Genomic DNA, 57,671 nt, shown 5'->3' on the forward strand with positions numbered 1-57,671 from the left:
CTCGCGAAAAAAACGTGTTTCTCTACTCGCTTTCCTCAGGCGAAACGCAAGCCCATAGATGTCAACTTAGCTAAAATCGAGTAGATAATGATCTGATTTTTTTATCACTGATGGGTTTCATCAGTATGATTAGCGGAAAAAGATAATTGTAAGCACACCAAAAAAACCTCATTTTTTGGGGGACTTATTTGTCCAAGTGCTACTCGAATTGAAGACGCTTTATGGCGGTCCCACTAGCGGAATTCGGCTTTCGCGCGGTCCTTGTCAATAGACGAGTGATCAATGGGATGAACGCCTGGGGCGTCTTTTTTTGTCGAAATGCTTCATACATCTTCGGTATGAACTCACAAGCGAAGCAACGTATGGCGATTGCTTCACTAATCTCCTTCTTTTCCTCTTCCCAAATGACGTTACGGAGCTGACAAGCCATGAGTTGACTTAAGAGAAAAACGAGTAACGTACCATACACGTGACAGAGCCAGCGTTCTTGTTTAACCAATCGAAAGTGATCCAGTCCTAAAAATGATTTCATTGTTCGGAATTCCCATTCGATTTGCCAACGTAATCGATACAGCTCGACGAGCTGTTCGGGCGAGATAGACTCCGGCAGGTTGGTCATATAGCCTGTCGTTCCTGCCATTTCACGAACCAAAGGTTTCATCGGTGTCCGGCTCCGACTAGCTCGTCGTTCGATTTTGATGAGACGTCTTTCCTTCTGATCCTGGTCCTGATGGAACAAGATACATCGTGCTTGAAAGTGTGCATCTCTTCCAAAGTAAACGTCTTCCAGTTCCATGATCTCGTTTGGACCCATCGCGCGGCTAAGTGAGACGAGGTCGATGCGTAGGTATCGACTACTCTCAATCTTTCCACCATTCGGATGATAACTGGGAGATGGGTTGAGGTAGGCCAAATGGGCATCACTTCGAAATCGTGTCAGGAAATAACTGCCCTTTTCTCGGATACCTTCGAACGATCTAAAGTGAAAATACCCAAGATCCTGAAGGCATAACTCGTTTGTATCTAAGAATGGTATTCGCCCAGCACCACTAATTGTGTCATTAACATTTTTAAGATCAATGCGTAAAAACGTGACGCGCCCTGTCAAAAGATCGTATTCGTGTTGGATTTTCACGGAAGTCTGTCGTGTCTTCTGAGCTCTTTTGAGCATAAGATCAGGTACGGCATCGTGTGTTCCATCCAATACCCGAAGGGTCGTGAACGGCCAATCTTCGCTGAGCGGATGACGCGAGAGCGGAAGCATCCGTTCAGTTTCGAGTAGCTCGCTCACGAGTCGTTGAAGAAATAATACGGCAGCTTTGGTAAATTTTTTGTCGATTGCGGCACGACTAATCTCGATGTCTTGATTCACGGCGCACTTCGTGCTCAATTCTTGAAGACTAGAGTCTATCAGATTTCCATGAATCCCGAAGAGTAAAGATAAAAAGTCATTGGCATCGAATTTTCGTTTCCGCTGTACAAAACCTGTCTCCTTCGCCATCTGATCGATTTTAGCCGGCTCTAGAAACGTAAATAATTGGTCGAGGAAATCGAATTTCGCTCGGGCTAACATATAAAAAAACTCCTCTCGTAGGCGGTAATATTCCTTACCATTTTTCGAGAGAAGTTAGTCATTTTCTTAAGTTGACATCTATGGAAACACGAGCCGCGGCTTCTTTGTCCTGAAACGGACAAGTAACCGGGTCTCGTTTGTTTCTGGCGCGCGATAAACCTGCGCTTTTCCTGTAGGAGTCGCGTACAGTTTACAAGATTTCATCCTACAACAAAGATGAATCCGGTTTGAGCCGGATTTATTGTACTATCTTCGATCTCGTGCTCTTCAATATTCCTCTTCTTCGGGAATGAAGGGCTTTTTCCATGAAGAATTCAATCCTCGTCGATTTCTATATCTAGTTTTTCTTTTTATCTAGTCCCTGCCATAGGAAATAGCGTTTTTCCGCGCGAAATCGCTTCCTAGGGAAAAACAAGCAGGAGCGACCCTGCAGTGAAGCGAAGCGGCGCGATGCTTGTCCCAGGAAAACGATTCGAAGCGAACAAAAAAGCGATCCTTCTCATTTAAGAGAAAAACCGCATTTGTCTTCCATCTGAGACGGGTCCGATTTGAGTCGGATTCGTCTTTATTTGCATATAAAAATTGAATTACTTAATAACGAGCTTTGGTTTTTTCTTGAATGAGTGAATTCCTTCAACAAAACGAACCGTTCCCGACTTCGCACGCATGACGACAGAATGTGTTTGACCGCCTTGGGCTGTAAACTGAACACCCTTCATCAACTCACTGTCCGTGACGCCTGTTGCTGCAAAGATACAATCATCTCCCGTGACGAGGTCATCCATCATCAGAATTTTCGACGGGTCTTCAATCCCCATCTTCTTGCAACGTGCAACTTCTGCTTCGTCTGCCGGCAAGAGTCGTCCTTGGAGTTCTCCACCTAAACATTTCAACGCAACTGCTGCAAGTACACCTTCTGGCGCACCACCTGAACCAAGCAAGATATCGATTCCCGTATGCGGGAAAGCCGTATTGATGGCTGCTGCGACGTCACCGTCACCAATCAGACGAATTCGTGCCCCTGTTGCACGGATTCGTTGAATCATTTCTTCATGACGTTCCCGATCGAGAATCGAGACGACGACATCTTCGATTTCTTTATTTTTTGCCTTCGCGACAGCAGCGATATTTTCTTCGATCGTCGCGTCCAAACTGATATGTCCAGCAGCTTCCGGCCCAACGGCGATTTTATCCATGTACATGTCCGGGGCATGTAACAAATCTCCGGCATCGGCTACGGCGAGGACGGCAAGCGCTCCCCACGTTCCTTTGGCGACGATGTTCGTCCCTTCGAGTGGATCGACGGCGACGTCAAGACGTGGTCCATATCCATTTCCGAGTTTTTCCCCGATATAAAGCATCGGTGCCTCATCCATTTCTCCTTCGCCGATGACGACCGTCCCTTTCATCGGGATCGTATCAAACACATCACGCATGGCGCTTGTTGCTGCGTCATCCGCCTCGTTTTTCATGCCCTTCCCCATCCAACGCGCAGAAGCAAGTGCTGCTGCTTCCGTCACCCGTACGAGTTCCATTGATAAACTTCTTTCCATGTGTATAATCCCCTCTCCCTAGATGAAGATCTTAAACCGTTTCACGCCATACAAGAGCCCCTAGTTCTTTTAACTTCTCGACGAATCGTTCATAACTTTGATCGAGTATTTCCGCATGATGCAACAAAGTTTCGCCTGAAGCAAGCATTCCACTTAAAACGAGTGCTGCTCCACCACGCGGATCATGTGCTTCGATCTCGGTTCCGCGCAAGGCTTCACCACCACGAATGATGATCGACGCATCTTCATGTGTGATGCGTGCGTTGAGTCGCCGCATTTCCTGAACATGCCGGAACCGTTGTGGATACAGTTTATCGACGACCACACTCGCCCCTTTCGGTTTGAGCAAGACAGCCGAGATGATCGGTTGAAGATCACTCGGGAAACCACCGTAATGAAACACACGAATGTCGATCGGCTTCGCCAGATCGACCGATGCCGTGACTGAATCATCGGCGATGTCGATTTTCGCACCAAAACGTTCCAGCTTTTGAATGATGCTTTCCAGATGAAGTGGAATGACGTTGTCGACCGTCACACGTCCGAGAACGGCGCCCATCGCGAGGAACGTCCCTGCTTCCATCCGGTCCGGAATCAACGTATGCCGACATCCTTGAAGCGTCTTGATCCCTTTGATTCGAATCTCATCGGTCCCTGCACCTTTGACACTCGCACCCATGTTCGTCAGCATCGTACTGACATCGACGACTTCTGGATCACATGCCGCATTTTCAATGACGGTCGTCCCTTCCGCCATGACAGCGACAAGTAACGCACTGATGGTTGCACCGAAGGAAGGAAGATCCAAATAAACCCGGTTCCCCTTCAACTCTTCGACATGCATGTAGTAAACCCCTTGTTCGTTTCGCATCGAGACACCGAGTCGCTCCAGTGCCTTGATGTGTAAATCAATCGGTCGAGGACCGATGGCATAACCACCGGGCAGACCAACGACCCCCTGTTTGAACCGTGCCGCAAGAACGCTCATCAGGTAAATCGATCCACGTAATTTTCGTGTATCCGTCCCTGTAAGTGGCATCGGCTCGACATGACTCGGGTCAATCGTCACCATATCGCCTTGACGTGTCACGACAGCTCCAAGCATCTCAATGATCTGGATCATCGTCGCGACGTCGCCAATGTCCGGCACCCCCTCAAGAATAACCTGTTGGTCGGTCAGTAATGCTGCCGCGAGACACGGAATCGCACTCTGTTTCGATCCACTGATCATGACGGTCCCTTCAAGACGTTGTTGTCCTACGATATGCAAAATGTCCACATTCCATCAACCTTTCTGTACAATCTGTTATTGCTGCGCTTTTTCCCAGTCAGCAAGGAATCGCTCGATGCCTTGGGTCGTCAGCGGATGTTGCGTCAGTGATTCGATGACATTCAGCGGAATCGTCGCGATGTCAGCACCAGCGAGGGCTGCATTCGTGACGTGAACTGGATTACGGACAGACGCCGCAATGATTTGTGTCGGAATGTCATGGATGACGAAGATTTGGGCAATCGTCTCGACGAGTCCCATACCATCTTGACCGATATCATCCAAACGTCCGAGGAACGGTGATACGTATGTCGCACCAGCACGCGCTGCGAGCAATGCCTGGTTCGGGTTAAAGATCAACGTGACGTTCGTCGTGATGTTTTCTTTGGATAAGGCTGCAACAGCTTCTAGGCCAGCTGGTGTCATCGGAACCTTTACAGTAATGTTCGGTGCAATCTGGGCGAGTTCCTTCCCTTCCCGGATCATTCCTTCTGCATCCAGTGCGATGACTTCCGCACTGACGGAGACGTCGCCGACGATCTCACAAATTTCACGCAGGCGTGTATGGAAATCGACGCCTTCTTTTGCGACGAGTGACGGATTGGTCGTGACCCCGTCTAAAATCCCCATTTTATGTGCTTTTTTAATATCCTCTACGTTTGCTGTGTCGATAAAAAATCTCATTTTTCTCTTTCCCCTTTCATTCCTTAAGATATCCCTTGAAATCGCTTACTCTTTCATTATAAATTTTTTCAACGAGAAGTCCTAACGTTTTCCGAAACATTCTGGTGATTTGGATGAAAAAAAGCACGATAGACGAGTGTCTACCGTGCTTTGGACATACAAAATTAAGCTTTGTTGCTTGAACCAAACTCACGCATCTTACCGATGACTGTTTGTTTGATTGCTTCGCGACCTGGTGCGATGAATACGCGTGGGTCATATGCTTCTGGTTTTTCAGCCAAGACTTCACGAACCACTTTCGCAAATGTGATTTGGTTCTCTGTGTTGACGTTGATTTTTGAAGTACCAAGCGAAATCGCTTTTTCGATATCGTGTGTCGGGATTCCTGTACCACCGTGAAGAACGAGTGGAAGGTCTGTTGCGTTACGGATTTCTTCCATTTCAGCGAAACCAAGGTTTGGTTCACCTTTGTATGGTCCGTGGACAGAACCGAGTGCAGGAGCAAGCGTGTCGATTCCAGTTTCTTTGACGATACGAACACATTCGTCAAGTTTCGCGTACATGACATCACCAACGACGTCATCTTCTTGTCCGCCAACTGTACCAACTTCCGCTTCAACTGAAACACCTTTAGAATGAGCATACTCAACAACAGCTTTTGTTGTTTCGATGTTCGTGTCGATCGGGCTATGTGAATCGTCGATCATTACAGATGTAAATCCAGCATCGATTGCTTCTTTGCATTTTTCAATGCTCGAACCGTGGTCGAGGTGGATTGCAACAGGAACTGTTACTTTCATGTCATGAACGAGACCTTCTACCATTTTAACAACTGTGTAGAATCCGCCCATATGACGTGCTGCACCTTCAGATACTCCAAGAATGACTGGTGACTGCTCTTCTTGAGCCGCACCGAGTACTGCTTGAGTCCACTCGAGGTTGTTGATGTTGAATTGACCTACTGCGTACTTACCTTCGAGAGCTTTGTTTAACATGTCTGTCATAGATACTAATGGCATAATGACATCCTCCTCTGTTTTGATCGCTGCTTACACGTAGACGTGCATTTTCAGACTGATTATAACACACTGATTCGCTTGAACGTACAGCATTTCACTCCGAATTTAGGATTGTGACGACGACGTGAAGGATTAACCGCTTACATCGCTCGAAATTTGCACAGTCACTTCTTTTTTTAATTCAAAGATGTCAAACGGCTTTCCGAAGAAGGCGACGACACCCAGTCGTTTCGCTTCTTCCATCGCCTCTTTTTCGCCGAGGGCTGTCATCAAAATCGTCCGAACCCGTCGTCCGACCTCATCTTGATGACGCAAGACTTCTAGACCGGTCCGTCCCGGCATATTGACATCCATCAATAATAAATCGTAATCTGCCTCTTTCAATCGTTCAATCGTTTCCAAGCCATCAACGGCAACGTCAGTCGTGTAGCCTTGTGCGCGAAACAATTGCGCCAATAAATTGCGAATCCCCGGTTCATCTTCCGCGATCAGTAATCTCCCTTTCATCTCCCACACTCCTCCTCTAGTTATTTCCATTCTACATGAAAGCAAAACTTGCTTTATACTATCTTTGACAGAAATTTAGAGAGGATGTCTTTTTATGATGAAAATATTAGCGACTCAGTTCAACGGGAAATTACAAACGCTTACAAAACAGGAAGACGAATTATTTGATGTCGTCCGTCTGCTCGCTCAAGCACTTGTCGGTCAAGGGAAAGTCTATCTTGATGCCTACGGTGAATTCGAAGGGCTCTATCCTATGCTGTCCGATGGTCCGGATCAAATGAAACGGGTCACGAAGATCAAAGATCATAAAACGTTACATGCCGTCGACCGCGTCTTGATCTTCACACCGGATACGGAACGCTCCGACTTGTTTGCGTCTCTCGCCCGTTATGATGCGTGGCATACACCCTACTCCATCATTACGCTCGGTGACGTGACGGAGACACTCGAACGTTCCATCGCGCCGCTCGCCCTGAAATTCAACAAAGGACTGCTTCCGGCTGAGGACGGTTCCCGTCACGGTTTGCCGAGTCTCGCGCTGGGTGCATTCCTGTTGACGCACATTTTGACGCAATTACAAGAGATGACGGAAGAGTGGGAATGACGCTTTTCTTCTATAATAATAAACAGAACACCCCTGTCTCCAATTTGGAAACAGGGGTGCTTAGCCGTTCGCTAAATTTCTTACTCACCAAGTGATGCTTGGATGAAGTCATGGAACAAGGCTTGCGGACGTTCTGGACGTGAAATCAATTCCGGGTGGAACTGACACGCGACGAACCATTTGTGTTCTGGAATCTCGATGATCTCAACGAGACGGCCATCCGGGCTTGTACCGGAGAAGATCATGCCGTTCGCTTCGAACTGTTCACGGAATTCATTGCCGAACTCATAACGGTGACGGTGACGTTCGTAAACGAGTTCACTTGAGTACGCTGTCCGTGCTTTTGAACCTTCTTCGAGCTTACATGGGTAAAGTCCAAGACGAAGTGTTCCGCCTAGATCTTCGATGTCTTTTTGTTCCGGAAGTAAATCGATGATTGGGTACGGTGTCGCCGGATCGATTTCTGCCGAGTGTGCCCCTTCTAAGTTCAGGACGTTACGGGCGAACTCAACTGTCGCGAGTTGCATCCCAAGACAAATGCCGAAGAACGGTACATTGTTTTCGCGCGCAAAACGTGTTGCTTCGATTTTCCCTTCGATCCCACGTTCACCGAATCCACCTGGAACGAGGATTCCGTTTGCTGAACCAAGTAATTCCTGGACGTTGTCACGTGTGACATCTTCCGCATTGATCCAGTCGATCTCGATGTCACTGTTGAAGGCAAACCCTGCATGTTTGAGAGCTTCTGCGACCGAGATGTAGGCATCACGGAGTTCGACGTATTTCCCGACGAGTGCGATTTTCGTTTTCTTCTCGAGGTGTGTCACGGTGTGGACCAGTTGTTTCCACGCTGTCATATCGGCTGCCGGCGTATCGAACTTGAAGTAGTCACAGACGAGTTGATCCATGCCTTGACGTTGCAAGTTGAGCGGCACCTCATACAGTGTCGACGCATCCTTCGCTTCGATGACCGCTTCCGGACGTGTGTCACAGAAGAGGGCAATTTTGTCTTTCATTTCTTGCGGTACATCATGCTCGGCACGCAAAACGATGATGTCCGGCTGAATGCCGTAGCTACGGAGTTCCTTGACACTGTGTTGCGTCGGCTTCGTCTTCAGCTCACCTGCAGCTGCAAGATACGGAACGAGCGTACAGTGGACATACATGACGTTCTCTTTCCCGATATCGTTCTTCACTTGACGAATGGCTTCGATGAACGGAAGCGATTCGATATCCCCTACTGTTCCACCAATCTCTGTGATGACGACGTCAGCGCCTGTCTCTTTCCCGGCACGGAAGACACGATCCTTGATCTCATTCGTGATGTGCGGAATGACTTGAACCGTTCCCCCGTTGTAATCACCACGACGCTCTTTTTTGAGGACCGTCGAGTAAATCCGTCCAGACGTGACGTTCGCATTCTGACTGAGGTTGATATCGATGAAACGTTCGTAGTGACCAAGGTCAAGGTCGGTTTCAGCACCATCATCCGTCACGAATACCTCACCGTGTTGATACGGGCTCATCGTTCCCGGATCGATGTTGATGTACGGGTCGAATTTTTGGATTGTGACGTTGAGGCCACGATTTTTTAGAAGACGGGCAAGTGATGCGGCCGTGATCCCTTTACCAAGTGAAGATACTACCCCACCGGTTACGAAAATATACTTTGTCATGATTAAATTGCTCCCTTCTCGAGTCCAGAATTCTGTCAGAGGTCGGTTAAAAATAAAAAAGCAAAAGTGCCCCCATTCACAGGAGACACTTTTGCTGAAATTAAGCACGTTGCTTAAAGAAGCCCATGACTAACTTACGTCATTCCGAAAACTTCGTCAAGCAGATTTTTTAGAGACGAAAATCAAGTGTGCTGTCGTCAGCCGTCAACGAAAAAACTACCATTTTCATGTTCAAAAATGGCAGGTTGCGGTTGTTAAACTTCTTCTTCATCTTCCTCGAAATCTTCGAGGTCTTCTTCATCCAAATCGTCTTCGAGGTCATCAATGACCGCAACTTTTTTGAATGTATCATCTTCGGTATCATCAGCTGAATCGTAATCGGCTGTTTTTGCGAATGTATCAAGATCATCTTCGATCGTCTCGAATTCATCTTCTTCCGCATCGTAGTTGAACTCTTCTTCGAATTCGTCGAGTTCTCCGCGCTGACGTGCTTCGATGACCAAATCTTCATCCGATTTGTCAAACGGATACCACGCACGAAGGGACCAACGGTTAGCTCCGACGTTGACGAAGTTACCATCGATGTTCATGTCTGTATAGAGTTGGGCAAGTTTCTCGAACTTGTCCTCCTCATTTGTAAACGTATGAAATTTTTCGATTTCTTTTATGATGTCATCGAAAGTGATAGGCTGTTCGCCCGCTTCTTGTAGCATTTCATTGACGAAGTTAATCAGTGAAAGATCAGTAATTTCTTCTTTACTTAAACGGCTGAGGCTCATTGTGACGGCCACTTCCTTTCATTTGCGTTCAATCCATTACTTCTCATTATACGCAAAATGGCTTTTAAAAATCCAGTCTCTTGCTAAAAAAAATTATTTACAAAGAAAAGCGGGTTTTTCGTGATGCTGAAAAAGGAATACTTCAAAAGAGAAGAAGGAGGAATCACGGATGGAAATGACAATCGAACGGGTGAACGATTTTGACGGCTACAACTGGCTTCCTTTACTCGCCAAAAGTTCACAGGAAGAGTTTATGTTCGTTGAACACATGTTACGAAATCGCCGGCAAGAAACATTTCAAGCAACCGGTGAAGCGATGTTCGTCGTCTTGTCGACGACCAATCAAGTCCTCGCCTGCGGGGGATATATGAAACAAGCGGGGCAACCGGCAACCGGCCGGATTCGCCATGTCTATGTCTTACCGGAAGTCCGGTCGCAGGGCATCGGGACGGCCTTGCTCGAAAAAATCATCGCAGAAGCCTTCTTGTCGTACGAAAAGTTGGTGCTCTACAGCGAACAGGCCGATCCGTTTTATCAAGGTCTCGGTTTCGTGCCTGCTTCTGGCGAAAAAGTAACCCATATGCTGGACAAAACATCCTTTGCAAATGCAACTCAATGAATTGACATATCGAGAATTATCGATTAGATTGATGGCATGACACATCAAGTAGATCTTTTTAAAGCCCTATCGAATGAAGTACGGCTCGATATCTTACGTTGGCTCAAAGATCCGCAAACTCATTTCAACAAACCGGCCGCTCATTTGTCAACCAATTCTGCTGAAAAAGGAGGCGTCTGCGTCGGTGATATCCAGGAGAAGGCGAATTTGTCCCAATCCACGGTATCCCAGTACTTGGCAATGTTACAAAAAGTCGGATTACTTGAATCCGAACGTCATGGCAAATGGACGTATTACCGTCGAAATGAACAGAAGATCAAAGAGTTAGCAGAGTACCTACAAGGAGAACTCTAACGGGTTTTCCTTTGTTCATATATCGACATTTCTCGATATATAGATTCATTGAAGAAAGAAGTGACGGATTGTGAAATTCATTTATTACCTGCTTGCTTTACTTGCCGGGATTTCCCTTAGTATCGAAGGTGCAATTTATGGGGAGCTTGGCAACAGTATCGGTAAACTCGAAAGTAGTTTTTATAACTTCTTTGCCGGGACGATCATCATCGGGATCATCACCCTGTTTTTCGGAAAGGGTTCACTTGGCTACACGTTCAAAGCACCGAAGTGGACGCTACTCGGTGGACTGCTCGGGAGTATCTACTTAACGATCCTGATCATCAGCATTCCGCTTGTTGGTGTCGGACTCGCCATGATCAGCGTCATCATCGGTCAGATGGTCGCTAGTATGATCATCGAACACAAAGGATGGCTCGGAAGTCCCCGGGTCGCCATCAACAAAGACAAACTGATCGCATCCGGTCTGATGGTCATTGGCCTATTTTTGATTTTTTAAGGAGGAATATCGATGAATATCGCATTACTCGGGATGACACTGCTTGGAGGCGTTCTCCTCAGTGCCCAGTCTTCGATCAATGGCGCTTTTGGTCAAAAAGCGGGCGCCCTCGAAAGTACATTTTTAACCTTTTTCACCGGCATGCTCCTACTCGCACTCGCCGTCCTCTTTTTTGGACAAGGAGATGTCCTCCTGATTCTTGACGCACCACGTTGGCAGCTCAGTGCCGTCTGGTTCGGTGTCAGTTATCTGTTCCTGACCATTCTTGCCGTTCCAAAAATTGGCGTCACTGCTGCCAGTATCGCAACCGTCATCGGACAGTTGTCAGCCGGAATGGTGCTTGATCACTTCGGGACATTTGGTGGCGTCGAAGTGGCATTTGATCTGAAACGGTTTGCCGGACTCTTGTTCATGCTCGCTGCTTTGTTCTTCATTTATCGCGGCAACAAACGGCGCGCTGCTGCTCCTGCTTCCGACTCGATCGCTTCTTGATTATGATATCCAAAACATGACTGACCTAAAAGGAATCACTCGTTTCACGCGACTCCTACAGGAAAAAGCGCAAATTGACTTGCGCTGTCAGAGACGAACAAGACCCACTTTCCCGCCTCATTGAGGCAGGGGAGTTGGCTTGTGTCTCGCCTGAGGAAAGCGCGTGAGAGAAAGAGTGATTCCTTTTGAACACGACTATGGGAGTGACAGACTTGAAATCTGTCACCCCCTGATCTGTATAAAAAGCAACTTTTCAGTCCATCCTGTTTTAGTTGCCTTGCCCATTCAAATACATCAAAGCATCAACTGCCAGCTGATGATCCGCTTCTTGTGATAAACCGGACACGGTGATTGTCCCGATGACACCAACTCCTGCGACACGGATTGGAAAGGAACCGCCGGCATCCGCATAGTCCGCCGGATCGACGGCATACATCGTATGATACGCGCGTTGTTTCTCTTCATTGTACAACCGCATGTACAGTGAGCTGTGTCCGTGACGGAGGACGACGTTCGATTTCCGGCGGATCCATTCTTCCTGATCCGGTGCCGTCCCGTCAAGTGCCGCGTAAAACAGCCGCTGTCCGTTCCGTTTCAGCTCGACGGCAACGCTTAGTTGCTCCTGTAAGCCCCGGTCGATGACGTACTGTCCGGCACGGAGTGCATCTTGATTTGTAAAGCTGCGCAACGTCATCGTCTGTTCTTGTGCCAATAATTCTGTCAGTTTCATCCATTCCACTCCTTCCGGAAAACTTTCCGTCCTGTCTCGCTGCTTAAGCGAACCGCCTCAATGAGTTGCATCGTCTTTAAGGCATCCGTCAAATCGACCGGCAAGTCACCCGTCTTCAGCCCTTCAGCAAGCGCTTCATAAAAACCACGGTAATGACCCGGAAGTGTCGCCAACCGTTCAGCCGGATGATCGGCAATTTGCAGATATCCATAATCAGCGGTTTCCTCTTGACCAATCGATGCATCGACGGGATGCCCGGAGGCCAGACGCGCTTCCTGCGGATCCATCCCGTATTTGATATAACTTCCGCGTGTCGCATGCAACTCAAATCGCGGGGATAATCCTTGAATGAAGGAATTGGACCGTAAGATGACCCGGCGCTTGCCGTAAAATAACGTGACGTGGAATCCGTCATCCGTCTCCGCTCCGTCACGCTGGAACAAGACATCCCCGACAACTGCATCCGGTTCACCGAATAAAGCAAGCGCCTGATCAATCAAATGCGAGCCGAGATCAAACAAGATACCCGAGCCCGGTCCTTTCTGTTCCCGCCAACGGTTTCGAACGACCGGACGATACCGGTCAAACCGTGATTCGAGCAATTGCCAATCCCCGATCTCGTTCATCTCAATCAGCTGTTCGATCGTCAGGAAGTCGCCATCAAAACGACGGTTTTGATAAACCGCGACATGTACGCCGTGATGAGCTGCAAGGCGTATCAGCTCGTCTGCTTCTTCCATCGTCACAACGGCTGGCTTTTCGAGCAGCACATGTTTTTTTGCTTCGATGGCTAGTTTGGCCATCTCGAAATGTAAGGCTGTCGGTGTCGTGATGATGACGAGTTCCGTCTGTTCGTCTTGTAATGCCGCTTCGAGTGTCCCGATCACCTTTGCTTCCGGAAAAACGGTCGCGACTTTATCCTGTTGGCTCGACACGACTTGACGGACCGTAAATTGTGGTAAGGCTTGTAAAAGGGGCGCATGAAACGTCACGGCTGAAAATCCGAAACCGACAAGCGTCGTTTGAATCGTTGTCATGGTTGTTCCTCCTCTGCTACTTCAAGCAAGACGTCTGCTTGAGTCAACCAATCGTGCCACTGTCCGGTAGGTCGTTCATCTGTAATTAAGACGTCGATTTGATCAAGATCACAAACTTTGTGTAGAAAACGTTTCTCGAACTTCGTATGATCCGCAAGGACAATGATTTCCGCGCCACTGCGGATCATCGCTTTTTTGACGATGGCTTCCTCAAGATTTTCTGCAAAGACCCCTTGCTCGGTCAATCCGCACGCCCCAAGAAACACACGGTCGACTTGATAATTCAAGATATCATCCGCCGTCTTAATCCCAACTAAACTCCGGGCATGGCGGTCGAGCTTCCCCCCGGTCACATACAGTTCGATTTCCGGTCGTGCTTCCAACTGTTCTACGACCGCGAGTGAGTTCGTAATGACTTGAACCGGTTGAACTGGTAGATGGACGGTCATCCGGGCAACCGTTGTCGCAGCATCCAAAATGATCTTTTGATGTGGAGCGATATAGGTGATCGCGCGTTGTGCAATCCGATCTTTTTCCGGCCGCTCCGTTCGCCGGTCGTACTGGACGGTCATATTCGTACCGACACGGATCAATCCGTTTTTGACACGGATGATTTTTCCTTCCTGCTCTAACTGGATGAGGTCCCGCCGTGCCGTATCCCGCGAAATCCGGTACTCTTCCATCAACTGATCGAGTGAAATTTCGGGTGTCGTCTTGATCCACTCCCGCATCTGTTGCAGTCGTTCGTGTTGTGCCATGTCGGATCCCCCCTGTTTCTTTCTTCCATTTTAAGTTTTTTAATTAAAATACGCAATTTTAATGCAAAAATAACTTTAGTAGATTCGGGTAAAGAATGAGAAAGACCTGACTTTCATTAAGGAGGAATCTATCATGCGGACGATTTTCATTACTGGTGCTTCATCCGGAATTGGTCTTGCGACGGCGACTCGGTTTGCCGATGAAGGATGGACCGTTTATGCCGGGATTCGACAAGTGACACCTGAACTCGAGCAGCATGCCTTACCTCATTTACATTTTATCGAAGTTGATGTGACGGACCTGACGAGTCTGAAGCAGGCCGTCTCTGTCATCGAACAGGAAGTAGGGCACTTGAACGCCTTATTTTGTAATGCCGGTCAAGGTCTGTTGCGGGCACTTGGACAAGCGACGAGTTATGAGATCAAGCAACTGTTTGACACCAATGTCTTTGGTGTCATGCAAACGATTGAATGCTGTTTGCCGCTACTAAAAGCGGCTCCGCAGGGGAGTCATCTGCTCGCGACATCAAGCATCAGCGGACTGGTCGGCCAGCCAATGAACGAGATTTATTGCGCCAGTAAATTCGCACTCGAAGGCCTGTTCGAGAGTCTCGCGACCTACTACAAACCCTTTTTTTCGATTGATGTCACACTGATCGAACCGGCTGCCGTCGAAACGAATTTCACAGCAAACGTTCTCGATCGCTTGGAACAGACAGGCGGATTACACGACGATGACTTCAAACCAATCGTCGAACGGTATTTGAAGACGTACCGGGTCCGGCATAAAAACCGGCAAGCCGCCAGTGAGATTGCCGAACTGATTTTTGACTTGGTCCAGTCTGATGAGAAACCGTTGCGTGTCCGGACAGCTCCGGAAGACGAGGCCTTTGTCGCCCATAAAACCGCAAACGATCCATCCGGTCTCGTCGGGACACTCAAAACCCGGCAACTGACGCTAAATCTAGACTAATTTCCCCCATTTCTAAACGATAAGGGTGAAGCCCTAACGGATACCGGATTCATGATACACTCGGTTCGGTCCAACACCCGTCTGAAGGAGGCTCACGATGATTTCCATGCTTGCGATTTTTTCACGGTTATTCAAAGGATTACGGCACGCGTTTCAGTTATCTTATTTCCGCGGTCTGTTGATCCTTTGTCTGTTGACATTGCTGTCCGGAACGATTTTTTACAGCACCCAGGAAAATTTAACCGTCATCGATGCGCTGTATTTCTGTATCACAACGTTGAGCACGGTCGGTCATCCGACGTTCGCTCCCGTCACGACCCTCGGGAAAGTCTTTACGATGGCTTATATTACAATCGGATGTGGTTTATTCCTTACGTTGATTGCCACACTGGCCTATGTCTTGATTAAGGAACAAGAAGACTGAAAGGAGATGTCTTGATGCGGCAAGCAGCCATTCAAAATAACTTCGATTGGTGTCGCCTGATTTGTGAACTAAACGGATGTACCATCACGGAAACACTCGACAGTTGGAAAGCGACAGGTAACGTCCCGCCGCTCTATCCGGAAATGATGGTCCGGGCGCATCAACAGCAGCTCGATCTGACTGGCGTCATGAGTATCAAGGACTGTACCGCCAGTTACGATTTTTCACTTGCCGGAATGACCCATCTGTTCACAGCGGAATGGATTACGCGCCGTCCCATTCTTGATCGCCGGGCACTTCCCGCCGATTGGACCGTTGTGACCAATTCAAGTGAGGCAACACGTTTTTTCACACTCATTGAAACGGAAGATTTACCGAACAACTTGTTTGCCCGTTCGGATATCCGCTTATTTTTTTCGGAGCATCAGCAAGCAGGTTTTATCGCCTATTCGAACGGACAAACGACGGGTTTGTCCCACCTGACTTCGGATTACCTGGATGAACGGCTCTGGGATGATGTCATTCGCCTCAGTTCCGCCCACTTTCCGGGGCAACCGCTCGTCGGATATGAATACGGCGATCAATTAATCACAGCACTCGAAGCCGGGTTTGATGATATCGGTCCGCTCGCCGTGTGGATAAGATGAAATTAGTCTAAATCGATTCAATTTCGAGAGTATATGTATGACCCCTTATTTCCTTGTCTTCGATAGATGTGCTAAGGTTGGCATCACTCAAAAAGACAAACAGGAGGTGAGGGTTGTCTTTTATCCCACTAAAAATTATTGTTTATCCGACAGCCAAAATTCATGAAAAGAACAACTTTTTTCACTTTAAATACATTAGGCACGAAACGCGGCGGGCTTGTCAAAGCCGTCATCAAACGGGCAAATACGGTCGCCGCTGCTGAACCAGATCGGGCTGTCCATCTTTTGACACTTGGTCTCCAGACTCAGATCGACAGTATCCGAGAAGAGATGGTACAGCTTAATCTTCTGAATCCGCGTGTCCAGGTCACGAACCTGATCCATACGTTAGGACAGCAGAAGGCAAACGAGAAGCAGACAAAATCCCGACTCTTGAAACGGTTAAATCGGCACTTCATCGTCTTTGATGACGTAAGCCGGTCGGAAAATGATTCCTACCGTGTCTTTGACAATGGCGTCTACGTCCAATATGTCCGTTTTGATACAATGGATCGTCTTGTTTTCATCGACTATTTTTCAGATACACGTCATCGACTGAAACGGGAAGAATATCTTGAAAACGGACAACTGTTCCAGATCATTCATTATTCCAAGACGACGAACAAACCTGTCTCACGCCAGTTTCTTCACGGCAACGGGACCTGTTATTTAACGCTTTGGCACAAGATGAATTCCGGGGATTGGAGTCATCTGTTTTATTTCGGAAAAAACGAACAGCTCCAATTCAATGACCCTGCTGCTTTTTATACGTTTGCGCTCAATCAATTGTTGGCAGCCTATCCGGCCGTCTTGCTGTCCTCCGAATTCAGGGATCGTCTACCAAACCTTCCTAAACGAAATTTGGATGCGGTCGTATTAGATGTCTCACACTCTGATATTCGGAAAATCGCATTCGGACACAGCAATCATTTTGTTGCGCCTTTTGATGAGACGGCTTCCATCAGTGGTGTTTGGAATACCTTGTTTGAACGACTCGGTGAATGGAGCGCCATCGTCACGGCGACGACACGACAAGCGACTCACATGACTCAAAAGTTTGGGCACGATTCCCTGTTTCACTCGATTCCGCACGCCTTTACGAATCGAGTAGCAGGCAACATCGTATCGGATGTAGTGAACCCAAATCGGTTTGTTGTCGTCTCACGGATTCAGGTCAAAAAAGATGTCGCGGAAAGTATCCGGGTCATGCGGCAGATCGTTGACCGTAATCCGCATGCGTTTCTGGACTTTTATGGATTCGGATACAATGATCCGCTCGAAAAAGAGCTGCATGCGTTGATCAAAGAGCTGAAATTGACGGAACATATCCATTTCAAAGGCTTTGTGACCGACATGCAAGAAGCGTACGCAGGTGCAGTCGCAACACTCTTCACTTCCCAATCGGAAGGGTTCGGGATGGCGATTCTCGAAAGCATGAGCTACGGGATCCCCGTCATTGCTTATGATATTTGTTATGGTCCGGCAGAAATCATCGAAGATGGCGTGACCGGACGCCTGATCCCAAAACGGGAGACACAACAGTTGGCTGAAGCCGCCATCGACTTGATGGAGCATCCTGAAACACGACGAACGATGGGTTTACGCGCAGCTGGAGCACTTGAACCGTTCTCCGATCAACAGTACGAAACCAACTGGGTGAATCTGTTAGACAAACTCGACTCATCCATGGTCTGATGCTTGACGTTTCCCTATAAATATTCAAAAAAGTATCGTCCCGCCGTATCTCAACAGATCCGGCAGAACGATACTTTTTTTACATCAAGCGATTGATAAACGCCGTCGCGATTCCAAAATAGACGAGTAACGATAAGATATCGTTCAATGTCGTAATGAGTGGACCGGACGCAATCGCCGGGTCAATGTTCAGACGGTGCAGAATCAGCGGGATGATCGTTCCGGCAAGCGTTCCGAAAATCAAGGTGATGATCAGTGAGCTGCCGACGACGAGACCAAGAATCGGATCACCTTGCCATACGTAGGCGATGATCGCAATCAAGATACCACATGTCACACCGATTATCAGACCGACCCGCAGTTCCCGGACGATCAGTCGGGTGACGACCTTCTTATCGACTTCCCGCGTGATCAATCCGCGAACGACGACTGCAAGCGACTGCGTTCCCGTGTTCCCTGTCATACCGGCAATCATCGGCATGAAGAAGGCCAACGCGACAACCTTTGATAACGTCTCTTCAAATTGACTGATGATCGATCCCGAGACCAGTCCGATGAATAACAGCAAAATCAGCCAAGGCAAACGACGTGTCGCCGCCGTCCATGGTTTTGTATCAAAATCAATCGATTTACCGGACGCCGATAATTTTTCGATGTCTTCGTTTGCTTCTTCCCGTAAGACGTCAAGAGCATCATCCACGGTGATCAGCCCAACCAGGACCTGACCTTCGACGACCGGTAACGACACCAGGTCGTAACGCTCGAACATCTTCGCGACGTCTTCCTGATCGGTCTCAGACGAGACACTGATGACTTTTTGATCCATGACGTCCGCAATCCGTTCCTCGTTACTCGCGAGAATCAAATCACGGTACGAGATGACTCCGACGAGTTGACTCAGCTGATTGACGACATAGACGTAGTTGATTGTCTCCGAGTATTCGATATAGTCCCGCATCTTCTCAACCGTTTCGCCGATCGTCGACTCATCCGTTACCCAGATGAAACGGTTCGTCATCAAGCGGCCTGCCGTCTCTGCCGGGTACGTCAGTAAGTTTCGAACAATCAATGCCTCGTCCTGACGCATACCCGACAGTAACCGATCGACTTCTTCTTTTGGTAATTCTTCCAGTATGTCCGCCAAATCATCATTTTCCATCAAGTCCATCACATGACCTGCATGTTCGACATCAAGACGTCGCAACACTTCAAGCTGCTGCTCCAGTTCTAACTCCTCGATGACGTCCGCGAGACGTTCATGATCGAGATAACGCAGCAGACGTTCTTGTTCGGTCGGTCCCAGTTCACCGTACCAGTTTGCTAAGTCATATGGATAGACTTCTTCAATCACTTGCTGCGCGTCTTCACGCCGCTCTTTCATTAATGCCTCAAGTAACAGCAACTTCCATTGTTGTTCCTCTGACTGACTCATCCTACCACCCCCACGTTTTCTCCTCTTCCATCTTAGCACGATGCTTTCAAAAGCACTTCTACGAAACCAGTTGACATTTCTTTCATTGCGCCTTAAAATTTGCCTAAAGGAAACATTATTAGTCGGAAGAATAATCCGTGACAATAGACAAACTATTTTTTTAGTCTTTTTCTTGCCTTAGGGAAACATTTGTTTTCCCACTAAAATTCACGTATGAAAGGAGCTTTTTCTTATGTATGCAGTAGAAGTAGAAGGATTATCCGTTTCGTATTTCGAGACGACCGCACTCGAACAGCTGTCCGCCCGCTTCACGATGGGACAACTCGTAGGGATCATCGGTCCGAATGGTGCCGGAAAATCAACCTTCATCAAAGCCATCATGGGATTGATTCCGTCAGAGGCTACCACCATCACCTTACTTGGGTTATCGGCCAAAGAGGCTCGGACGCGTGTCGCTTATGTACCGCAACGAAGCACCATCGACTGGGATTTCCCGATTCGTGTCCTCGATGCCGTCCTGATTGGCTGTTATCCGAAACTGGGGCTGTTCAAGCGTCCACGTAAGCAACACCGGCAACTCGCCATGTCTTGCCTCGAACGGGTCGGGATGCAGGACTATGCGAACCGTCAAATCGGAGAATTGTCGGGTGGCCAACAACAACGCGTCTTTTTAGCCCGTGCTTTAGCACAAGAAGCAGAACTCTTACTGCTCGACGAACCGTTTGTCGGTGTCGATGCCGGTAGCGAACGGGTCATCATCGACTTGTTACGTACGTTGCGCGACGAAGGCAAAACGATTGTCGTCGTCCACCATGATTTGAGTAAGGCAGCAGACTATTTTGATACGTTGTTGCTCCTCAATCGACGAATGATTGCGGTCGGATCACCCGCCGATGTCTTACACGCCAAAACGATTGAAGGCGCTTATGGCAATCCGCTTGCCTTCCTTCAGAAAGTCGAGGTCTCCTCATGAATTTCATCGATTTCATCCAAGCCATCACCGAATATGACTTCTTACAAAAAGCCCTCGTGACCTCGGTCATGGTCGGCATCATCTGCGGCGTCATCGGCTGCTTCATCATCTTGCGTGGCATGTCCTTGATGGGGGACGCCATCTCGCATGCTGTTTTACCCGGTGTCGCGATTTCTTATTTACTCGGCATCAACTTCTTTATCGGTGCCGTCGCGACAGGATTGTTGACGGCACTCGGAATCGGGTTCGTCAGTCAAAACAGCCGGATCAAAAACGATACCGCCATCGGGATCCTGTTTACGTCGGCCTTTGCCCTCGGCATCATCCTGATTTCGTTTCTACGGAGCAGCAGCGATCTGTACCACATCTTGTTCGGAAATGTCCTTGCGGTGCGCCCGAGTGATATGTGGATGACACTCGTCATCGGTATCATCGTCCTCGGTGCGATTTATCTGTTTTATAAAGAATTACTTGTCACCTCGTTTGATCCAACGATGGCAGCGGCTTACGGCTTATCGACACGCTTGGTCCATTACCTGCTGATGACGATGCTGACGCTCGTGACCGTCGCATCGCTCCAGACGGTCGGTATCATCCTCGTCGTCGCGATGCTGATCACACCGGCTGCGACCGCTTACCTGTTAACGAATCGGTTGTCCCGGATGATTTTCCTGTCGGCTGGTTTCGGGACGCTTTCTTCAATCATTGGTCTGTATTTTAGTTTCACCTATAATCTCTCTTCCGGCGCCTCGATCGTCCTGGTCGCAACTGCCCTGTTTGCACTGGTGTTCATCTTTTCACCACGCCACGGGTTGCTTCGGAAGTGGAAATCACCTAAAAAGGAGCTCACGACATGACGTTTACACGATTCATCCCCTTGGCTGGTCTCGCCGTCTTACTTGCCGGCTGTTCCACTGATTCTGCGGACGAAGGAAAACTGCAGGTCGTCACGACCTATTCCATCTTAGAAGATATGGCACGTGTCGTCGGCGGTGAGCATGTCGAAGTCCACAGCATGGTCAAGATCGGTGCCAATCCACACGAATACGATCCGCTTCCGACGGACGTCCGGAAGATGGCGGACGCCGATGTCGTCTTTTATAACGGGTTAAACCTCGAAGCCGGCGGTTCCTGGTTCAACAAACTCCGTTCGAGCACCAATAAAGACGGGAAAGACGACCCGGTCTATCAACTGAGTAAAGGGGTCGACCCGAAATATCTGACGGCGGCGGGGAAAGAACAAGAAACCGATCCGCACGCCTGGCTTGATTTGAGTAACGGTATCCAGTACGTCGAAAACGTCAAAGACGGATTGATCAAAGAGGATCCGGCAAATAAAGCGGACTATGAAAAAAATGCGTCGACTTACATCGAGGAACTAAAAACACTGGATACGAAAGTGAAAAAACGTTTTGCTGACATCCCGAAAGAACAACGGCATCTGATCACGAGTGAAGGCGCCTTTAAGTACTTCAGTTCCGCCTATGATGTCAAAGCCGACTATATCTGGGAGATCAATTCCGATAATCAAGGAACACCCGATCAAGTCCGGCGCATCGTTGATTTAATCAAGAAACAGGACATCCCGGTTCTGTTCGTCGAAACGAGTGTCGACCGCCGGAGCATGGAGACCGTCTCCCGTGAAACCGGTGTCCCGATTGGCGGAACGCTCTATACGGATTCCCTTGGTGCAAAAGGACAGGACGGCTCGACGTACTTGACGATGATGGAAGCCAATTTCGATACGATCGAACAACAATTGACACGCTGAGAACTGTCATCGAATCGCCATTCGTTTCTTTCCGATTCCCCGCTACTCCGACGTATACTAAAAGAACGATATCAAACGACGAGGGTGGGGAATGGCTATGCCAAGAAAAACAGGATGGATGATCGTCACGCTTTCAGCCAGTCTTACGCTCGCTGCCTGCGGACAGGCCGAGCAAAAAACTGCATCACACACCGATCATGCAAAACATACGACACATGCAAGTACCGATCAGTTGGAACAGACCAGCTCACCAACGATCGCCCCGTCGTTCTTAAAAGAGACTGATTCTTCAATCCAGACGATTTACCTGTCTGTCGCGAAACATCAGGATCTTCTCGAAAAGATGCCCTGTTACTGTGGTTGCGGTGAGTCAGCCGGACATACGAGTAACTATGACTGCTTCATCGCGGATCAGACGGAAAGTGGCCAGACAACGTGGACGACACACGGTATCACGTGCGGAACATGCCTCGATATTGCCGCGCAATCGATCGTCGCCTATCAACAAGGCACACCGATCAAACAGATTCGGGATGACATCGATACGACGTACGCCAAGACGGGTGCGACACCAACTCCCACTCCCGCTCTCTAAATCAAAAGCTGTTTCGACCTCAACGTCGAAACAGCTTTTTTGCACTGGACTTATTGCCTTGAACAAGCGGTCGCGTGGAGGACAAACGGTTTGCCGGAAAGCAATTCCTCGAGTTGATAATACGTATGCGAACGGATCGGCTGACTCGTTCGAGGAAGGTGACGCAATTCATAGGCCACTTCGAGCAGATAAAACTTATAGGTCTCGGCTTCATCAAAACCAAAACTGCTTCGCCGCGCTTCAATATAGCGCGACAAACGTTCTTGTTGCTTCATCGACAAACGTTGCACTTGTGGAGCAATCAATTCTCTTGGACGAAGGATCAATTCCCGCTCTGTTCGATACAGACGGTTCATGACGCCTTGTTCCCGTCGTAAAGCAATCAACTTCGCCGGCTGGTAGGAGCGAGGATACGGATGGGCATGGACCAGGTATCGTTCAATGAGGGATTGCGTCGGGGCGGCTGGAAAGGAAATGACATCATGCATACGATTCGACTCCTTATTCAGTAGTAGATACGCCATCCATTTTACCACAAATTCCCAAATGAAATGGATCGTTGAGCAGGAAGGAAATCCGTTTTTTAGTTTTAGAGGGGGTTTCGTTTTCGAAGGCGCGTGGAACAGTTTCAAAGATACTTATTTTGAAAGGATGATGATCCGTGTCGCAAATGAAAGCAATCGGTTTCCAGCAACATCTACCCATCAAAGAAGCAAACAGTTTGATCGATATCGAAATCGAGTGTCCTGCCGCGCAAGGACGCGATGTACTGGTTGAAGTCAAAGCCGTCTCGATCAATCCGGTCGATACGAAAGTCCGTGCTCATGGTTCGGATGAGGCTGAACCAAAAATCATCGGTTACGACGCAGCTGGCATCGTCGTCGAAGTCGGTGATCAGGCTTCGTTTTTTTCCGTTGGTGACGAAGTGTATTATGCCGGTGCGATCAATCGTCCTGGTTCCAACAGTGCTTTCCAACTTGTTGATGAACGGATCGTCGCTAAAAAACCAGCCCGTCTGACATTTAGTGAGGCGGCAGCCCTTCCACTGACGGCCTTGACGGCGTATGAAGCATTGACGGATCGTCTCCACCTGACGTTTGATGCCAAATCAAATCTCGAGAAGACGATTCTGATCATCGGGGCAGCAGGCGGTGTCGGATCGATTGCGACACAACTCGCGAACAAGGCCGGTCTGACCGTCATCGGGACGGCTTCCCGACCGGAAACCATCGACTGGGCAAAAGCCCATGGCGCCCATCACACGATCAATCATCACGAAGACTTTCGCCAGCAACTGGAGCAGCTTGGGTATGATCATGTCGACTATATCTTCTGTCTGAATGCGACCGATCAGCATTTTGACGCGATGGTCGACGTCATCGCGCCTCAAGGCATGATTTGCAGTATCGTCGAAACGGACCAGAAACTCGACTTGAGTGCATTGCAACAAAAAAGTGCGACATTTGTTTGGGAATTCATGTTCACCCGTTCCTTATTCGAGACACCGGACATGATCCGGCAACATGAAATTCTGACACAAGTCGCGACCTGGCTTGATGAAGAAACCCTTGAGACGACCGTCACCCAGACATTAATCGGTCTGAATGCAGCCAACTTAAAAGAAGCGCACCGACTTGTCGAAAGTGGCAAGACAATCGGGAAAATCGTCGTCGAGCAACAGTAACTAAAAACAGTTCTTCCTTCGATGAATACATCAGAAGGAAGAACTGTTTTTTAAGTTAAGGGGTGTTTCGGCGTTTCATTGAAAAAACGATTGCTGCAAACAAGGACAACAACCCTCCCGCCCAACCGATCAGTGGCGCATATGAAAACGTATCCCGCAACAACATCCCACCGACAATCAGGATCGCAGCATCCGCTGCAAACAATACGGCTAAAAACCGATAGTTCATCTTTACTCCCCCTGTCATTTGGAAATTCCGACCATGTATTTCGTCTTTCCCTGATTTCGAAGTACTCATGCATGAATTGGATTTTGCACTTTCAAACAGTCCCGAGCACTTTTTGGTATGAATTTCTTGTATTTAAGATAATTTTCTAATAACACTGTATTTTCGAGTCTAAAAAATGTACGATTACGGTAAGAAATAAGTATAATAGTTACATCTATTATTGAGCACGCTGAAGCAAAGGAGTATCCATAATCTATATGAGAAAATGGTTTAATCAAAAAATAAGTCGACAAATCATGTCTGCTTTCTACCTAATACTGATTACGCTTTCTGTTTCTTCGATCGCAGCATACTTTTATACGAATCATCAAGTAATGGATGCCAAAAAAAGTTTAGATGCCATCAGCGAACGACAAGAACGCGCCACGACCTTGTGGGATAACTGGCAGTCCTTACAATATGAGATGCGTGGGTACATCGTCTTTGGTGACGATGCCGTGCTTGATCTCGTTGAGGAAAAAACGGCGGCTCTTGAAAAAGAAACGAAGTGGTTCGAAAAAAATGGTACGTACCGGGCCGATCAACTCTATGCGTCCGATGTCCGCGCACTTTATACATCGTACACGACGTTCGTGATGCCAAGCCTGATCAAATATGTCAAAGCCAAGCAGGACGGAACCGTTGACGAAGCCTTCCTCCAAATGCCCAGCCTGAAATCGATGATGCCGCAAGTGAAACGCGATCCGAATCGGAAGTTCAAGATGAATGCGTCCGATAGTGAGACGATGCGCCAAAGCGTCAATACGATGGAGAGTGTGTTTACGAATTATCGGACTGATCTGCAAGCAAAAGAAATGATGGCTAAGGACAAGCTGGTCAAACAAACGAAATATGCGGAATGGATTTGGCTCATCAACCTCCTGGTCCTTTTCTTCGTCATCCTGTTGATCATCCGTCCGTTCATCGAGCGAACGACACGACAGATTCAGCTATTGAGTAAAGAAAGTAAACTCCTTGCGCAAGGACAACATACGGCACCATTGATTCCGATTAGTCGAACAGACGAAATCGGAGAACTGAGTAAATCGTTCCATCAGATGGCAACAGCTCTGACCGACAATAAATATCGGCTGATGTCGTCGAATGATAATTTGGAACAGGCCCTGCAATTGACGTTACGCAACGAGGCACATTTAAAAATCCGGAATCAACTGACCGAGACACTTGCGTCCCGTGATACCGTGACGGCTTACCCGGCCGTCATTGAAAAAATGGTCGAAATCACTGACTCAACGAATGGTTCGTTGATCTTTAAAGAAGGTACGACGGTCACGAATATCATTTCACACGCGATGACAGAACAGGAACAGGATGAACTGATTTCTACGATTGAACCTGTGATCCGTAAAGCACGAAAAGACAGAGTGCCGCACACCGCACAATTTGCGGAACGATCGTTTGCCGTCACACCAGTGCTTGACGCAAGTACAAATGAAATCATTGCTTATATCTATCTGATGCGTCTCCATCGTCCGTTTGACCTTCAAGAACAGGAAGAATTGGCCGCCTTCGCACGTCAGCTCGCGTTATCATTACTGCGGATGCGGACGTTTGACGAGATTGGCCGGGAACGTGAAAAATCGGCTCGCCTGTTAAACTCCATCCGGGAGTCCATCCTCTATATCGAACCGGACGGACCGATGCAACTGATCAACCGTCCGTTACTTGATTTATTTGATCATCCGTCTGCCACGGACTCAAAAGCAGAATGGTTGATCGAAGTCGATGAGTCCATTACGAGTCTGAAGTACCAAGTCGATCAATTACCTGAATTCGAGCGCTACTTACGCCAAACCTTCGTCCATCGGGAAACGGGTGAAGGGATTACGTTTTCGATTGATCGGGAGAAGCGGTTCATCAAGACGTATTCGGAAGAAATCCACTATGGTGGAAAATTCCGGGGCATTCTCCTTGTTCTGCGTGACGTGACGAACGAGGTCGAAGTCGATCGCATCAAAAATGAACTGGTCTCGACGATTTCGCATGAATTGCGGACACCTCTTTCCTCGATTTACGGATTCACGGAATTGATGATCCAGCGAGATTTACCACCACAGCGGCAAAAGAAATATTTAGCAGCCGTCCATTCGGAAACGGAACGGTTGTCACTCTTGATCAACGATTTCCTTGATCTCCAACGGATGGAGGCGAACCATCAAGAGTATACGTTTGAGCCGTTCGACTTGATTCCGATGATAAAAGACTTGAAGCAACTCCATAGTCTGTCTTCCTCTGCCCATGACATTCAGATTCTCTCGGATGTTCCGGTTCAAATCATCCAGGGTGACTCGAAGAAAATCCGTCAGTTGTTCGGAAACCTGATCAACAATGCCATTAAGTATTCACCAGCAGGTGGACCGATTGAAATTCGATTGGCCGAACATGATCATCATGTGACGATTGCGATAACCGATCATGGAATCGGGATTCCCGCTTCTGCGATGACCGAACTGTTCCAGAAGTTTTATCGGGTTGATAATTCCGATACCCGTAAGATTGGCGGGACAGGACTTGGTCTCTCGATCTGTCGTGAAATCGCCCGGGCCCACGACGGCGAGATTCATGTCGAATCCATCGAAGGACAAGGATCGACGTTTACGGTCGAGTTGCCTCTAAATCCACCACAACCGCTATAAGCAAAACCGCGCCAGTTCCTGATGGGACTGACGCGTTTTTTTGATTATCCTTTGATTCGACTTGCAATGTCCACCGTGCGCTTCGCTTGGTGACGAACAGCCGGTTCAACGGACTCGACCATGTTGCCGTCTTGATCGACGGTCACCGTCGTCCCGTATGGATTACCGCCTGCTGCGAACAGGACCGGATCCGAGTAGCCTGGTGCTGCGACGATCGCACCCCAATGGAACATTGATGTATGGATGTACAAGTCGTCTTTTCCCGTTTTTTGGATAAAGCAACACATTTCCCTTGAATTCAAGAGGATTTCACACTTCTTGTGTCACGAGCCATTTGAACCAGCGACCATGTCCATCCGTTTCAGCAATCGTCTGTTCCGTCAAGACACCGTCGATGTAGGCATCCAGATGCAGGTAACGGTCCTGGACGTTATTATAAACGTGATAGAGATTCCGCGTCCGCCCGATTTCTTCGACGACCTGCAACAGTTCTTTTTTGACCGCGAGCGGCATCTGGTTCGCGACATGCGTATGGAAAATACAGAGGATACTGTCGTCCGGTGTATCTGCTGCATAGTGCGGCAACAGTCGAACTCCGTCCCCTTCGACCAGCTCCAGCGGGAACTCTTCGACGTACCGGGCAGCCGACTCGAACATCGCGAGCCGCTCGTGGTGTTCCGTCCAAATCAACGCTTTCAGCCAGAGTTGTTCATCCGCATCTTTCAAGTCGACGATGTTCAGATCAAGTCCGATCCGACTTGTGACCGGCGGCGGTGTTTGTGCCATAGCCGGCGTTTCCGTCCCTTCGATGACTGATGTCAACTGAAGGCGTGATGATGGATTTCCGACGACTTCCCCGTTTCCATAATCGTAGCTGTATTGATCGAACAACAGTTGCAAGCCGGCACTCGTCCCGATTTCAAGTAACGCGAGTGGTCGCTTAGTCTGCTGGTGGATCTGGCTGAAGACCGGATACAGATACGTACAGCGCCGGACCTCGTTCGTTTGGACGAGTCGTTGCGCGAGCAATGGAATCAGGTCCGTTTCGTAGGTCTGACAAAATGACTGAAAGTCTGCGAAGGAATCCACAAAGGGTTTTGGCTGTTTCGTCACGCTCGGATAGTACGCGGCGAGCGGATGATTGACCCCTTTCAGCAACAGATAGTGGACGGCACCAAACAGGAGATTCGGAACCGGTTGCCCGTCGCGTGCATGCCGGCACAGTTCAAGAATCGCCGGATCCTGTGCAATTTCGAGCGATAAATATTCATACAACGGACTCGAATTTCGGCACTCCCGTTCGGCAAAGGTCTGAAAGCGTTGGGCTAGTTCTGTTTCTGTCATGAATCGTTCCCCCTTTTTTCATTATCCATCTTAATATTCCCTAAATCATTCCAAACCCCTGTTTCCGACATCAAAAAAAACTCTTCCGCCTGTAACAGGGGAAGAGTTCAGATGACGATTAATCGGCTTGTTTTTTCTTAAGAATATCCGTCACAACTTCATTCAGTTTCTGTTTAAAGACCGGTCCGAAGCTTTCGGCATACGAGTTCGTCATATGACTGACGTCACGGTAGATGACGACGTTACCGATGACCGGACGGAATTCTCCGTCGACGCGGAAGTAATCCGTCAAGTCGAGTTTATAGAGCGACTTGTTCGTCTTTTCGAAGTTTTTCCAGTACGCTTCATCACGCTGGTTGACTTCGGCGTTCATCTTCTTCGTCGTCTCTTCAATGCTCGTCGTCTCAAGCGATTCGAGGACGTTAAAGCTGTAACGGGGATTATCCCGTAGCGCCAAGCCGTCGATGCCGTACTCATCTTTGACGTACTGCATCTGATCGACCATCTGTTGATGAATCTTATCTTTCGTCGCATCCGCCGCCGTGACGTGCGAGATGATGAGATCAATATCGGCATCCTTCAAATAGTCGAGGACATTTTGATTCCAGACGCCTTTTAAGACATTATCGTCGTAGCCGGTCGAGAAGCGTGTCCCGGAACGGGTGATGTTCAAGACCCGGTACTTCTCACCTTTCGCGGCTTCATGAATCGCTCCGAACCATTGCTCCGAATGCGAACTGCCGACAAGGGCAATCGTTGCGATATAGTCTTTCGTTTCCCCGTACTCGCCGACTTTGACGTCACTTTTGCTCAGTCCCTGATTGCTGCCATCAGTATGGACGAGCGGCAAGTCGTCAAAGACGTTCGCATAGGACGGGAACGGATCGTGCTCCGGCGTTTTGTCCGGATTCTTGACAGCCATTGCTCCCGGATAATCGCTTGCGCTGACCCCGTTCTTTAATTCCTGTTCTTCGAAATATTTCAGTCCGAAGAGTGACCCGATCAACAAGACATTGATGCTCATCATGAGACCGAGCTTCTTGAAGGCCGACCGGTCGACTTTCGCACTGCGGATCGGTTTTTCGATGTATTCCGTCATCAGGTAAGACAACAGAATCGACGACAGGATGATTAACGTTCCTGTTAAAAAGCCCGGTGTCTGCTGAACATTGTAGCGGTAAAACTCAAGCAGGACCCAGTGCCAGAGATAAATCCCGAAGGCAATGCCTCCGAGTTTGACCATCGGCTTTGATCCAAGGAAACGTTTGATGCCGAACGTCGTCTCGCGTGTTCCCGACAAGACGATAAACAAGGCACACGTCATCGGCCACAGGGCGATGTAGCCCGGGAACATTTGAGAGACGTTAAAGAGAATACCGGTCAGGACAAGACCGATTAATCCGAGCCATCCCATCAAAGTCGCCATCCATTTCGGAATATGAATCGACGACAAGTTGATGCAGAGCAGGCTACCTAAGGCAAATTCCCAAACACGCGTCATCGTGATGAAATAGGCCCACGGCTGATTCACTTCCGTTAAATAGATCGAATAGCTTAACGACGTGACGAACAACACTCCTAAAATCGTATTGATCATCGGTTTGACGTTTTTGATCGTATACTTCTTGACCATCCATAAGATGAATGAGAACAGAACAAACCAAATCATGTAAAACTGACCTTGAATCGACAGTGCCCAAAAATGTTCGACCGGCGACTTCATTTGGCTCGCATCCAAGTAATCCGTACTCGAAATCGCCAGTTGCCAGTTTTGGTAGAAGAACATCGAGGCAACGACTTCACGAATCGTCTTCTCTAAAATCGACTGCGGTAACAAAAATGAGCTTAAAACCAGCACGACGGCCAAAATGAACAAGACCGACGGCAACAGCCGTTTAATCAGCTTCGTGACGTACGGCAGAAAACGAAATTCACCCGTTCGGTTGATTGTCGAGATGATCGACGTCGTGATCAGGAAACCGGAGATGACGAAGAACACATCGACGCCGCCTGATACACGATTGAACCAGATATGATAAACCGCGACGAGTAACGCGGCGACGACACGTAACCCTTCGATTTCCGGTCGAAACTGACTTTTGGTGTTGATGAGTTTTTGAGGCTGGACTTCCTTGTGATTCAGTTGATTCATTTTACATTAGCTCCTATACTTTTTTCTCATGCTGAAAAAATTGAATTGAAATTTTTCCCTTCATCGTTAAACACGCACCAATTCATCCTAAAGTAAAATACTAATAAAATCCATCATAATAGTAATTACTTTTGCGTTTCTTTTATCATCGGCCACGACAAACACGACTCTTCTGACAACGAAGGGTCGTGTTTGCATGTAGCTTATTTCACGGTTAACGTAAACGTTTTACTCTTACGTAGTTTGATGGACTCCGCATGGACCGTCACACGTGTTCCCCGTTTTTGTTTCGGGAACGTCATCGTCTGTGTTTTTCCGGTTGCGATTTTCGTATACCGCTTCTTGTTGATCGTCACGACAATCGTCTTGCCCTTGGTCGCTTTGACTTTCCATGCCGTGCTTGCCGGACTTAACGCCGTCGTGTACGACTTTAGTGTCGGATTACTAGCAGCGACGACCCGTTGCTCGGAAACTTGCAGTTGTGTTCCTTTCCGCGCCACCAATTTGACGACTTGACCGACTTTTAACGGTTTCGTCGGGATGGCGAACATCCGCGTTTTCTTCCGGTCGATATACGCTATGTATTTGCCGTCGATGTAGAGTTTTCCGTAGGAAGCGTTCCAATCGAGTGCACCGTCAATCGTCGTCTGTTCGTCATTTAACGGGTTATTTAATGTACTAAATAACATCACGCTGTCTTTTAACGAAAGTGATTTTGATACGTAACTGCCCGAGCGGACAATCCGGTACTCCGCCAGTTGATCTGTATAGGGAATCGTTATTTCTGTTTTCTTGATTGCCGGCACGGCTGTGATTTTTTTCTTTCCGTAGTAGACGGTATACGTTCCGCCGTCATTTTTACTCTCCAGACGGTACGTGAAGGTTTTAAAATTCGTATTTGTCGACTGGGTCACACGTGGTACTTCGTATCCAACGACCATCCGTTGCACCGTCATGTCCTTATCAAATACATTCCCGCCACCGATTATAAACGAGATCGGTTGCCCGAATAGTCCCGTCGTGCCAAGTGGAAGGGTCAGCATCCCGTTCTCATCCGATACCGCGCTGTTGATACGTGTCCCGTCCTTACGGAAGACACTGACCGGCACATCAGCCTGCCCAAGATCAATCCGGTAGGTATAGAGACCTTCTTTGACTTCCGTTAATCGATCGAGCGTCGCCGTCAAATACCGTTGATGTTGATACCGTGTCGTATCTTTCAGTACGACACCTGTTCCCGTCGTATAAGCGACGGTGTAAGCCGTATTGTAAATCCGCTTTTGGCTTGTCGGAATCCGGATTACGTTCTCTTGTTGATCCACATCTCCTATAAACGTGACATTCTGAAGCGCAAGCGGCTCCGTCGTCCCGTCGATTCGAGTCAGCTGAATGTCCGGTTTCAATGGCGTCTTCTCCAGGAGCACGGTGTCCGCTTTCGTCCGATCATCAATCGCGATCGGTTGGCGTAAGTAATTTTTAAAGTCGAGCAGCGTCGTTTGTCCGTTCGCCCGGTAAATGGCACGTCCGTCGGTCAGGACTTCTTGTGCCAAGTCATCGGAATAGTCGACTAGTGTCTTGAGTTGTCCGGTTTTCCGGTCAAGGTAATACAAGGAAGACGAACGGTTATCGTCTTTTGTCTCATCTTCTTCTGTCAGTTGCATATACAAACCGTCTGTCGTTTCATATGCTCCACGGACAAATTGATCCGTTCGTTTGTTCGGTAAGGCATACGTCTGATTGGTTTCCACATTCCGGATCACGGCTGTCTTGCTGATATCAAGAATCCAGTCCCCTGTCAGCGGAGAAAATTCGGTCACGTCGATGGACCGAACTTTCGCAAACGTTCCATCCGCCTGCACATCGTACCAGTCGGCGACGCCGTCCCGAATCAAGGAGAAGCGGTTCGGACCAATCCACTGAACGGACGGACTGCGTTCATCCTTCAACGTGTCACGGATGACGAATTGGTTTCCCTTTCGCTCCAGTACATGAAACGTGTCCGAGGCTGCGCGTGCCATGAGATGATCTTGATCAAGAACCCGTAAATACTCCAGGTTTTCAGGGAGAGCCACTTCTTCTGATGTCCCGGTTTTCGCGTTCATAAAGTAATACGGCTGAAAGCTTTCGTCGAAATAATCGTCTTGGAACAAGAACAACGTCTTGTCAGCAGAGTTCGCCCGAAGGAACGCATACGGCGATACGCCACTTGGATATGGCGTCGTTTGTTTCGTTTCCAGGTCATAAAATCCGATGATCGCCTGATCATTTTTTTTGATGTCATACGGGGCAGCTTCAGTCAGTGTCGTCAGCGTCAACCAAGTTCCGCAGACCAGTGCGGCACTTCCCATCCAATGTTTCCAGTTCATCTATGTAGAACATCCTTTCAAAATCCAGTGATTAATTCTATTTTATTCCATTTTTTCTCTTTATTCAGACATTTTTTATAAATCAGGTCAATGACAAACACATCCCAACCAATTCAAACGTTCGTTCTCATTTAGTTGAGGGTATAGATTACTTCAAAACGATGAAGAACGTTAGGAGAATATTATGATCGTATTTGGTTACGCCCTCTACTTATTGTTAGGCACGTTAAAATTCGTGCTGTTCAGCTTTTATACCAACACCGCTTTTCCGGTTGACCTTTTTTTAATGAACCTCGCCGGGATGTTAATGCTGTCGAGTTGGACGCTGTTGATCCAGTGGAAAAAACGCCGTTGGATTTGGCTCGGTCTTTTAATTGCCCACAGCTTCCTCTTGATTTCCGATCTGTGGTACTACCGCTATTTCGAAGATTTCCTGTCAGTCTCGTTAATGTCGCAGATGTTGCAGATGGGTGATGTCAGCAGCGGTTTCGCCGCTTTGATCCTGCCGACTGACTTCCTGTTGTTTGCTGACAGCTTGATCTTCTTAGCAATTCTCTTCTTTACGCGCAAAAAGACGTTTGCCGTCACGAAAAGCAAACGCCAAAAGACAGCAGGTCTTGTCTTCCTCACGGGTGTGATCCTGTTTGCTGCGCCAGTCACCTACAGCGTCGTCAAAGAAGACCAACGGCTCAGCCAGTCAGTCTCTGACATGCGGGACTATTATCAGCTCGGTTTCTGGGGGTACCATGGACTCGATCTGCTCCGCGGAATCCAAGAGGCAATCGCTCCGGACGAAGCCTTGACCGCGTCTGAGCGCCAACGAATCGAGGACAACTCGACTTCAGTCGCAAAAGGCGTCACGAAAAAACCGAACATCATTCTCGTCCAACTGGAATCGTTCCAAGAATCCGTCATCGACCAAACCGTGAACGGTCAAACGTTGACACCGAACCTGAATAAGCTGAAACAAGAATCGCTGTACTTCCCGTCGTTTTATCATCAGACCCATGAAGGACGAACTTCGGACGCGGAATTCATCACGAACACGTCGCTCTATCCATTGAAGTCGGGTTCAGTCTACACCCGGTTCCCGGACAATGAATTCGGAGCGTTGCCTGAATTGTTGCGCGACAACGGTTACGACACCGCTGCCATGCATGCCTATGAAAAAGGATTCTGGAACCGGGATCAAGTGTATCAGAACCTGGGCTTCAATCATTTCTTCAGCCAAAAGGATTATCCCGATCAACAAGAAATCGGGATGGCGTTAAACGACAAACAGTTTTTGACGACATCGATTGAGCATATGGAAACACTCAAGGAACCGTACTTCTCGTTCCTCGTCGCCCTGACGAGTCACACGCCGTATGAGATTCCAAAAGACAAACGGGAGCTCGATTTGTCCGGTTACGAGGATCCAATGTTAAAACGTTATTACCAGACTGTCCATTATGTCGACGAGGCCGTCGGACAGATGGTCAAGGAGTTGAAGGCAAAAGACATGTGGGACGAGACACTCGTCATCTTTTACGGCGATCATGACAGTGGGTTGACGAACGAAGGCAGTGAGATGCAACAAAAAGCACAGATCGACAATGCCGTCGACGCCTTTGCCCTCGACCGCCAAGTCCCGTTGTTCATCAAAAAACCAAATCAAGATACGGGACAAGTCATTCAGGAGAACGGCGGACAAATCGATGTCGCCCCGACGATTGTTGATTTACTCAATCTCGAGTCCCCGTATATGATGGGCAACTCGCTGCTCGATGACGAACCGAATCTGACCGCTTTCCGCGACGGTTCGTTCCGTTACAAGGACTACTATTACGAAGCGAACCTGACGGAAAAAGCAGGCAACGGCATCTGTTATGACGTCTCGACGAAAAAACAGATCGACCGTGAGATGTGCCAATCGCAAACGAAACAAGTACGAAACGATTTGCGTCTGTCGGATGCGATTATCGAAAAGAACGGATTGGAGCAAGACTAGAATACAAAAAAAACGATCCTGACTTCTGTCGGATCGTTTTTCGTGTCTCACTTTTCACTATACGAATTTTGATTAGCAATAGTTCAACAAAGTTAAAAGATTTTGTACCAATACAACGTAAGATCAATATTCGGATTAGCCGACTGTTTGAGCGTATCCACTCCACCAAGGACAAACCCTTCTTTTGCGTAAAAACGGCAGGCAATCAGATTATCGTTCTGCGCTTCAAGCGATAAGCCAATCAATGATTGTTCCTTCGCCCAGGTTTCGGCTGCTTCAAGCAACAAGTGACCGACACCGCTTTTTCGATAATTCTTTTTGACAGCGATATTTTCAATATAGGCAAAACGGTTCCAATCTTTGACGAGGCGGATTTGACCGACGCACGCATCTTCGCGGAAGGCTAACAAGACGATTTTTTCACTACTATCGATATAAGAAAACCAATCCAATTTATCGTCTGGAAAGCGTATTTCCGATGGTGTATCGTATAACTCTTCTTCATAAGACCAGACACCGTCAGAAAATTTCGGGAGAACTTTTCCGACAATTGGAAAGGGTTCGTTAGCTGCATTGACGATAGTTATGAACTTGTCTTTTAATGGCTCAATTGTGATTTTTTCAAATTGGTGCACTTCTCTCACCCTTTGTTATGTAGTCTCCAAGATAACTCTTCACATTAGAAAGTCAAATTTTTTTCGAACTGCAAAATTAATTTTAAGAATCTGTACTTAAGTATTCTTTAACCATCGCCAGACATTTTTCGACTGAATAGTCGCCTTCAATCCTTAATATCGGGCACGATAATTCATCCATCCATTGCTCGTGCAAGGCTTTACTTCGAACTTCCAGACCCGCATGGTCATAAAGAGCAGCCCATTTAAGAAACGTTTGCGATTGTTCATAATTTTCACCACCCGGTAGTACCTCTTCCCCGTACCGTTCTATTTCCCGTTTCTGCAGTCTTTCGAGTCTGACCTCCGGTGGTATCCATAAAAAAATAACGAGGTCAAAATAAGTAGCAAAGCAGTTACCCCAACCTACAGTTGCTCCCGATAAAACCCATTGTTCAGAATGTAACAAATCCTTCTTCAACATTTCTATTCTTTCAGGTACAGGTCGCTGTTCAGTAAACTTGGATATCCAATAGTAATCATCCGTATCCAAAGATTTATGGGGAAGGACTTCTGCTAAAGCTTTGCCCAGTGTAGATGTTCCTGATCCTGAAGCCCCTATGATATGGATTTTGTTCTTCATTCTTTCTCACCCCTTACAAGCGTTTTATGTATCTATTATATAGTTTCCTTAATTTCACATTACATTTTTTCAAAGACACCTGCTACTCTTTTTAAAGCATTCGAAACAGCCTTATACTAATAAATAGAAGCCATCATCTTTTAAAACAAACTTTAAAAGAAATTCTGTGTACTGGCGTAGTAAAAAAAGACCCTCTATAAGTTCAAAGAACTTACAAAGGATCTCCCCGATTTTACATTAAATTAGCACTTTATAATCCGGTTCCACTACAAATCCCATTGATTAATAGGTTGTATGGTTAGATTACATCATTCCGCCCATTCCACCCATGCCGCCCATATCAGGCATTGCAGGTGCACCGGCTGGTTCCGGTTTGTCGGCGATGACGGCTTCTGTCGTCAAGAACATTGCTGAAACAGACGCTGCGTTTTGGAGTGCTGAACGCGTCACTTTCGCCGGGTCGACGATTCCAGCTTCGATCATGTCGACGTACTCGTTTGTCGCGGCGTTGTAGCCCATGCCTTGTGCTTCATGTTTGAGACGTTCGACGATGACTGAACCTTCTTGACCCGCGTTTTCCGCGATTTGACGAAGTGGTGCTTCCAGCGCACGAAGGACGATGTTAACACCTGTTGCTTCGTCGCCAGTCGTTACCGAAAGAATTGATTCAACGGCTTTTGTGACGTGGATGAAGGCTGTTCCCCCACCGGCAACGATTCCTTCTTCGACGGCTGCGCGTGTTGCGTTGAGCGCATCTTCAATCCGGAGCTTGCGTTCTTTCAGTTCCGTTTCTGTTGCTGCGCCAACTTTGACGACGGCTACGCCGCCTGCGAGTTTCGCCAGACGCTCTTGGAGTTTTTCACGATCGAAGTCGCTTGTCGTTTCTTCGATTTGTGAACGGATCGTACCGACACGGGCTGTGATCGAATCACTGTGTCCGTTTCCTTCGACGATTGTCGTGTTGTCTTTTGAAACGACGACTTTCGACGCGCGGCCGAGTTGTGTGATTTGTGTTTCTTTGAGATCAAGACCCAGCTCTTCTGTAATCAACTCTGCGCCTGTGATGATCGAGATGTCTTCGAGCATCGCTTTACGACGGTCTCCGAAGCCTGGTGCTTTGACGGCAACAGCGTTGAACGTCCCACGGAGTTTGTTGACGACGAGTGTCGCGAGTGCTTCGCCTTCGACGTCTTCCGCGATAATCAAGAGTGGTTTGTTTTGTTGGACGACTTGCTCAAGGACCGGCAGGATTTCCTGGATGTTCGAAATCTTTTTGTCCGTGATCAGGATGTACGGGTTCTCAAGGACCGCTTCCATCTTATCGGAATCCGTGATCATGTAAGGTGATGCATATCCACGATCGAACTGCATTCCTTCGACGACATCAAGTTCTGTCGTGAAGCCGCGTGATTCTTCGATTGTGATGACACCGTCCTGACCAACACGTTCCATCGCTTCGGCAATCAATTGACCAACTTCTTCGTCAGCAGCCGAAATCGCCGCAACTTGTGCGATCGCTTCTTTGCTTTCGATTGGTTTTGCGATTGCATGAAGTTCTTCGACGGCACGACGGACTGCTTTTTCGATCCCTTTACGGATGACCATTGGGTTCGCACCCGCTGTGACGTTTTTAAGTCCTTCGCGGATCATCGCTTGTGCGAGGACTGTCGCTGTTGTTGTACCATCCCCTGCGATTTCATTCGTTTTTGATGCGACTTCTGCCACAAGCTTCGCGCCCATGTTTTCGAAGTGGTCTTCGAGTTCGATTTCTTTTGCAATCGTCACACCATCATTCGTGATGAGTGGTGAACCGAATTTACGTTCGAGAACGACGTTCCGTCCTTTTGGTCCGATCGTCACTTTAACCGCATCCGCTAATGCGTCTACTCCGCGAAGCATCGCCCGGCGTGCTTCTTCACTGAATAAGATATCTTTTGCCATGACTGAAATCCCCCTTTGATTAGTTTGCTACTGCTAAAATATCGCTTTCGCGTAAGATTAAGTATTCGTTGCCATCGACTTTGACTTCTGACCCTGCGTATTGCGCATAGATGACGTGGTCCCCGACATTCACTTCAAGTGGTACACGGACACCCTGCTCCGTCACACGGCCTGTACCGACAGCGACGACTTTACCCTCTTGCGGCTTTTCTTTCGCTGACCCAGGAAGAACGATTCCTCCGAGTGTGGTTTCTTCTTTTTTAACGACTTCGATCACGATGCGATCACCAAGTGGTTTTAACATGCGAAACATCCTCCTTGAACATGACTGTTTTTTAGCACTCACTTAATTGGAGTGCTAACATATTTTTATCTTAAACGGTTTTCGGTTGGAATTCAAGCCCGAACCCTTATCCGTTTTCCCGAAATCGACATCTTTGAACCATCACCATTCGTGCGCCCGGTCGGTTTGTTTGTTACAATCGGGACAGTACCTTCATTACAAAGGAGCTGTGTCCTAACCGATGAAAAATTCCGTCAATCTGCCGTTCAACATGGCAGAGAAGTGGCAAATCCGTCACGTCATTCCGATTGTGATTTATTTAATCGTTCAACTTGTCCCAGCAACCTTCCCGAGTTTCCTGTCAAAAAGCCAAATTCCGAGTGTGCTCGGCTGGTGGCTTGCGATCGGTTTTACCGTAGCCGTGATTGTTTCCTTCTATTGTCTGCGTCCCGATTGGCAGAAGTGGAAAGCAGAGGGCAACCAAACCGATACGATGGATACGTTAAAGTGGATCGGGATCGGGATTGTCCTGTTGTACGTCTCTCTGATCAGCGTCAATTTGGTGGACGCCTGGCTGTCAGGCGGGATTGAGAATATCGCGAAATCGCAAAATACGGATCAAATCATGCAAGCGATCCAAGTCATTCCGATTCTCCAAGTGATGGTCGTCCTGCTCGGTCCGATCATGGAAGAGTTTCTGTTCCGCCACATCATGTTCGGAAACTTGTCGACGAAATTGAATTTCATTTTCAGCTTTGTTCTCAGTGGCGTCATCTTCGGTCTGATCCACGGCGACAACAAGTTCTTGATTTACGTCGCGATGAGTTTCGTCTTCTCCCTCGTCTTCGTCAAGACCCGGCGTATCATTGCGCCAATCGCGATTCATGTATTTAATAATGGGATCGTTGTACTCGCACTCTATGCAACGACTTAATTAACGAAAGGTAGTGTTTTCATGCGACAAGGTTCAAACTTCATGGCTGTTTTCTATGCCATCTTCGGTATTCTGTTCATGTACCTCGCGTACAGCAATTCGATTGAGGCAGGAACGGTCTTTAACTTCTGGACGATCCTCTTGACGCTGTTCGCAGCCGTCGACTTTTACCGTCTCTATCTCATCTTCCGCTTCCGGATGGCAGCCAAGAAGATGATTAAGAAAGAACAGGAAAAAAAGGACGACAAGAAATAATGCAAAATGAGATCGCCGAGTAAAATCGGGGATCTCATTTTTGTTTTACTGATCACGTTAAGCAATGTAACAATGCGGTAAAAGTAAGGTGTCGTGTGTTCATCGTCCGACTTCTACGGGAAAAGGAAGCTCCGCTTCCGTCAGGAACAGGCGAGACCCGGTCGTCTACGACGAGCGCGGCTTGCGTTCCGCCCGAGAAAAGCGGGTGTGACAAACACGATACCGCATCCAGTGAACACAAAAAAAGACCAGATGACGATTCATCTGGTCTACCATCCTATATTATGCACTCTTGATTCGATCCTGTTTACCTTCTGTCGACATGAACTCATCGAGTTGATCGGAGTCGAGGACCCCTTCCCATTTCGCGATGACGAGTGAAGCGAGCGTATTGCCTGTTACGTTGACAACAGAACGCATCATATCCATGATCCGGTCGATTCCGGCGATGAAGGCAAGACCTTCAGGCGGGATCCCGACTGTCCCGAGCGTTGCCAGTAAGACGACGAACGAAACCCCAGGTACAGCTGCCATCCCTTTTGACGTCAGCATCAAGACGAAGACGAGCGTCAACTGTGTGCCGATCGATAAATCGATGTTGTACATCTGCGCGATGAACAAGGCAGCCATTGCTTGATAAAGTGCAGAACCGTCGAGGTTAAACGAATAACCGGTCGGAACGACGAAACTGACGATCGATTTTGGAACACCCATCTTCTCCAGCTTCTCCATGACACGCGGTAACACTGTTTCCGACGATGCCGTCGAATACGTGAGGAGCAATTCATCTTTGAAGACACGGACGAAATCCGACACGCGGATGCCGACCCATTTCATGATTGATCCAAAGACGATGACCATGAACAGCAGTGCTGTCACATATAAAGTAGCAATCAGTTTGAACAACGAACCAAGTGATTCGATTCCGAACGTCGAAACCGTGACACCAATCAAGGCGAAGACACCGATTGGCGCAAACTTCATGACGATGTTGACCAAGTTGAACATCGCTGCTGCGACCCCTTCGAAAAATCGGACGACCGGCAAACCTTTTTCACCGGCAAATCCAACGCCGAGTCCGAACAGAACGGAGAAGAAGATGATGGCGAGCATATCACCACGCACCATCGCATCCAAGATGTTTGTCGGGACGATGTTAACGACTTTTTCGACGAGCCCCTGGTCTTGGGTCGTTTCTTCCGTCTCGACATAGGTCGAGATGTCCGTCTTGTCGAGTGTCGCCATATTGATGCCGGCACCCGGCTCGACGAGATTCGCCGCAAACAACCCGGTAAAGATCGCGATCATCGTGACGATCGTAAAGTAACCGAGCGTCTTCGCGCCGAGGCGTCCGAGACTTTTCGGACTGCCGACCGATGAAACACCGAGAACGATTGTCGTAAAGACGATTGGAACAACGATCATTTTCATCATTCGGATAAAGATGTCACCGATTGGCTTCAGCCACTCCGCAACTTGTGGATTCCCGTAAAAGACACCGCCGACAGTGATCCCGAGAATCAATCCGATTAAAATTTGCCAAGCAAGACCGATAGGCTTGCGTTTTGTTGTTGCCATATCAATTCCTCCTACATCTTGCAATTAAAAAAACACATAAGAGCATTTTGTCCTAAATACAGATCATTGTCAAACCCATCTGTTATAGCACAATAAAAAAACAACGGATGGCTTCCGTCTGAAGAATAGAAGTCATCTAAACAGTATTCATTTCATTTTAATGGTTTTGATTGACCCTTTCCTGAATCTTAATTAACCCACGAGCTGATTATATATTTTACTGACTTGTTATTTAAAACCCTCCCCTCTCTATAAAAAAGAATCGCTTATACTAAACGTACGGTTCTTCACTGGAATCGAACGGGCAAACCCACAGAAATGTGGTGACGCAAAACTATAGGGGCTACCGCTTCAAGCTATGCTTGCCAGTTACCGAAATTCAAAAAAGGAGACTATACCAACATGAAAAAAATCAATTATGTAGTAACTGCCGGTCTTGCTTGTACTTTAATGCTCACTCCGCTCGGCTCAATCGACGCCAAGAGTAAGACATCGAAGTATGACCGCAACAAGAACGGGATCCATGACAGCTGGGAGAAGAAGTACAAGCTCAAAGGAACGAAGCTGGCTCAGCAAGATACAGACCATGATGGGTTAAGTAACTATACAGAATATAAACTCGAACTTAGTCCACGAAATCAAGATAGCGACCGGGACCGTATTAGTGACGCGAACGAAGATACGGACCGAGATGGCTTAAGTAACACCATTGAACTCGAACTTGGAACAAAACCCTATACACGTGACTCCGATCGCGATGGTATCCTCGACGGCAAAGAGCGCAATCAGGCCGGTCATCGGTACGAAGACATGTTGAAAAAAATGAAAATCAAACTCGCAACAGAGACAACAGAAAGTCAGATTGAGTACCACTTCAAAAAGAAAAAGAGTCAACTGCGTGTCAAAACGAATGATGCCACGGTCGATGAAGCCCGTGTGCGTCAATTGATTCAGTTCATTGAATCGAATCCGAAAATGACGGAAGAAGAATTACGGACACAGCTCATCAGCCTGTTCGCACTTTCAGGTTCTTATCAATTGAAAATCGAACTCGAGTATTTCAATCATGCAGAAACGAAATCCGAGCATCGTCATGTCGAAGAAGATGATCAAGATACGGATCAGGATGACCAGGGTCAGGACGAAGACGACGATGACGATGACGATGACCAGGACGACGATGAAGACGAAAATGAGGAAGATGACGATTAACGACTGAACGAACCAAAAAACACCTGCTTTTCAGAAAACCGATGTCCATGTGACAAGGTCGAACTGAAAGACAGGTGTTTTATTTGTTTCACTTCTGATTGACCATTTCTTGAATCAGTTCCCGGTTCCGTTTCTTAAAGACTTCATTATGCGACGAAACCATCGCGACTTTCGCTGCGTCCGGTTCGATGAATTTTTTTGCCCGGTTGACGGCATTCGCCGCGTCCTGAAAAGCACCGGAGATGAGGTGGACTTTTCCGTCGTGCGACAAGATATCACCTGCTGCATACAAGCCGGGAACACTCGATTCACTCGACGCTGTTCCGGCGATGGAAAAATCGTCGACCTGCTGCAAATCGAGATCGCAGTTCGAAAGTAACTCGGCATCCTGTTCGTAGCCGTGGTTGATGATGACCTCGTCAATCTCGAGGGCCACCGTCTCGCTTGTCGCACAATCAATCAGTTCGACCGAGGCAATCCGGTGATGGTCGTCACTGGCGATTAATTTATGAATCGTCGTGTTCAAGAGACAAACGGCAGAACTGTTCACGAGTTGCTCGACTTGCGCTTCATGCCCCGTGAAACAGTCTTTTCGGTAGGTGACGTAGACTTTTTTCGCAACCGGTTCCAGTTCATTCGCCCAGTCGATTGCCGAGTTGCCACCGCCGGAAATGATGACGGTCTTGTCTTTAAACCGTTCAATTGATTTGACGGTGTAGTTCAAGTTCGACACCTCGTACCGTTCCGCGCCCTCAATCTTCAGTTTCTGCGGATTGAGGATCCCGCCGCCAACCGCAACGATGACGGTTTTCGAATAATGAATCGTACCCGATTCCGCCTCCAGGACAAAGTTGCCGAACACGTCCTTTGTGATGGAGATGATTTTTTCACTGAGATGGACCGTCGGATTAAACGTCAGTCCTTGTTCGACGAGCTGTTCCATCAGCTTCGCACCGGTAATCGGCGGCTGACCGCCAACATCCCAAATCATCTTTTCCGGATAGACATGAATCTTGCCACCCAGTTCTGCCTGATATTCGATCAATTTCGTCTTCATTCCGCGTAGTCCACTATAGAAAGTAGAGTATAACCCGGCCGGGCCTCCACCGATTACCGTTACATCAAACAATTCCTGTTGCTCCATCTCAATCACTCCCTCACGATTTAATACGACTGATTATCATTCTCATTCCCAATGATAACGTGAACATGTCTTGAAGACAAGAAAAAATGTTGACAGCGTTTTTATGAAACTGGTATGGTTAGGTAGACGATAGTGATAATCATTATCAATAAAAACAGTTTTAAACGAGAAGGAGTCTGTACGTATGGTACGTCTAGCAACAGAAGAAATCAGCATCGGTTACGGAGATCGTACCATCGTCAAAGATTTGACGGTTCAGATTCCCGATCGACAAATCACGACGATCATCGGTGCGAACGGCTGCGGGAAATCGACGTTACTGAAGGCGATGACCCGGATCATTCCCCATCAATCGGGACGTGCGTTACTCGATGGTCTCGATATTGCCAAGGAAAGTACAAAACTGCTTGCCCGGAAAATGGCTATCCTGCCCCAGACACCGGAAAGCGCAAGTGGTCTGACGGTCGCAGAGCTGGTCTCATACGGTCGCTTTCCTTATCAAAAAGGATTTGGTCGTTTAACGAAACACGATTACGAGATCATCGATTGGGCGCTTGAAGCGACGGACACGACGGCGTTTAAGCATCGTCCGGTCGACGCTTTGTCCGGCGGTCAACGGCAACGGGTCTGGATCGCGATGGCGCTCGCGCAGGAAACGGACATCATCTTCCTCGATGAACCGACGACCTACCTTGATCTCGCCCACCAACTCGAAGTCCTGGAGTTACTCGAACAACTCAACCGGACAGAAGGTCGGACGATCGTGATGGTGTTACACGATTTGAATCAAGCGGCACGTTTCGCCGATTACATCATCGCCATGAAACATGGCGAAGTCGTCAAAGCCGGAACGTGTGAGGAAGTCATCTCAAAAGACGTCCTCAAAGATGTATTCCATATCGATGCCGAAATCGGTCGTGATCCGCGCACGAACAAACCGATGTGTGTCACCTACAACTTAATTAAGGGAGATTGAATCATGAAAAAGCTTTTATTACCGGTTCTTTTATTGTTAACGCTTGTGATTGCCGCATGTGGCAACACGGAGAAAAAAGAAGAGACCTCGTCTGCCGATACAAAAAAAGAAACGATTACCTATAAATCAGAAAAAGGGGATATCGAAGTCCCGGCTGATCCAAAACGTGTCGTCGTCCTGGCTGGTTTCGCCGGAAACGTCATGGCACTCGACGTACCGCTCGTCGGTGTCGACTCGTGGTCAAAATCGAATCCGAAGTTTGATTTGAAAGATGTTCAAGAAGTATCGGAAGAGAACGTCGAAAAAGTCATCGAACTCGAGCCGGATCTCATCATCGGATACGATACGACAAAAAACATCGATAAATTCAAAGAAATCGCACCAACCGTCACTTACACATACGGTAAAGTCGACTACTTGACGCAACACATCGAAATCGGGAAATTGCTCAACAAAGAACAAGAAGCACGCGACTGGGTCAAAGACTTCAAAACACGTGCAGCAGATGCTGGAACAGAAATCAAAGCTAAAATCGGTGACGATGCGACGGTTTCTGTCATCGAAAGCTTCGACAAACAACTCTACGTCTTCGGCGACAACTGGGGCCGCGGCACAGAAATTCTCTACCAAGAGATGAAATTGAAAATGCCGAAGAAAGTCACAGAGATGGCATTAAAAGATGGCTACTACGCGTTATCACCGGAAGTCTTACCTGAATATGCAGGCGATTACCTGATCTTCAGCAAGACAGCAGAAGCCGATAACTCGTTCACAGAAACGGACACATACAAAAATATCCCTGCCGTTAAGAACAAGCAAGTCTACGAAGTCGATTCAAAAGAATTTTACTTCAACGATCCGCTCACATTGGAACGTCAACTGGAGTTCTTCAAGAAAAGTTTCCTTGGCGCGTAACGTATACTAAAGGAGGGAGCCTCAATGCTCCCTCCTTTTTTTGATTCATACAAACTGGAGGCGATACCTGTGTCATCCGCTCGACTACCCTTTGGACTAAAAATCTCATTCGGACTGGTCCTCTTCGTCGTCATGTTCTGGATTTCGATGACGTTTGGTGCTGCTGATACGTCAATCCGAGAAGTCTGGAACGCCTTGACGTTTGGTCCGCTCAACGATAAAGCAAAAATCATTCAAGAAATTCGCCTCCCGCGTGAACTCGCGGCGATTCTCGTCGGCGCGGCACTCGGCGTCTCGGGTGCCATCATGCAGGCGATGACACGTAATCCTCTGGCGGATCCCGGTCTGCTCGGCTTGACGGCCGGTGCCAATGCAGCACTCGCCTTAGCAATCGTCTTTCTTCCCGGCATCAACTATTACGGCATCATGCTCGCCTGCTTTATCGGGGCAGCATTCGGGGCAGCACTCGTCTTCGGGATCGGTGCTTCCCGCCAAGGCGGCTTCTCGCCGCTACGGATTGTTCTGGCAGGTTCGGCGATTTCCGCCTTTTTGTACGCGATCGCGGAAGGAATCGGACTTTACTTTAAGATTGCCCAGGACGTCTCCCAGTGGACGTCAGGCGGGCTTGTCGGGACGACGTGGGGGCAACTGCAAGCGATCACACCGGTCATCCTCATCGGGACATTGATTGCGATGATCTTCTCACGCCAGTTGACGATTCTCAGTCTGTCGGAAGAAGTGGCGCTTGGGCTTGGTCAAAATATCACGCGGATCAAAGGTGTGCTTTACGTCGTCGTCATCCTGCTCGCTGGTGCCGCTGTCGCCTTAGTCGGCAACATGGCGTTCATCGGACTGATGATTCCGCATATCGTCCGGGCCATCGTCGGCACCGATTACCGTTATATCCTGCCGATGACCGCCGTGTTCGGGGCGACGTTCATGCTGCTCGCCGATACGATCGGCCGGACGCTGTTTGCGCCGTATGAGACACCGGTCGTCGCGATTGTGTCGATGCTTGGTCTACCGTTCTTCTTATTGATTGTCCGTAAAGGAGGTCACGTTTTCTCATGATGGAAACTCGTTTACGCCGCCGTCAACGCTTAATCTTTTTAATCTTAAGCCTATTATTACTCACGACGATCGTCATCAGTATCGGTCTTGGTCCAGCGTCTGTCTCCTACGACCGCCTGCTTCCGACACTGTTTGGGCAAGGGTCGTTCAAAGAAGATTTTGTACTTTTCTCATTGCGCCTGCCACGGATCTTGATCACGTTGCTCGCCGGCATGGCACTGGCCTTATCAGGTGCAATCCTGCAGGGCATCACACGAAATGAGCTGGCCGACCCCGGCATCATCGGGATCAATACGGGAGCCGGTGTCGCGATTGCGATCTTCTTCCTCTACTTCCCGGTCGATGTCGGTTCATTCATCTATGCCTTACCGATCGCTGCCTTTTTAGGTGCTCTGCTGACGGCGATCGCGATCTATGCTCTTTCTTACGACCGGATCCGCGGACTGCAGCCGATCCGGCTGATTTTGACCGGCGTCGGTTTCTCGATGGCGTTGTCCGGCATCATGGTCATTCTGATTTCGTCGACGAAACGCGAGAAGGTCGACTTCATCGCTAAGTGGCTCGCCGGTAACATCTGGGGCACGGACTGGACGTTTGTTTACGCCTTATTGCCCTGGCTGATTGTCCTGATTCCGTTTACGCTCTATAAAGCCAATAAATTAAACCTGCTTGCTTTAAACGAACCGGTTGCAATCGGCGTCGGCGTCTCGATTGAGAAGGAACGGATTCAACTGTTGCTGACAGCGGTCGCACTCGCTGCATCCGCCGTCTCCGTCACGGGTGGAATTTCCTTCATCGGTTTGATGGCACCGCACATCGCCCGCGCGCTCGTCGGTCCACGCCATCAATGGTTTTTACCGATTGCCCTGTTGATCGGCGGTTGGTTACTCGTCTTGGCCGATACGATCGGACGGAACATCGCCGATCCGGACGGTATTCCTGCCGGTATCGTTGTTGCGCTGATTGGTGCACCGTACTTTATTTATCTGCTTCTGAAAAAGTAAGAAAACTGATCAACCAACAAGAAATGATTTCTTGTTTCACTCGCTTTCCTCAGGCGAGACACAAGCCAGTTTTCCTGTCCATTTGGACAGGAAACCGGGTCTTGTTTGTCTCTGACAGCGCAAGTTGCCTTGCGCTTCTTCCTGCAGGAGTCTCGTAAATCAAATCATTTCTAAAAAAACAACAGCGGCGAGAGGAATTTTAACTTCCTCTCGCCGCTGTTGTTTTTTACGTATCGGTTCATCATTATTTAATATTTTACGCGTCGCGCTTCCCGTTCCGCTAGAATCAGCTCGCGTTCTGATAGGTGGGTCGGATCGAGTCGTTTGATCCGCGAATCGACGAGACGATCAAGTGACAAGACCGACAGCAAAAAGACAAGAATTGGTCCGATCAATGTCGGTCGCGGGACGTACGGAATTAAAAACTGCGCGCCCACGACGATTAACAGCTCGGTGATCGTGATCAGGACGTACGGTAACCCCAAATGGTCCCAGACTTCCATGCCGTCAAACCGTGTCGTGAAGTAACGATACTTCAAAAAGCGGACAATCCATTGGTAAGCAAGCACTGGGAGCAATAAAAAGTAGTGCATCGACGGTTCAGATAAATTCAAATCATCTGCCAGAAAAAGAAAGACGACCAAAACGAGCAGAAAAAATACCGTCTGGACATGCCGGGCACGTTTCGTCAGTCGCAGATAATCTTGTTTTCGTTGGCGTTCGATGTTTTCCATATTTGTCCCTCCCTTTTCTGCAAGAGTCACCAGTTACTTATTCCGGTACTGTTCAATCTCCCGCATCGTCACGAAGGCGGGATCCAGTTGTTTCGCCGTCGCATTTAGTTTGGAAACAAACAACGTAATCACCAGCACCCAGATCAGAATCATTGCAAACGCGACACCTGAATACTGCGGGAAGAGATCGCCCGCGTAGAACAACAACACAGGCACAAAATAGCCGATCATTGAAGCCCGGCTGACTCTCAAAACCGTCTGTTGATACAGCTCCGCCGGTAAGCGTTGTTTTAAAATCCGCAAACGCATGATTTCACGGACGACGCCTCCGAGACAAAGTACCGTAATCGCAAATAACGTAAACAGCCCCGTCTCCCAAAAGTTCGGAATGAACCAACCGATGACTGCCAGCACTAAAACAGGAATCGGAATCAAGTGTTGGATTTTTTTCAACGGCGGTCCGAGCAGATTTAACCGTGCATTTTTTTCAAGCAATGTATTCATTTAATTTTCTCTCCTATTTTTTTATACATTTTTATCAAAATTAGGCGAGAATACTCCCACTTCTAGACGTTAAGGGCGAAGCCCTAGTGAAAGTGGGAGATGAATCGCCAGCCTGTTTTTCGGGTATATTCTCTTTGAAGGAGGTGAAAAATAGTGTTGAAGCACAAGGCCTACAAATTCAGAATCTACCCTACAAAAGAGCAGGAAATCCTGATCGCGAAGACGATCGGGTGTTCGCGCTTCATCTTCAACCACTTCTTGGCGAAGTGGGATGAACTGTACAAGACCACTGGAAAAGGACTGTCCTACGGTTCTTGTTCCAAAGAAATTCCTGTGTTGAAGCAGGAGTTCGACTGGTTGAAGGAAGTGGATAGTACATCTGTTCAGATCAGCGTCAAACATCTTGCCGATGCGTTTGACCGCTTCTTCAAGAAGCAGAACGAACGCCCTCGTTTCAAGTCCAAGCGCAATCCCGTTCAGTCGTACAAAACCAACATCCAAGGCAAAAACCAGCTTCCTGAAGTTTCGATTGGATGCAACAAGCTCAAACTTCCGAAGCTGAAATGGGTACGTTTCGCCCATTCGAAACACATCACAGGCCGTATCTTGAACGCCACGATCTGACGCAACGCTTCAGGCAAATATTTCGTCTCCCTGCTCGTCGAGCAGGAGATCCACGAATTGCCGAAGACCGGTTCATCTGTCGGCGTCGACGTCGGACTCAAGAACTTCGCCATCCTGTCGGACGGCACGGTATACAAGAACGACCGTTACTTCCGTTCGCTTGAGAAGAAACTGGCGCGCGAACAGCGTACGCTCTCCCGTCGTCAACGCATCGCCCTGAACAAGAAAATCACGCTTTCTGAGGCGAGAAACTATCAGAAGCAGAAGCGGAAGGTCGCCCGTATCTATGAGAAGATCGCCAACAAGCGCACTGACTTCCTGCACAAGGTATCGACCGAGATCGTCCAAAACCACGACGTCATCGGGATCGAGACCTTGCAGGTGAAGAACATGCAGAAGAATCGCAAGTTAAGCAAGGCCATCTCGGACGTCAGCTGGTCCGAGTTCTTCCGCATGTTGGAGTACAAGGCGGAATGGTACGGGAAGACCGTCGTAAAAGTCGGCAAAACCTTTGCTTCCAGTCAACTGTGCTCCAGTTGCGGACATCAACACAAAGACGTGAAACATCTTGGCTTACGTGAATGGACATGCCCGAGTTGCGGCATCCATCACGACCGGGATGTGAACGCAGGACTGAATCTCAAACAAGAAGCCGAACGTATCTTAGCTTCTTCAACCGTCGGGACGACGGGGTTAGCCTGATAAATTTTCGACCGGTAGGTCGGATAACTCAGGAATCCTCCACCTCTGAGCAAAGTGTAGGTGGAGGTAGTTCAAGAACTTCCTGATCACTAACGAAATCTGGATCATCACGCAGTTGGATTTTTTTATACATGCGTTCACAGATTGCATAGAGTGGGATGAGGATGATCATAAGCGCCAACCACATCTGCCAAAACGGACGATCCATCGTCGCTACCATCAGGATGACGAAGATCGTGTACAGGATAACTTGATAGATGATCCAAAAACGCCATTGTTTGGTTGCCAGTTCTTCTCCGATATAGGATTCAAGAATCCGGCGCTTTTTGAATTGATAACGAATATTGGAGGTTAGGAAAACCGCTGGGAATAAGAGACTGTACAGAACAGAACCGAATCGAACACGGTCATTAAAATGATAACACCCATCAGCAGTAAGAATGTCCACAACCATTTTTTCCCTAAGATATCTTTTTCCATGTAAGCTAGCGTCAATTCGTGTAACCGTTCGTCCCGTGCCGTACGCATGATGTTCTCTCCTTTAACTAACCCTGTCATTCTTCCAGATACTTCACGTGCTTATACACTTCCTGATCACTGACGAAATCGGGATCGCCTGAACGTGCCATTTTCTTAAACAGCCAGTCGGTCGCAAAGTAAAGTGGCACTAGAATCAACGCCATCCAAAAGGCCGTCTTCCACCAGCCGAGATCGTTTGTCTCAAGTACTACGACGAGCAGCGTGCCATATAACACAATCTGAATTCCAAGCCACAGCATCGATTGTGTCATGACCTGATCTTTAGAGAGATACCTTTCTAAAATCCTCCGTTTCTCCAGCTGAAACGGAAGATCAAAAATCAGATACACAAGCGGCAACAAACCGAAGTAAAGTGCCGAATCCATCGTTTCCGAAAAGATACCGAGCGTCGCCGCCACGGCCGCCATCAGCCAGCCGTTTTTTTGCAGCTGACTCTTGTTGATATAGGCAAGCGTCAATTCATGCAATCTTTCGTCTCGTGCCGTTTGCATTCGTCTCTCTCCCTTCACCCTTGCTGAATATCTGTCTCGCTGATATAGGTTGGATCGATCTGTTTTGAGCGATAGGTCAAAACGCGTCGGCAGAGCCAGTAGAACGGTATGACGACGAGGCACAGTCCCAGCAAAAAAGTCGTTGCCGAACGATCAGCCGTAAGAAAAATCAACATAGCCAACGCTCCATATTGAAACAGACCGACGCCGACATGAAGACGGAACAGACGACTTGCCGATCTCTCCGTCGTATAACGGGCAACCACTTGAAAACGCCGGTGTTGCACCGTGGCATCATAGACGAAGTACACAATTGGAATGATCAAGGCCAGCAACGGTTGCTCAATCATGCTGCTGACGAATAAAAAGAGTGCCAGGACACCCCATACTTTAGCAGTCGTTCGTTGATGCATCTCTTGATAAAGCGCTTTTAATTCGGTTTGTTGAACTGTTCCAACTTCCATCCGGGCACGTTCCTTTCGTTTGCTCTTTACTGTCATATACTTACAGTTTACCAGTTATGTTTCAAAAAAAAAGAAACTTCTCAAAAAGAAGTTTCTAGGCCGAGACTTGGATGATCAGGTAAATGACGCTATAGGCAACGATCGCTAACGGAATCATCGCGACACCAATCAACCAGCCGTTCTTATCACGAATTCCGAGATACAGAACAAGACAGCCGACGATGAAGGCGATTAACGTTGTGAATGGATTCATAGTAGTTCCCCCTCAAAAATAACCTATTAAGAAATTTCCCATTCCCGGAACTTGATAAACACACAAAGCGTCGTCTCAGCAGTTCAGACGGAAACGTTTTGTGTCCAAACGTAAAAAAGTGCCGGACAGGACGGAATTCCATCCTGCCAAGCACTGTTTCGTAAAAGGATTACTTCTTCGTAATGACAACTTTCTTCTCGACGACATGGCCGCCTAAGTCAGTCAGTTTCAGATTGTAAACGTTTTGACCTTTTTTCAAGGTGACGGTTTTAGTGATTGTCTTCTTGAATGCACGCATCTCGTATGGTTCTTTGAACGAACGACGGTACTCGGCATTGCCGTTCAGATCAAAGCGTAACTCATCGTAGTTGTCGCGCAGGACGATCGTCATCTTCGCTGTTTTGGTTTTGCTTGAAACGGTTGTTGGTGCCGTCACGCGGATCGTCGGACGTTCCGAATCGATGATGACTTGACGGCTGAAGGAAACACGGTTGCCTTTTCCATCGTACGCTTCGACTTTAAACGATTTCACGCCGTCCGTCGTATACGTGATGTTCTGGCTGAACGCATAGTGTTGTTGCGCGGCATCCCAGCGTAATTTCACGGATTTGCCGTTGATTTTAAATGACTTCACGCCTGACTCATCCGCAACGTTACCTGTTACGGTCACTTGTTGCGACGTCGTTAAGGCAAGTGCTTCCGGTGTGTCGATCTGGACACTCGGCACCGCTTTGTCAACGCCTGATGTGTTGACGTTTTTCTTGACGCTGTTACCCGCGTAATCAGAGACGACGAATGTGACTTTCGCGCGGCTTGGAAGATCCGTCAGCGTGTAATTTTTAACAGACGGAGCAAGCGGCTGTTTCAAGACACTTTTGCCGTCGACGAGAAGATCAAATGAAGCGATGCCCGTTCCTTGATCACCTGCTGTCCATGAGACGGCCTTCTTGTCAGCATCCCATTTGACTGTCGCAGCCGGTACTTTCGTATCGACATAAACAGGGAACGTTGCCGTCTGCCATTTCGCATTCGGGTAATCGACGACTGATTTCACCTGGTAGTAGTACAGACCGTCTTTGACTTTTGAACCGTTGATCGTTCCATCCCACGCGGCATTTGTCACCGGTGTGTAGCCCGGCTCCGCTCCGCCATCGTAGTAGTTCTTGACGACATCCGACTGGCTTTCCAGTTTACGGAGTGTTGACTGGTTGCGGTCGAGAATCGAGTACTCGACTTTCTTCGCATTCCGTAAGAACGACAGAACCGGGAACGCCTCATCTGCACTGCCGTCGCCGTTCGGAGAGAACGAAACTTTTTCTTTGACGACTTTACCCGATGCATTCGTACCGAGGAAGTTGAAGTCATCCTTCACTTCTGTCGCAAGACCCGTGATGCCGTAGAATGTGTTGCCGTCATAGAGCGGCGCATCGACGATCGGTGCTTTATCCCATGCCCCTTTAAAGCCGACATACGGAACCGTCAACTCCGGGTTTTTGCTGTTTGCATCGACGAGACGGACGAATCCTTCGACGAAGTATCCGTTTTCGAAGATCGTGTCGAGTGGTGCACCGTTCGCCCAATCAACCGTGTCTTTTAAGTCGACCGTGACGTTCACTTTTGTTGTGCTCTTCGCATTGATTGCGACCGAGCTTGCTTTCTTCGAACCGACCGTGAACGAGATCGGGAACGTGCCTTTGTTGGCATCAACCGTATCAACTGTTCCTTTTTTGAAGATACCGTTTGCCTCAAGCAGGTTTTCACCTTTCACTGCGAGATCCGATTGAACGGTACCGGCCAGTTTGTACGTTAACTTCTCATTGCTGTAGTTCTTCAGGTCTAACGTAAAAGTGAACGTGTCACCGACTTGTTTTAAGGCTGCTTTTCCTTCGCCCGATTTCGTTTCCGTCACGACGACCGGTGTTTTCATCGCCGCACGCAAGTCCATCAGCCCCGCTCCTTCACGACGCGGCGAGTAATAGTTGCCGGTTTTCGCTTCCGCATTGTACTTCCCTTTATCGAGTTGCGGACGTGACGTGTTCATCAAGATCGTCTTCGCGAGTTTGACACGTGTCGCTCCGCTGACCTTAAAGTCCTTGTCGATCCGTTGCATGACGAGCGCCGTTCCACCGGCGACATGTGGTGCTGCCATCGATGTACCGCTCATGACGCCGTACTCGTTATCGTTGAGCGTTGAATAGATTTTTCCGCCTGGTGCCGTGATTTCCGGCTTGAAGTCAAGGTTCGGTGTAACACCCCATGACGTGAAGTCGGACATTTCGCCGGCAACCGGATTCGGACTAGAGACCGCTTTTCCGTCGAATGTCACCGTCAATGCCTTGCCGTCTTTTGCTTTCGCTTCGAGTTCGTTTCCGTCGGCAATGCTTAACGAGACGAGCGGAATCGTTGGTTTATTGAGCGCCATGCTGACGTAATCGCCGTGCTCGACCCGACCGCGGACGATGACACCGGCCGCTCCTTGTTTTTCGGCTTCCGCCTGGATCATCCCGTAGTTGAAGCTGCCGTTCCGGACGACGAAGACGACTTTATCTTTGACGTCTTTATCGGCATAATTCGTTTCACTGCCGTCACCGACATAGACGACATCCATCTTCTCTTTATCGAAGACCGCAATCGGATTCGGTGAATCTTGTTTTTGATACGCGAGGTAACCCGCGTCCTGCCCGTCAACCGTCAACGCCATTCCTTCGAGTGTCAGCTGTGTGTTCTCAACAGACGCAACTTGCAGTGATTCGCTGATCAAGCCCGGCGAACCGACGACACCGACGTCTGGATTCGACGCGTACGGGTTTCCGGCGCCACTTCCGGCAAATGCCGAGTTTCCGGCTGAGATCGCACATAAAATCCCGTTGTTCATCGCATTGACGATCGCTTTTTGTTCCGGATCATCTTTTTGGACGAATGACGCCGTTGAACCGAGACTCATGTTGATGACGTCTGCGCCAAGCGCAATCGCATCATCAATCGCTTTGATATAGATGTCACTGAATGTCGACGGCATCCCCGGATCGTTTCCGAATACTTTCATCGCAAGAAGTTGTGTCTCAGGTGCGACCCCTTTGATTCCACCGTTCGTCTCATCGCCGTTGGCACCGACTGTACCGGCAACGTGCATCCCGTGCATCGAAGCGCCCGGACCGAGGTCACGGATTTCGCTGTCGTGATCCGCATAGTTATAGCCATATGGTACTTTTTCCGTGAAGTAGTTTCCTTTTAGTCCTTTTGACGATTTAAAGCCTTCGACTTTTGATGACGTCAAATCGACTTTTGTCTCCGGGCTGAGAACCATGTCCTTGTGCGTCGGATCGATTCCCGTATCGATGACGGCAACGATCGTGCCTTCCCCTTTATAACCGTAGTCCTGCCACGTCTGCTTCGCGTTGACCATGTCTTTGCTATGTAACATGTTTGGCGTTGCGCCCTTTTCGACTTCCGGACGCGCATATTCGTGTGCGATATGTACGTTTTTAATTCCGCTTAATTTCTTCAGTTCCTTGATTTCACCATATTTGACTTCCCCGCTGAACCCGTTCAAGACGGTCGTAAAGCTTTCCTTATAGGCAACCGCGATGTCTTTTTGAGCGATTGCTGCTTTGACTCCCTTCTGTTTGTTAACGATTTGATTTTTAAGAATCGTTTTTTCCGTGTTGCTTAACGCACTGTAGCGTTTATTCTGAGCTTGCGCGTGCTCGATTGCTGCTTTTTGATCCAGTTCGACGACAATCCGGACCTTTTCATTTTGACTGTATGACTTTTCCTGCCCCGTTTTCTTGAGTGAGAGTGCTTGTGGCTTTTGTACATCTGCTTTCCCTTGAGACGACAGACTTCCCTCAGCATGAACCAGGCTGGAAGATGTCATGATGGCGGCTGCTACCAGTGCAATCTTCTTCTTCATTCGTTTTTCCCCTTTTCCGAAAGATGTAGTGTGACCGAAAATCATATTAAACGAAAATTCTGTATTTTTAGTTTAATTAATTTTCGCTTAATATACAATTTAAATTTGGTGCTTTTTAAAAGTATTTGTTGGTTTATGTCATCTCAAACGCAAATAACTCCTATATTTACCTTTTTCATAAAAGGAATCATGATGAGGAAACACAAAAAAACCCTTGGTTTCCCAAAGGTTTAATCGATAAAACGGAATGGAGACTATCGGGATCGAACCGACGACCTTTTGGCTGCCAGCCAAACGCTCTCCCAGCTGAGCTAAGCCCCCGCATGTTTCTATTATGAGTATAACCAGTCCTGTTCATTTTTTCAATATAAAATTAGACCGCTTACAAAAAAAGCTCTCCTTGCCGTAGTGACAGGGAGAGTCTCTATCTGCTTACTTATTTAAGTCACGCATCAAATCCGCCTGTCGTTCCAGTTCTGCTTGTTGCTCCAAGATCAGTACTTTTTTGTACGTCCGTGCTGAGATCAAGATGCTGATTTCATATAAGACGAACAACGGGACAGAAATCATCAAGTGCGACGTGACGTCCGGTGGTGAGATCAACGCCGCGACGACAAATAACGCAAAGTAGGCATACTTCCGATTCTTCCGCATGAAGAACGGCGTCACCAGTCCCAGTCGTGTCAAAAACATCGTCACGACAGGGAGTTGAAACAAGACACCAAACGGGATCGTCAACCGGATCAGGAAACTGAAATAGTTCTCGACGCCGATGACTTGTTCGATGCCGAGCTCTTGTCCGAGCTCCGTCGATACTTCAAGTAAAAACGGTAACAGCCAAAAGTAAGAAAACGAGATACCGGCTAAAAATAAGAAGAACGTTACCGGAATATAGGTCAACGTCGCTTTTTGTTCTTGGTCATGCAGACCGGGACGGATGAATGCCCAAAGCTGATACATCCAAAACGGTGACGCCAAGACGATTGCGATGATGAACGCAAGATTCAGATACAACATCAGTGGATCTGCCACGTTAAAGGCATTCAGCCCGATTCCAAGTTCCTTTAAGTCGGCCTGCAAAAATCGGACAAGCGGACGGACAAGCGGAAAGGCTGCGACGAACATGACCACCACGATGATGAGCGACCAGACGATCCGCTTACGCAGTTCATCTAAATGCGTCGTCATACTCTGTTCTTGATCGATCGCCATGATTCACTCACTTCTCTTTCGTTTCGTCCTTTTTGTCTTTATCATCGTCCATGATGCCGTGTGTCGCGCTCTTGAATTCTTTTAACGTTTGACCGGCGGCGCGGCCGAGTTCCGGTAATTTCTTCGGTCCGAAGATGATCAAGGCGACGACACCGATCAAGGCGATGCTACCCGGTCCCATAAATCCGACTGTTAACGGAATAAGGTTTTCCATTATGATTTCACTCCTTCAGCTGATTGCGAATAATGCTTCATGAAATAAACAAGTGACTGCAACTCGATCGACAAATCGATGTGATGGACCCGAACGTGGGCCGGTACGTTCAACCGGGCCGGTGTAAAGTTCAGAATGCCGGTCACACCATACTCAACTAACTCGTCCGCTACTGACTGCGCGAACTGCGACGGTACCGTCAAGATGGCAACATCAACCTTGTTCGCTTCGATTTGTTCTTTCATGTCAGACACGTGATAAATCGGAACGTCTTGTGTCGTCGTTC

The 57,671-nt window shown here is 48.2% G+C and carries 56 protein-coding genes, 1 tRNA gene, 2 pseudogenes and 1 riboswitch (1 of these 60 running past the window's edge); of the genes and pseudogenes, 24 read left to right on the forward strand and 35 right to left on the reverse strand.

What is annotated here, in order from left to right:
- Positions 1 to 199: 199 nt before the first annotated feature.
- The 6 genes from BLD48_RS12810 to BLD48_RS12835 form a co-directional block, all read right to left on the reverse strand.
- Positions 200 to 1,573, reverse strand: coding sequence for an IS4 family transposase (locus BLD48_RS12810; RefSeq protein ID WP_071500558.1), 1,374 nt, complete (start codon positions 1,571 to 1,573; stop codon positions 200 to 202).
- 587 nt (positions 1,574 to 2,160) lie between these two features.
- Positions 2,161 to 3,126 carry a class II fructose-bisphosphatase gene (gene glpX, locus BLD48_RS12815; RefSeq protein ID WP_071500559.1) on the reverse strand — a complete coding sequence of 322 codons (966 nt, stop codon included), beginning with the start codon at positions 3,124 to 3,126 and terminating at the stop codon, positions 2,161 to 2,163.
- Positions 3,127 to 3,157: 31 nt separating this feature from the next.
- Entirely contained in the window at positions 3,158 to 4,405 is a 1,248-nt protein-coding gene (gene murA / locus BLD48_RS12820; protein WP_071500560.1) for a UDP-N-acetylglucosamine 1-carboxyvinyltransferase, read from the reverse strand.
- Between the two features lie 27 nt (positions 4,406 to 4,432).
- Complete coding sequence (gene fsa, locus BLD48_RS12825) at positions 4,433 to 5,080, reverse strand: fructose-6-phosphate aldolase (protein WP_012371594.1); 648 nt, start codon at positions 5,078 to 5,080, stop codon at positions 4,433 to 4,435.
- Positions 5,081 to 5,244: 164 nt separating this feature from the next.
- Positions 5,245 to 6,099, reverse strand: a complete 855-nt coding sequence (gene fba / locus BLD48_RS12830) for a class II fructose-1,6-bisphosphate aldolase (protein WP_014971448.1) — start codon at positions 6,097 to 6,099, stop codon at positions 5,245 to 5,247.
- Positions 6,100 to 6,231: 132 nt separating this feature from the next.
- Positions 6,232 to 6,606, reverse strand: coding sequence for a response regulator (locus BLD48_RS12835; RefSeq protein ID WP_026831879.1), 375 nt, complete (start codon positions 6,604 to 6,606; stop codon positions 6,232 to 6,234).
- 94 nt (positions 6,607 to 6,700) lie between these two features.
- Here BLD48_RS12835 and BLD48_RS12840 point away from each other — a divergent pair, with 94 nt between their 5' ends.
- Positions 6,701 to 7,210, forward strand: a complete 510-nt coding sequence (locus BLD48_RS12840; protein WP_071500561.1) for a DUF2529 family protein — start codon at positions 6,701 to 6,703, stop codon at positions 7,208 to 7,210.
- An 80-nt stretch (positions 7,211 to 7,290) separates the two neighbouring features.
- On the opposite strand, the gene BLD48_RS12845 is transcribed toward BLD48_RS12840, so the two are convergent.
- Positions 7,291 to 8,886: a CTP synthase gene (locus BLD48_RS12845; RefSeq protein WP_014971451.1), complete on the reverse strand. Its 1,596-nt coding sequence runs from the start codon at positions 8,884 to 8,886 to the stop codon at positions 7,291 to 7,293.
- A 254-nt stretch (positions 8,887 to 9,140) separates the two neighbouring features.
- Positions 9,141 to 9,665, reverse strand: a complete 525-nt coding sequence (gene rpoE, locus BLD48_RS12850) for a DNA-directed RNA polymerase subunit delta (RefSeq protein WP_071500562.1) — start codon at positions 9,663 to 9,665, stop codon at positions 9,141 to 9,143.
- Between the two features lie 169 nt (positions 9,666 to 9,834).
- Between rpoE and BLD48_RS12855 the strand changes: the two genes are divergently transcribed.
- From BLD48_RS12855 to BLD48_RS12870, 4 genes are all read left to right on the forward strand, one after another.
- The gene (locus BLD48_RS12855) at positions 9,835 to 10,284 is read left to right on the forward strand and encodes a GNAT family N-acetyltransferase (protein ID WP_071500563.1); all 450 of its coding nucleotides are present in this window, start codon (positions 9,835 to 9,837) and stop codon (positions 10,282 to 10,284) included.
- Between the two features lie 36 nt (positions 10,285 to 10,320).
- The gene (locus tag BLD48_RS12860; protein WP_071500564.1) at positions 10,321 to 10,638 is read left to right on the forward strand and encodes an ArsR/SmtB family transcription factor; all 318 of its coding nucleotides are present in this window, start codon (positions 10,321 to 10,323) and stop codon (positions 10,636 to 10,638) included.
- A 70-nt stretch (positions 10,639 to 10,708) separates the two neighbouring features.
- Positions 10,709 to 11,137: a DMT family transporter gene (locus tag BLD48_RS12865; protein ID WP_071500565.1), complete on the forward strand. Its 429-nt coding sequence runs from the start codon at positions 10,709 to 10,711 to the stop codon at positions 11,135 to 11,137.
- A 12-nt stretch (positions 11,138 to 11,149) separates the two neighbouring features.
- The gene (locus BLD48_RS12870; RefSeq protein WP_071500566.1) at positions 11,150 to 11,629 is read left to right on the forward strand and encodes a DMT family transporter; all 480 of its coding nucleotides are present in this window, start codon (positions 11,150 to 11,152) and stop codon (positions 11,627 to 11,629) included.
- A gap of 268 nt (positions 11,630 to 11,897) precedes the next feature.
- On the opposite strand, the gene BLD48_RS12875 is transcribed toward BLD48_RS12870, so the two are convergent.
- Genes BLD48_RS12875 through BLD48_RS12885 form a run of 3 tightly spaced genes read right to left on the reverse strand, consistent with a single transcriptional unit; the run spans position 11,898 to position 14,154 of the window.
- Positions 11,898 to 12,359, reverse strand: a complete 462-nt coding sequence (locus tag BLD48_RS12875) for a heme-degrading domain-containing protein (protein WP_071500567.1) — start codon at positions 12,357 to 12,359, stop codon at positions 11,898 to 11,900.
- Entirely contained in the window at positions 12,356 to 13,396 is a 1,041-nt protein-coding gene (locus BLD48_RS12880; protein WP_071500568.1) for a Gfo/Idh/MocA family oxidoreductase, read from the reverse strand. The genes BLD48_RS12875 and BLD48_RS12880 overlap by 4 nt, the downstream gene beginning before the upstream one ends.
- The gene (locus BLD48_RS12885) at positions 13,393 to 14,154 is read right to left on the reverse strand and encodes a DeoR/GlpR family DNA-binding transcription regulator (protein ID WP_071500569.1); all 762 of its coding nucleotides are present in this window, start codon (positions 14,152 to 14,154) and stop codon (positions 13,393 to 13,395) included. The genes BLD48_RS12880 and BLD48_RS12885 overlap by 4 nt, the downstream gene beginning before the upstream one ends.
- A 133-nt stretch (positions 14,155 to 14,287) precedes the next feature.
- On the opposite strand from BLD48_RS12885, the gene BLD48_RS12890 reads away from it, so the two are divergent.
- From BLD48_RS12890 to BLD48_RS12905, 4 genes are all read left to right on the forward strand, one after another.
- Positions 14,288 to 15,127, forward strand: coding sequence for an SDR family NAD(P)-dependent oxidoreductase (locus tag BLD48_RS12890; protein WP_071500570.1), 840 nt, complete (start codon positions 14,288 to 14,290; stop codon positions 15,125 to 15,127).
- Between the two features lie 97 nt (positions 15,128 to 15,224).
- Positions 15,225 to 15,551, forward strand: coding sequence for a potassium channel family protein (locus tag BLD48_RS12895; RefSeq protein ID WP_071500571.1), 327 nt, complete (start codon positions 15,225 to 15,227; stop codon positions 15,549 to 15,551).
- A gap of 14 nt (positions 15,552 to 15,565) precedes the next feature.
- On the forward strand, positions 15,566 to 16,198 hold the full coding sequence (locus tag BLD48_RS12900) for a hypothetical protein (RefSeq protein ID WP_071500572.1): 633 nt from the start codon (positions 15,566 to 15,568) through the stop codon (positions 16,196 to 16,198).
- A 162-nt stretch (positions 16,199 to 16,360) separates the two neighbouring features.
- Positions 16,361 to 17,932, forward strand: a complete 1,572-nt coding sequence (locus BLD48_RS12905; RefSeq protein WP_143082944.1) for a glycosyltransferase — start codon at positions 16,361 to 16,363, stop codon at positions 17,930 to 17,932.
- 79 nt (positions 17,933 to 18,011) lie between these two features.
- Here BLD48_RS12905 and mgtE read toward each other — a convergent pair whose 3' ends face one another.
- Positions 18,012 to 19,364 (reverse strand): magnesium transporter, encoded by a 1,353-nt coding sequence (gene mgtE / locus BLD48_RS12910; protein WP_071500574.1) that lies wholly within the window; start codon positions 19,362 to 19,364, stop codon positions 18,012 to 18,014.
- Between the two features lie 232 nt (positions 19,365 to 19,596).
- Between mgtE and BLD48_RS12915 the strand changes: the two genes are divergently transcribed.
- The 4 genes from BLD48_RS12915 (at position 19,597) to BLD48_RS12930 (ending at position 22,703) form a co-directional block, all read left to right on the forward strand.
- Positions 19,597 to 20,337, forward strand: coding sequence for a metal ABC transporter ATP-binding protein (locus BLD48_RS12915; protein WP_071500575.1), 741 nt, complete (start codon positions 19,597 to 19,599; stop codon positions 20,335 to 20,337).
- A complete protein-coding gene (locus BLD48_RS12920) occupies positions 20,334 to 21,194 on the forward strand; it encodes a metal ABC transporter permease (RefSeq protein ID WP_201723154.1) in 861 nt (286 codons plus the stop codon). Before BLD48_RS12915 ends, BLD48_RS12920 begins: the two co-directional genes overlap by 4 nt.
- Positions 21,191 to 22,108, forward strand: a complete 918-nt coding sequence (locus BLD48_RS12925) for a metal ABC transporter substrate-binding protein (protein ID WP_071500576.1) — start codon at positions 21,191 to 21,193, stop codon at positions 22,106 to 22,108. The genes BLD48_RS12920 and BLD48_RS12925 overlap by 4 nt, the downstream gene beginning before the upstream one ends.
- 91 nt (positions 22,109 to 22,199) lie before the next feature.
- Positions 22,200 to 22,703 (forward strand): PCYCGC motif-containing (lipo)protein, encoded by a 504-nt coding sequence (locus BLD48_RS12930; RefSeq protein ID WP_236630028.1) that lies wholly within the window; start codon positions 22,200 to 22,202, stop codon positions 22,701 to 22,703.
- A gap of 50 nt (positions 22,704 to 22,753) precedes the next feature.
- Here BLD48_RS12930 and BLD48_RS12935 read toward each other — a convergent pair whose 3' ends face one another.
- Positions 22,754 to 23,191 (reverse strand): hypothetical protein, encoded by a 438-nt coding sequence (locus BLD48_RS12935; RefSeq protein WP_071500578.1) that lies wholly within the window; start codon positions 23,189 to 23,191, stop codon positions 22,754 to 22,756.
- Between the two features lie 182 nt (positions 23,192 to 23,373).
- On the opposite strand from BLD48_RS12935, the gene BLD48_RS12940 reads away from it, so the two are divergent.
- A complete protein-coding gene (locus BLD48_RS12940) occupies positions 23,374 to 24,387 on the forward strand; it encodes a zinc-binding alcohol dehydrogenase family protein (RefSeq protein ID WP_071500613.1) in 1,014 nt (337 codons plus the stop codon).
- A 55-nt stretch (positions 24,388 to 24,442) separates the two neighbouring features.
- Here BLD48_RS12940 and BLD48_RS16420 read toward each other — a convergent pair whose 3' ends face one another.
- A complete protein-coding gene (locus BLD48_RS16420) occupies positions 24,443 to 24,616 on the reverse strand; it encodes a hypothetical protein (protein ID WP_201723155.1) in 174 nt (57 codons plus the stop codon).
- A 257-nt stretch (positions 24,617 to 24,873) separates the two neighbouring features.
- On the opposite strand from BLD48_RS16420, the gene BLD48_RS12945 reads away from it, so the two are divergent.
- Positions 24,874 to 27,312, forward strand: coding sequence for an ATP-binding protein (locus BLD48_RS12945; RefSeq protein WP_071500579.1), 2,439 nt, complete (start codon positions 24,874 to 24,876; stop codon positions 27,310 to 27,312).
- A 44-nt stretch (positions 27,313 to 27,356) separates the two neighbouring features.
- Here the strand turns inward: BLD48_RS12945 and BLD48_RS12950 are convergent.
- The 4 genes and pseudogenes from BLD48_RS12950 to BLD48_RS12965 all read right to left on the reverse strand — a co-directional run.
- Positions 27,357 to 27,563 (reverse strand): annotated as a pseudogene (locus BLD48_RS12950) (NAD(P)H:quinone oxidoreductase, type IV); the annotation flags it as partial.
- 58 nt (positions 27,564 to 27,621) lie between these two features.
- Positions 27,622 to 28,656: a DUF2332 domain-containing protein gene (locus BLD48_RS12955; RefSeq protein WP_071500581.1), complete on the reverse strand. Its 1,035-nt coding sequence runs from the start codon at positions 28,654 to 28,656 to the stop codon at positions 27,622 to 27,624.
- Between the two features lie 118 nt (positions 28,657 to 28,774).
- Positions 28,775 to 30,808 (reverse strand): acyltransferase family protein, encoded by a 2,034-nt coding sequence (locus tag BLD48_RS12960; RefSeq protein WP_071500582.1) that lies wholly within the window; start codon positions 30,806 to 30,808, stop codon positions 28,775 to 28,777.
- 203 nt (positions 30,809 to 31,011) lie between these two features.
- Complete coding sequence (locus BLD48_RS12965) at positions 31,012 to 33,174, reverse strand: hypothetical protein (RefSeq protein ID WP_071500583.1); 2,163 nt, start codon at positions 33,172 to 33,174, stop codon at positions 31,012 to 31,014.
- 184 nt (positions 33,175 to 33,358) lie between these two features.
- On the opposite strand from BLD48_RS12965, the gene BLD48_RS12970 reads away from it, so the two are divergent.
- Entirely contained in the window at positions 33,359 to 35,164 is a 1,806-nt protein-coding gene (locus tag BLD48_RS12970; RefSeq protein WP_071500584.1) for an LTA synthase family protein, read from the forward strand.
- A gap of 92 nt (positions 35,165 to 35,256) precedes the next feature.
- Here the strand turns inward: BLD48_RS12970 and BLD48_RS12975 are convergent, their stop codons facing one another.
- The 4 genes from BLD48_RS12975 to groES form a co-directional block, all read right to left on the reverse strand.
- Positions 35,257 to 35,799 carry a GNAT family N-acetyltransferase gene (locus tag BLD48_RS12975; protein ID WP_071500585.1) on the reverse strand — a complete coding sequence of 181 codons (543 nt, stop codon included), beginning with the start codon at positions 35,797 to 35,799 and terminating at the stop codon, positions 35,257 to 35,259.
- Between the two features lie 82 nt (positions 35,800 to 35,881).
- The gene (locus tag BLD48_RS12980) at positions 35,882 to 36,421 is read right to left on the reverse strand and encodes an ATP-binding protein (protein ID WP_071500586.1); all 540 of its coding nucleotides are present in this window, start codon (positions 36,419 to 36,421) and stop codon (positions 35,882 to 35,884) included.
- A 303-nt stretch (positions 36,422 to 36,724) separates the two neighbouring features.
- Positions 36,725 to 38,362 (reverse strand): chaperonin GroEL, encoded by a 1,638-nt coding sequence (gene groL / locus BLD48_RS12985; RefSeq protein WP_014971482.1) that lies wholly within the window; start codon positions 38,360 to 38,362, stop codon positions 36,725 to 36,727.
- Between the two features lie 19 nt (positions 38,363 to 38,381).
- A complete protein-coding gene (groES, locus tag BLD48_RS12990) occupies positions 38,382 to 38,666 on the reverse strand; it encodes a co-chaperone GroES (RefSeq protein ID WP_012371631.1) in 285 nt (94 codons plus the stop codon).
- A gap of 220 nt (positions 38,667 to 38,886) precedes the next feature.
- Between groES and BLD48_RS12995 the strand changes: the two genes are divergently transcribed.
- A complete protein-coding gene (locus BLD48_RS12995; RefSeq protein WP_071500587.1) occupies positions 38,887 to 39,579 on the forward strand; it encodes a CPBP family intramembrane glutamic endopeptidase in 693 nt (230 codons plus the stop codon).
- A 21-nt stretch (positions 39,580 to 39,600) separates the two neighbouring features.
- Entirely contained in the window at positions 39,601 to 39,834 is a 234-nt protein-coding gene (locus BLD48_RS13000) for a DUF4305 domain-containing protein (RefSeq protein WP_071500588.1), read from the forward strand.
- Positions 39,835 to 40,116: 282 nt separating this feature from the next.
- Here the strand turns inward: BLD48_RS13000 and BLD48_RS13005 are convergent, their stop codons facing one another.
- Positions 40,117 to 41,412 (reverse strand): cation:dicarboxylate symporter family transporter, encoded by a 1,296-nt coding sequence (locus BLD48_RS13005; RefSeq protein WP_071500589.1) that lies wholly within the window; start codon positions 41,410 to 41,412, stop codon positions 40,117 to 40,119.
- Positions 41,413 to 41,705: 293 nt separating this feature from the next.
- A riboswitch (cyclic di-GMP riboswitch) is annotated at positions 41,706 to 41,789 on the forward strand.
- Between the two features lie 25 nt (positions 41,790 to 41,814).
- Here BLD48_RS13005 and BLD48_RS13010 point away from each other — a divergent pair.
- Entirely contained in the window at positions 41,815 to 42,624 is an 810-nt protein-coding gene (locus BLD48_RS13010; RefSeq protein WP_071500590.1) for a hypothetical protein, read from the forward strand.
- A gap of 88 nt (positions 42,625 to 42,712) precedes the next feature.
- On the opposite strand, the gene BLD48_RS13015 is transcribed toward BLD48_RS13010, so the two are convergent.
- Positions 42,713 to 43,768: an NAD(P)/FAD-dependent oxidoreductase gene (locus BLD48_RS13015; protein WP_071500591.1), complete on the reverse strand. Its 1,056-nt coding sequence runs from the start codon at positions 43,766 to 43,768 to the stop codon at positions 42,713 to 42,715.
- Between the two features lie 184 nt (positions 43,769 to 43,952).
- Between BLD48_RS13015 and BLD48_RS13020 the strand changes: the two genes are divergently transcribed.
- The 4 genes from BLD48_RS13020 to BLD48_RS13035 are packed head-to-tail and all read left to right on the forward strand — an operon-like array spanning position 43,953 to position 47,734.
- The gene (locus BLD48_RS13020; RefSeq protein ID WP_071500592.1) at positions 43,953 to 44,744 is read left to right on the forward strand and encodes an ABC transporter ATP-binding protein; all 792 of its coding nucleotides are present in this window, start codon (positions 43,953 to 43,955) and stop codon (positions 44,742 to 44,744) included.
- Positions 44,745 to 44,747: 3 nt separating this feature from the next.
- The gene (locus tag BLD48_RS13025) at positions 44,748 to 45,659 is read left to right on the forward strand and encodes an iron-hydroxamate ABC transporter substrate-binding protein (protein WP_071500593.1); all 912 of its coding nucleotides are present in this window, start codon (positions 44,748 to 44,750) and stop codon (positions 45,657 to 45,659) included.
- Between the two features lie 24 nt (positions 45,660 to 45,683).
- Positions 45,684 to 46,730, forward strand: coding sequence for a FecCD family ABC transporter permease (locus BLD48_RS13030; RefSeq protein WP_071500594.1), 1,047 nt, complete (start codon positions 45,684 to 45,686; stop codon positions 46,728 to 46,730).
- Positions 46,727 to 47,734, forward strand: coding sequence for a FecCD family ABC transporter permease (locus BLD48_RS13035; RefSeq protein ID WP_071500595.1), 1,008 nt, complete (start codon positions 46,727 to 46,729; stop codon positions 47,732 to 47,734). The genes BLD48_RS13030 and BLD48_RS13035 overlap by 4 nt, the downstream gene beginning before the upstream one ends.
- A 248-nt stretch (positions 47,735 to 47,982) precedes the next feature.
- On the opposite strand, the gene BLD48_RS13040 is transcribed toward BLD48_RS13035, so the two are convergent.
- Both BLD48_RS13040 and BLD48_RS13045 read right to left on the reverse strand, forming a co-directional pair.
- Entirely contained in the window at positions 47,983 to 48,468 is a 486-nt protein-coding gene (locus BLD48_RS13040) for a hypothetical protein (protein ID WP_071500596.1), read from the reverse strand.
- 33 nt (positions 48,469 to 48,501) lie between these two features.
- Positions 48,502 to 48,972, reverse strand: coding sequence for a hypothetical protein (locus tag BLD48_RS13045; protein WP_071500597.1), 471 nt, complete (start codon positions 48,970 to 48,972; stop codon positions 48,502 to 48,504).
- A 153-nt stretch (positions 48,973 to 49,125) separates the two neighbouring features.
- Here BLD48_RS13045 and tnpB point away from each other — a divergent pair.
- Positions 49,126 to 50,298: pseudogene (gene tnpB, locus BLD48_RS13050) on the forward strand (IS200/IS605 family element RNA-guided endonuclease TnpB).
- Positions 50,299 to 50,326: 28 nt separating this feature from the next.
- Here tnpB and BLD48_RS13055 read toward each other — a convergent pair.
- The 9 genes from BLD48_RS13055 to BLD48_RS13090 all read right to left on the reverse strand — a co-directional run.
- Entirely contained in the window at positions 50,327 to 50,746 is a 420-nt protein-coding gene (locus BLD48_RS13055) for a hypothetical protein (RefSeq protein ID WP_236630029.1), read from the reverse strand.
- A 106-nt stretch (positions 50,747 to 50,852) separates the two neighbouring features.
- Positions 50,853 to 51,329 (reverse strand): hypothetical protein, encoded by a 477-nt coding sequence (locus BLD48_RS13060; RefSeq protein ID WP_071500598.1) that lies wholly within the window; start codon positions 51,327 to 51,329, stop codon positions 50,853 to 50,855.
- A gap of 14 nt (positions 51,330 to 51,343) precedes the next feature.
- Positions 51,344 to 51,829 carry a hypothetical protein gene (locus BLD48_RS13065; RefSeq protein WP_236630030.1) on the reverse strand — a complete coding sequence of 162 codons (486 nt, stop codon included), beginning with the start codon at positions 51,827 to 51,829 and terminating at the stop codon, positions 51,344 to 51,346.
- A gap of 58 nt (positions 51,830 to 51,887) precedes the next feature.
- A complete protein-coding gene (locus tag BLD48_RS16425; RefSeq protein WP_014971497.1) occupies positions 51,888 to 52,046 on the reverse strand; it encodes a hypothetical protein in 159 nt (52 codons plus the stop codon).
- A 169-nt stretch (positions 52,047 to 52,215) separates the two neighbouring features.
- Positions 52,216 to 55,959: a S8 family serine peptidase gene (locus tag BLD48_RS13070; protein ID WP_071500600.1), complete on the reverse strand. Its 3,744-nt coding sequence runs from the start codon at positions 55,957 to 55,959 to the stop codon at positions 52,216 to 52,218.
- Positions 55,960 to 56,207: 248 nt separating this feature from the next.
- Positions 56,208 to 56,280: transfer RNA gene (locus BLD48_RS13075), tRNA-Ala, on the reverse strand.
- 111 nt (positions 56,281 to 56,391) lie between these two features.
- Positions 56,392 to 57,171, reverse strand: a complete 780-nt coding sequence (gene tatC, locus BLD48_RS13080) for a twin-arginine translocase subunit TatC (protein ID WP_026830342.1) — start codon at positions 57,169 to 57,171, stop codon at positions 56,392 to 56,394.
- Positions 57,172 to 57,178: 7 nt separating this feature from the next.
- A complete protein-coding gene (locus BLD48_RS13085; protein WP_026830343.1) occupies positions 57,179 to 57,385 on the reverse strand; it encodes a twin-arginine translocase TatA/TatE family subunit in 207 nt (68 codons plus the stop codon).
- A protein-coding gene (locus BLD48_RS13090; protein ID WP_026830344.1) for a redox-sensing transcriptional repressor Rex crosses the window boundary here: on the reverse strand, positions 57,385 to 57,671 show its final stretch. It continues 373 nt past the right edge of the window; only the last 287 of its 660 coding nucleotides appear in the window; its start codon lies off the right edge, out of view; the stop codon is at positions 57,385 to 57,387. Before BLD48_RS13090 ends, BLD48_RS13085 begins: the two co-directional genes overlap by 1 nt.

It is taken from the genome of Exiguobacterium sp. KRL4 (assembly GCF_001870785.1).
Lineage (GTDB): Bacteria > Bacillota > Bacilli > Exiguobacteriales > Exiguobacteriaceae > Exiguobacterium_A.

Coding starts and splice junctions, on each gene's coding strand:
- BLD48_RS12840 (WP_071500561.1), top strand. CDS start 6,701: ATGATGAAAATATTAGCGACTCAGTTCAACGGGAAATTACAAACGCTT.
- BLD48_RS12895 (WP_071500571.1), top strand. CDS start 15,225: ATGATTTCCATGCTTGCGATTTTTTCACGGTTATTCAAAGGATTACGG.
- BLD48_RS12915 (WP_071500575.1), top strand. CDS start 19,597: ATGTATGCAGTAGAAGTAGAAGGATTATCCGTTTCGTATTTCGAGACG.
- BLD48_RS13015 (WP_071500591.1), bottom strand. CDS start 43,768: ATGGAGCAACAGGAATTGTTTGATGTAACGGTAATCGGTGGAGGCCCG.
- BLD48_RS12940 (WP_071500613.1), top strand. CDS start 23,374: ATGAAAGCAATCGGTTTCCAGCAACATCTACCCATCAAAGAAGCAAAC.
- BLD48_RS12810 (WP_071500558.1), bottom strand. CDS start 1,573: ATGTTAGCCCGAGCGAAATTCGATTTCCTCGACCAATTATTTACGTTT.
- BLD48_RS12925 (WP_071500576.1), top strand. CDS start 21,191: ATGACGTTTACACGATTCATCCCCTTGGCTGGTCTCGCCGTCTTACTT.
- BLD48_RS13010 (WP_071500590.1), top strand. CDS start 41,815: ATGAAAAAAATCAATTATGTAGTAACTGCCGGTCTTGCTTGTACTTTA.
- BLD48_RS12855 (WP_071500563.1), top strand. CDS start 9,835: ATGGAAATGACAATCGAACGGGTGAACGATTTTGACGGCTACAACTGG.
- BLD48_RS12935 (WP_071500578.1), bottom strand. CDS start 23,191: ATGCATGATGTCATTTCCTTTCCAGCCGCCCCGACGCAATCCCTCATT.
- BLD48_RS12870 (WP_071500566.1), top strand. CDS start 11,150: ATGAATATCGCATTACTCGGGATGACACTGCTTGGAGGCGTTCTCCTC.
- BLD48_RS12880 (WP_071500568.1), bottom strand. CDS start 13,396: ATGACAACGATTCAAACGACGCTTGTCGGTTTCGGATTTTCAGCCGTG.
- BLD48_RS12900 (WP_071500572.1), top strand. CDS start 15,566: ATGCGGCAAGCAGCCATTCAAAATAACTTCGATTGGTGTCGCCTGATT.
- BLD48_RS12885 (WP_071500569.1), bottom strand. CDS start 14,154: ATGGCACAACACGAACGACTGCAACAGATGCGGGAGTGGATCAAGACG.
- BLD48_RS13040 (WP_071500596.1), bottom strand. CDS start 48,468: ATGGAAAACATCGAACGCCAACGAAAACAAGATTATCTGCGACTGACG.
- rpoE (WP_071500562.1), bottom strand. CDS start 9,665: ATGAGCCTCAGCCGTTTAAGTAAAGAAGAAATTACTGATCTTTCACTG.
- BLD48_RS12860 (WP_071500564.1), top strand. CDS start 10,321: ATGACACATCAAGTAGATCTTTTTAAAGCCCTATCGAATGAAGTACGG.
- BLD48_RS13020 (WP_071500592.1), top strand. CDS start 43,953: ATGGTACGTCTAGCAACAGAAGAAATCAGCATCGGTTACGGAGATCGT.
- fsa (WP_012371594.1), bottom strand. CDS start 5,080: ATGAGATTTTTTATCGACACAGCAAACGTAGAGGATATTAAAAAAGCA.
- BLD48_RS13005 (WP_071500589.1), bottom strand. CDS start 41,412: ATGGCAACAACAAAACGCAAGCCTATCGGTCTTGCTTGGCAAATTTTA.
- BLD48_RS12835 (WP_026831879.1), bottom strand. CDS start 6,606: ATGAAAGGGAGATTACTGATCGCGGAAGATGAACCGGGGATTCGCAAT.
- glpX (WP_071500559.1), bottom strand. CDS start 3,126: ATGGAAAGAAGTTTATCAATGGAACTCGTACGGGTGACGGAAGCAGCA.
- BLD48_RS12970 (WP_071500584.1), top strand. CDS start 33,359: ATGATCGTATTTGGTTACGCCCTCTACTTATTGTTAGGCACGTTAAAA.
- BLD48_RS13085 (WP_026830343.1), bottom strand. CDS start 57,385: ATGGAAAACCTTATTCCGTTAACAGTCGGATTTATGGGACCGGGTAGC.
- BLD48_RS13025 (WP_071500593.1), top strand. CDS start 44,748: ATGAAAAAGCTTTTATTACCGGTTCTTTTATTGTTAACGCTTGTGATT.
- BLD48_RS13070 (WP_071500600.1), bottom strand. CDS start 55,959: ATGAAGAAGAAGATTGCACTGGTAGCAGCCGCCATCATGACATCTTCC.
- groES (WP_012371631.1), bottom strand. CDS start 38,666: ATGTTAAAACCACTTGGTGATCGCATCGTGATCGAAGTCGTTAAAAAA.
- BLD48_RS13035 (WP_071500595.1), top strand. CDS start 46,727: ATGATGGAAACTCGTTTACGCCGCCGTCAACGCTTAATCTTTTTAATC.
- BLD48_RS13000 (WP_071500588.1), top strand. CDS start 39,601: ATGCGACAAGGTTCAAACTTCATGGCTGTTTTCTATGCCATCTTCGGT.
- BLD48_RS12980 (WP_071500586.1), bottom strand. CDS start 36,421: ATGAAGAACAAAATCCATATCATAGGGGCTTCAGGATCAGGAACATCT.
- BLD48_RS16420 (WP_201723155.1), bottom strand. CDS start 24,616: ATGAACTATCGGTTTTTAGCCGTATTGTTTGCAGCGGATGCTGCGATC.
- BLD48_RS12890 (WP_071500570.1), top strand. CDS start 14,288: ATGCGGACGATTTTCATTACTGGTGCTTCATCCGGAATTGGTCTTGCG.
- BLD48_RS13030 (WP_071500594.1), top strand. CDS start 45,684: ATGCTCCCTCCTTTTTTTGATTCATACAAACTGGAGGCGATACCTGTG.
- mgtE (WP_071500574.1), bottom strand. CDS start 19,364: ATGAGTCAGTCAGAGGAACAACAATGGAAGTTGCTGTTACTTGAGGCA.
- BLD48_RS12905 (WP_143082944.1), top strand. CDS start 16,361: ATGAAAAGAACAACTTTTTTCACTTTAAATACATTAGGCACGAAACGC.
- tatC (WP_026830342.1), bottom strand. CDS start 57,171: ATGGCGATCGATCAAGAACAGAGTATGACGACGCATTTAGATGAACTG.
- BLD48_RS12845 (WP_014971451.1), bottom strand. CDS start 8,886: ATGACAAAGTATATTTTCGTAACCGGTGGGGTAGTATCTTCACTTGGT.
- BLD48_RS12920 (WP_201723154.1), top strand. CDS start 20,334: ATGAATTTCATCGATTTCATCCAAGCCATCACCGAATATGACTTCTTA.
- BLD48_RS12930 (WP_236630028.1), top strand. CDS start 22,200: ATGGCTATGCCAAGAAAAACAGGATGGATGATCGTCACGCTTTCAGCC.
- fba (WP_014971448.1), bottom strand. CDS start 6,099: ATGCCATTAGTATCTATGACAGACATGTTAAACAAAGCTCTCGAAGGT.
- BLD48_RS12955 (WP_071500581.1), bottom strand. CDS start 28,656: ATGACAGAAACAGAACTAGCCCAACGCTTTCAGACCTTTGCCGAACGG.
- BLD48_RS16425 (WP_014971497.1), bottom strand. CDS start 52,046: ATGAATCCATTCACAACGTTAATCGCCTTCATCGTCGGCTGTCTTGTT.
- BLD48_RS12960 (WP_071500582.1), bottom strand. CDS start 30,808: ATGAATCAACTGAATCACAAGGAAGTCCAGCCTCAAAAACTCATCAAC.
- BLD48_RS12965 (WP_071500583.1), bottom strand. CDS start 33,174: ATGAACTGGAAACATTGGATGGGAAGTGCCGCACTGGTCTGCGGAACT.
- groL (WP_014971482.1), bottom strand. CDS start 38,362: ATGGCAAAAGATATCTTATTCAGTGAAGAAGCACGCCGGGCGATGCTT.
- BLD48_RS12945 (WP_071500579.1), top strand. CDS start 24,874: ATGAGAAAATGGTTTAATCAAAAAATAAGTCGACAAATCATGTCTGCT.
- BLD48_RS13045 (WP_071500597.1), bottom strand. CDS start 48,972: ATGAATACATTGCTTGAAAAAAATGCACGGTTAAATCTGCTCGGACCG.
- BLD48_RS12875 (WP_071500567.1), bottom strand. CDS start 12,359: ATGAAACTGACAGAATTATTGGCACAAGAACAGACGATGACGTTGCGC.
- BLD48_RS13060 (WP_071500598.1), bottom strand. CDS start 51,329: ATGCAAACGGCACGAGACGAAAGATTGCATGAATTGACGCTTGCCTAT.
- BLD48_RS13065 (WP_236630030.1), bottom strand. CDS start 51,829: ATGACAGTAAAGAGCAAACGAAAGGAACGTGCCCGGATGGAAGTTGGA.
- BLD48_RS12995 (WP_071500587.1), top strand. CDS start 38,887: ATGAAAAATTCCGTCAATCTGCCGTTCAACATGGCAGAGAAGTGGCAA.